The sequence below is a fragment of the Micromonospora sp. NPDC049529 genome (assembly GCF_055586685.1).
In genome coordinates this window covers 303,296-360,966 of record NZ_JBVJHT010000008.1, presented here as the reverse complement: position 1 = coordinate 360,966, position 57,671 = coordinate 303,296, and the positions used below count along the sequence as shown (strand labels likewise).

Here is a 57,671-nt window from a genome sequence, read left to right as displayed (position 1 = left end):
GGCCACCCGGAGCAGCGGCGCCTGCCGCAGGTCGAACGGTCGGCCGACCTCCGCCCGGAGCAGCTCGGGAAGCCGGTCGACGGCGTCGGGGCGGCCGGTCAGGTCGACCACGGCGGGTACCACCGCCACCGCCGGCAGCACCACCTGGACCGGGCGGCCGGAGCCGCTCTCGAAGCAGGTCCGCAGGCTCTCGTGCCGGGCGGCGAGATCCGCGACCGCCCGCCCCAGCAGGCGTACGTCGAGCCGGCCGGTGACCCGCACCGCCGCCGGCATGTGGTACGCCGTACCGGGCTGCAACTGCTCCAGGAACCACATCCGCTCCTGGGCGTACGAGGCGGGGAAGACGTACCGCTCGGTCGCCGCCGTCTCCGGGACCACGCCGGTCACGGACCCGCCCGGTACTGCTCGCGGTTGACCCGCGTGATGGCCGGGTTCGCCGCCGGACCCGCCGCCCCGGGTGGCGGGTCGGTCGAGAGCGCGTCGATCGCCGCGGCCAACGCCTGGACGGTGCGTGCGGTCAGGAACGTCCGCAGGGAGAGTTCCACCCCGAGCACCGCCCGGAGCCGGGAGACGACCCGGGTGGCGAGCAGCGAGTGGCCGCCCAGCTCGAAGAAGTCGTCCCGGGCGCCGACCCGCTCCGCGCCGAGCACCTCGGCCCAGATCGCGGCCACCGCCTCCTCGGTCGGGGTGGCCGGCGCGACGTAGTCCCCGGAGCCGGCGAGGTCGACCAGCTCCTCGCTGGGCAGCGCCCGCCGGTCCACCTTCCCGGTCGGCGTGGTCGGCAGCGCCGGCAGCAGCGCGTACCGGGTCGGCACCATGTACTCCGCGAGCCGGCCCCGCAGGTGGTCGTGCAGGATCTTGACCGAGACCGGCGGCGGCGCGATCGTCCGGGCGGCAACCGGGCGGGCCGCCTGGCCGTCGCGCCAGTCGGGGCGGACCGCGTACATCAGGTGCACGGCCGAGCCGTCGAAGAGGGGCGCCTGGGCCACCTCGACCCGGTAGCCGCGGTCGGTGAGAAGGTCGCGGATCGCCGCCACCCGGCCGTCGATGTCGTACACCTCCAGCACGAGCTGGCCGATCCGGGGCCAGTCCGCCTCCCGCACCCCGCGCAGCACGTCCCACTCGCTCTTCTGCACCACGATCTTCAGCAGGTCGACCCGCTCGACGCCCTGCTCGGCGAGTACTCCGGAGAGGGTCCGCAGCTCGCAGCTCACCGCCTCGCCGTCGAGCCGGTCGGCGACCCACTCGTCGATGTCCAGGATGTCGTCCTCGTCGAGGTCGAAGCCGTCGTCCACGCCGGGCTGCCCGGAGGAGGCGCCCGGCAGGGACGCGTCCGAGGCGCGGAACTGGTTGCGCATGATCGTGCCCAGCACCGCCACCTCCTCGTCGCGATCCGGGTAGAACGACGACATGCCGGCGTTGCGTGGATAGACGGTCAGCGAGGCCCGCTGGTCCCGGTCGGAGAGGCCGGCCCGGAACAGCCGGGCGTTGATCCGGTGCAGCGCGACGGTGACCGACAGCGCGTCGAACGCCTGCGGGCCCGGCTCGAAGGCGTACACCTCGACGTCGGGCGTGACCGTGTGCACGTCCAGGGTGAAGATGCCGATGTTGGCACCGACGTCGAAGACCACGTCGCCCGGGCGTACGTCGATGCCGCCCCCGAGGTAGAGCCGGTCCACCACGATCTCCTGGTGGAACTGGAGCGTCTCGCTGTCGTTGACCGAGGCGACCTCCCGGCCGTCCGGCAGCCGGAGCAGGTGCAGCCTGTCGGCGGCAGCCGCCACCTGCCGTTCCGGTACGACGTAGGCGGCGAGTCGGTCCCCGTCCGGGCCGGGCACGGTGATGACCGCGGCGTCCCGGACGCCCGGGTGCTCGCGGAGGGCGGCCTCGACCTCGCCGAGCTCCACCCGGAACCCGCGGATCTTCACCTGGGCGTCCCGGCGGCCGAGGAACTGCACGTTGCCGTCCCGCAGGTAGCGGGCAAGGTCACCGGTGCGGTACAGCCGCGGCGTCCGGCCGTCCGGCGACGGCTCCGCGAACGGGTCCGGCACGAACCGGGCGTCGGTCAGCTCCGGGTCGTCCAGGTAGCCGAGGGTGACCCCGACCCCGCCGACGAAGAGCTCTCCGGGCATCCCCACCGGGGCCGGCCGGAGCTCGTCGTCGAGCACGTACAGCCGGACGTTGGGAAACGGGCGCCCGATCGGGGTGAGCTGGCCGTCGCCGAGCGACTGGCTGGTGCCCTCGAAGTACGCGCTGTCCACGGTGGTCTCGGTCAGGCCGAAGGAGTGGATCAGCCGGACGCCGGGACCGAGCAGCTCGCCCAGCCGGCGGTGCTCGCCGTACAGCCAGCGGTCGGAGCCGACCGCCAGCAGCCGCAGCGACTCCGGAGGCCGGGCGCCGGAGTCGGTCAGGTGGTGCACGAACTCCCGCAGCAGCGACGGTACGAACTCGGCGAACTCCACCCGCTCGGCGGCGAACAGCTCGTGCAGCAGCCGTGGCGTCAGGATCGTCTCCCGGGGGCAGAACACCAGCGTTCCGCCGGAGCAGAGGGCCCGGACCAGGTCCGCCTGGAAGACCACGAAGGAGAAGCTGGTGAGCTGGGCGTGGCTGTGCACCTCGGTGCCGAGCCGGTAGGCGTGCTCCCAGCCGGCGTAGAGCGCGGTGAGGTTGTGGTGGCCGATCAGCACCCCCTTCGGCCGGTTGGTCGAGCCGGAGGTGTAGACCAGGCAGGCCGCCGAGTCCGGGGCGACGGGCACGGCGGGGCGCCGGGCGGCGGCCTCGTCGGCCGGCACCGCGTCCTCGGCGTCCAGGTCGATCACCGGTACGTCGAACGCCGGCTCGCCGTCGAGGGCGCCGTTGCGGGTCACCACCGCCGCGAGCCCGGGATCGGCCAGCACGTGCGGCAGCCGGTGCCGGCCCTGCTCGGCGTCGAGCGGGACGTACGCCGCGCCGGTCTTCAGCACGCCGAGCACTGCGGCCGGCACCCACGGCACCCGGTCGAGCAGGATCAGCACCCGCTTGCCGGGACCGATGCCGAGCCCGAGCAGCCGGTTGGCGAGCCGGTTCGCCATCCGGTCGAGGGCGGCGTAGCTGAGCCGCGTGTCGCCGGACACCACCGCCAGCGCGGTCGGTGTCGCGTCGACCCGGGCCTCGACCAGGCCGTGCACCGTGCCGCCGGACAGGTACGGCAGGTCGGTGGCGTTCCAGTCGTAGAGCAGCTTGCGCCGCTCGTCGTCGGTCAGCAGCAGACTCGTCACGCGGACTCCCCTGGTTGGCTCTGCGAGACTCCGACCGCCGCCGAGTCCCAGGGCATCACCCGGCCGATGTCGGTGCGGTACCGGATGCCGTTGAAGTCGATGTCGCCGATCGCCTCGTACGCCCGGCTCGCCGCCTCGTCGAGGGTGCTGCCCCGGCCGACCACGTGCAGGCAGCGCCCGCCGTCGGTGACCAGTCCCTTCTCGGGCAGCACCGTGGCCTGGCCGAGGAAGACGTGCGCCCGTTCGGGGTCGATCCGGTCCAGCCCGGTGATCGGATAGTGCTTGCCGTGCCGCCCGTACGGCCAGCCCCGGTACCAGCCCTTCGACCGGCCCCGGGAGATCTGCCGGGTCTGCCCCTGGGTGGCCACCACGTTGCAGAGGTGCTCGTCGGTGACGTGCAGCGGCCCGAGCGCGCCGAGGGTACGGTCCAGCATCGCCCGGCACACCACGGTCGCGTCGTCGGTGATCCGGGGCAGGATCACCTCGGCCTCCGGCTCGCCCATCCGAACGTTGATTTCGAGCAGGTAGAGCCGCTCGCCGACCAGCATGGTGCCGATGTAGAGGACGCCGGTGTAGTCGATCTCCTCCGCCCGCAGGCCCCGGAGCAGCGGCAGCAGGATCTGCCGCTCGAACCGGTCGGTCCCCTGCGGCGAGTCCAGCGGATGCGGTGAGAACGAGCCCATGCCGCCGCAGATCACCCCGCGGTTGCCGTCGTCGGACCACGGATAGTCGGCGGCCATCGGCAGCATCACGTGGTCGTCCCCGGCGACGAGCGCGAAGTAGAGCAGCTCGACCCCGTCGAGCCGCTGCTCGACCACCACCCGCTCGCCGGCCGCCCCGAACTCCCGCTGGACCATCAGCCGGTCGATCGCGGCCAGCGCGTCGTCCACGCCGTCGCAGACGAACGAGCCGTTGCCGCCGCAGAGCCCGTCGGCCTTGACGACCACCGGCGCGGCGACCTCCCGGACGTACGCGGCCGCCTCGGTCGGGTCGTCGAACCAGCGGTACTCGGCCACCGGTACGCCGTGCCGGCGACACAGGTCCTTGGTGAAGCTCTTGCTCGACTCCAGTCGGGCGGCGGCGCGGTCCGGGCCGAGGGTCGGCAGGCCGGCCGCCCGGAACGCGTCGACGAAGCCGTCGGCGAGGGCGGCGGCGTTGGCGACGAAGACCAGGTCGACGCCGGTCTCTGCGGCGTACCGCACCATCGGCGCCGGGTCGGCCAGGGTCAACTCGGGCCGGGAGACGATCCGCTCGTGCGTGATGGCGGCGCAGCCCGGCGCGTAGTGCACGGTCACCTCGGGACTGGTCCGGACGAAGAGGTCCGCGAACGCGTGCCCCCGGCCGGAGTGATCAACGACGAGCACGTTCTTCATAGGGAACCTCCCGGTTGTCCGGCCGGCACGGCCGGTGGTGGAACGGGTGTGCCTGGTGGACCGTCCGGCACCGGCGGTGGCAGCGGTGGCGGGGGAACCACGTCCGCCCCGGTGACGCCGGCCGGTGCGTCGTGTGCGGCCAGGAAGGCGGCGAGCGCGGTGCGATAGGCCGCCGGCTCCTCAAGATGCGGCACGTGGGCGCTCTCCGCGAAGACGGCCAGCCGGGCGTCCGGCAGGTGTTCGGCGAGGGTACGGGCGCAGTTCGGCGAGATCTCGTCGTACCGGCCGACGGTCACCAGCGCCGGCTCGGTGATCGCCGGCAGGTCGGCGGTACGGTCCCAGTCCCGCATCGCACCGTCGATCACCAGCTCGTTCGGCCCGAGCAGCGTGTGGTACGCCAGCGAACCTCGGACGCCCCGGCTCGCCTGGACCATCGCCTCCGGCCAGACCGGCAGTCGGCACAGGTGGCGTTGGTAGAAGTCCAGCAGCGACGCCCGGTACGCCGGGTGGTCGAGCTCGCCGGTGGCCTCGTGCCGGGCAAGCGCCTCGGCATGCTCGGCCGGCAGGTCGGCCCGGAGCGCGGCCAGCTCGCGTACGTGCTCGGGCAGGCTCGCGGAGGTGCTCGCCAGGGTCACGCTGGCCACCCCGTTCGGCCGGGCGGCAAGATATTCCAGGGCCAGCCATCCGCCCCAGGAGTGCCCGAACAGGTGCATCCGGCGCAGCCCGAGCATCCGGCGTACCGCGCGCAGCTCGGCGACGAAGCGGGGCAGCCGCATCAGCTCCGGGCGGTTCGGTGCCTCGGAGCGACCGCAGCCCAACTGGTCGTAGAAGACGACCCGGCGTTGCTCGGCCAGCGCGGCGAGCGGTTGGAGGTAGTCACTGCCGGCGCCGGGACCGCCGTGCAGGACCAGCAGCGGCAGGCCGGGGCCGCCGCCGACCGTCCGGTACCAGACCAGCCCGCCCGGCACCGGCAGGTACCCCTCGGCGTCCACCGCCGCACTACCTGGGCGGCCGGCGTTCACAGCCGCACCTCCGGGTCGGCGAGCACCTTGCCGAGCAGGGTGGCGAACCGGTCTGCGAGCAACGCGACCGTCTCGGCGTCGAACAGGTCCGTGCGGTACTCGAACGCGCAACTGAGCTCACCCTCCACGTCGTCGATCAGCAGCGACAGGTCGAAGTGCGCGGTGTGCCAGGTGTACGGCACCCGGCTCAGCTCCAGGCCCGCCGCGTGCCACTGCCGTCGGGTCGAGTCGAGCAGCAGCATCACCTGCACCACCGGCGGACGGCTGGAGTCGCGATGGCCGGGAAGCTCCTCGACGACGTGGTCGAACGGGACGTCGCCGTGCGCGACCGCGCCGAGCAGCCGCTCGCGTACCTGGGCCACCAGTTCCCGGAACGTGGGCCGGTCGCCGAGCTCGGCCCGGATCGGCAGCATGTTCAGGAAGAGCCCGACCAGCGGCTCGGCCTCGGCACGCTGTCGGTTCGCCGACGGGGTACCGACCACGATGTCGTGCTGGCCGGTGACCAGGTGCAGCAGCGTGTGGAACGCGGCCAGCAGGGTGACCAGCGGGCTGACCTGCGCGGCCCGGCTGAACCGGTGGACCTCGTCGGAGAGCTGCCGGGGCAGCCAGCACCGGTGGACCGCACCGGCGAAGGTCTGCACCGCCGGCCGGGGCCGGTCGGTCGGCAGCTCCAGCGGCGGCACGCCGGCCAGCTCCCGCCGCCAGTACCCGAGCTGCGCGTCCCGCTCCGGGCCGGCCAGCCAGTCGTGGTCCCGGGCCGCCAGGTCGACGAAGCGGGCCGGCGGGTCCGGCAGCGGCGACGGCTGCCCGGACCGGAGCGCCGTGTACGTCGCCATCAGGTCGGCCAGCATGACGTCGAGCGACCAGCCGTCGCAGACGAGATGGTGCACGGCCAGCAGCGCGACATGGTGGTCGTCGGCGCGGCGCAGCAGCACCGGTCGGAACAGCGGCCCGGTCCTCAGGTCGAACGGCCGGTGCAGCTCGGCCTGGACCTCGCGGTCGACTGCGGCGTCCCAGTCGGGCTCCGGCACTGTGCCGAGGTCGACGGTACGCAGCTCGACCGGCGCCGGATCGTGCACGACCTGTACCGGCCCGCCGTCGCGCTCCTCGAAGGTGGTCCGGAGCGCGGCCTGCCGGCGTACCAGCTCGGTCAGGGCGTCGGCCAGGACGTCGCGGGCCAGTGGCCCCCGGATCCGCACCGCGACGAAGATGGTTTGCGCGGTGCCGGGTTCGAGCTGCTCGACGAACCAGAGCCGGCGCTGGCCGGCGGAGAGCGGATATCCGCCATCGACCGGCTCCGCGACGGGGGTCGGCGGTCCCACCGGTGCGCCGCCCTCCGCCTGCCGGAGCAGCTCGGCGAGGCGCGCGACGGTGGGCGCGTCGAAGACCCCCCGCAGCGCGACCCGGACGCCGCGCTCCTGCCGAATCCGAGTGATCAGCCGGGTCGCCGCCAGCGAGGTGCCGCCGAGCGCGAAGAAGTCGGCGTCGGGGTCGACGGTCGGCTGGTCGAGCACCTCGGCCCAGAGCTGGCAGAGCCACCGCTCGGTCTCGTTTCCGGGCGCCCGGCCCGCCGTGTTGCGGACTGCGGCGACCGTTTGGGTCGGCGCGGGAGTCGGGTGGACCGGCTCGGGCAGCCCGGTCCGGTCGAGCAGCACGGCCACCGGGGCGTCCGGCTCGTCGACCAGCGCGCCGAGCAGCGCCAGGTAGCCGTCCAGCCAGCCGCGCACCGAGGCCGGGTCGAGCCGGCCGGCGTGGTCGAGCTCGACCCGCAGTACGTCGTCGGCCTCGACGACGTTGACGAAGAGGTCGCCGCGGGCCGAGACGACCGGGGCGACCTCGGGGCTGGCGGTCAGCCCGGCCACCTCGATCGCCCGTACCGGCTGGTCCACGTTGAACACCACGGTCGTGCCCGGTACGGCCAGCGCCCCGAACCCGGCCGGCCCGTTGCCGGCGGCCAGCCCCGCCACCGAGACGGCCTGGTGGTCGTACGCCTCCGACAGTGTGTCCCGGACCGCGCGGAGCTGGTCCCGCCCGGTCGACCCGGGGTTGACCCTGGCCCGGATCGGCAGCATGTTCACGCAGTTGCCGACCAGCTCGGGTGCGCCCATCGCGAGCTGCCCCGGCACCGGTACGCCGACCACGAGGTCGTCCTGCCCGGTGACCCGGCTCAGCAGCATCTGGAACGCGCCGAGCAGCAGCATCGCCAGCGAGACGTGCTCCGCCCGGGAGGTGGCCCGGAGCCGCTGTACCAGGTCGGGCGGAAGCGGGACGGCGAGTCGACCGCCGGTGCCGTCGCCGGTGCCGGGCAGGGTCAGCGGCGTCGGTGGGTCGGCGAGCCGGTCCCGCCAGTAGCCGGCCGCCGCGATCCCGTCCGGGCCGGCGAGCCGGGCGGCCCGCCAGTCCGCGTAGCGGTGCCACGGGGTCGGCGCGGGCAGGGCAGTCGGCTGACCGAGCCGGGTCGCGTACCGGGCGGTGAGGTCGCGGATCAGCACCGCCCAGGACCATCCGTCGACGACGAGATGGCTGCCGATCGCGACCAGCAGGTGCACGGTCGGCGAGCGCTTTACGAGGTACCAGCGCAGCAGCGGCGGCTGTTCCAGCCGGAACGGCCGGTCCAGCTCGCCGCGCAGCCAGGTGCGCAGCGGCGCCGGGTCCGGGTCGTCCGGGTCGGTGTCGGCCAGCCCGACCTCGGCGGCGTCGCGGACCGTCAGCTCGGTCGGGGCGGCAGAGTGCACCCGCAGCCGTTCGCCGTCCGGGTCGAAGCCGATCCGCAGCGCCTCGTGCCGTTCGGTCAGGTCCCGCAGCGCGGCCCGCAGCGCGTCGACGTCGAGCGGCCCGGTCAGCCGGATCAGCACCGGGTCGAGGGTCACCGCCACGTCCGCGAGCTGGGCGGCGAACCAGAGCTGCCGCTGCTCGTCGGTGGCGTCGAGGTCACCGCTCCATCCGCCGTCGGCGGGCGGTAGGAAGCCGCCCTCGCGCAGCCGCCGCAGGCTGGTCGCGAACGCCTGGACGATGTGGTCGAGGTCGTCGTCGGTGTGCGCGGTCGACAGGAAGAGCGTCCGGCCCTCCCAGGTGTAGACGCCCTCGTCGAGCAGGTGATAGTAGAGCAGCTCCAGCTCGCGGGGCACGACCAGGCGCATCATCGACGCGAAGTGGGTGATCTGGATCGGCACCGCCTCGGCGGCGAAGAGCTCGCGCAGCCGGGCGACCAGCCGGTCGGTCCGTTGGTTCACGGACTGCTGAAGCTGCGGCCCGGCGTCGCGCAGGTGTTCCAGCGTCGCGCGGGCGGCGACCATCGAGAGCGGGTGCTCGCAGAACGTTCCACCAAGGAACGTACGCCGACTGTCGTGCGGCGGATACGAGTCGTCGCCGTAGCGCCACTGTCCCCCGTCGACCCCGTCGAGGTAGTGCGCCCGCCCGGCGACGATTCCGATCGGCATGCCGCCACCGGCGATCTTGCCGTAGGCGACGATGTCCGCCTGGACTCCGAAGACCGCCTGTGCGCCGCCGGGGTGCAGCCGGAACCCGGTGATCACCTCGTCGAAGATCAGCGCACAGCCGGCCGCCTCGGTGATCTCCCGCAGCCGCCGCAGGAAGTCCGCCGAGTGCACCTCCGGGTTGCGGCTCTGGATCGGCTCCACCAGTACGGCGGCCAGCTCGTGCGCGTGCCGGGCGAGGATCTCCAACGACTCCGGGCGGCAGTAGTCGACCATCATGGCGTCGCCGACCGCGCCGGGTGGGATCCCCGGCACGGCGGGCAGCACCTGGGGCTCGTCGCTGAGGTAGTCCGGCCGCCCCAGGGTGGCGTCGTAGATCCCGTGGAACGCGCCGGTGAACATGGCGATCTTCGACCGGCCGGTGGCGGCCCGGGCGAGCCGGATGGCCAGCATCACCGCCTGGGTACCGGTGTTGAAGAAGGCGACCCGTTCCACCCCGGTCAACTCCGCGAGCAGCTCGGCGACCTGTTCGGCCACCGGGGAGCAGGGGCCGAGGATGGTCCCCTGGCCGGCGTCCAGCTCCTCGCGGATCGCCTCGGCCACAAACGACGGGTTGTGGCCCAGGAACGAGGCGCCGAAGCCGACGGCCAGGTCGACGTACTCGTTGCCGTCGACGTCGTGGAACCGGGCGCCGTCGCCGTCCCGGACCAGGATCGGGTAGATCAGCTCCTTGAGCTCGGACCGGAAGTTGAGACAGTTGCGGTGGTTGGCCCGGACCAGCCGAGACCGCTGGGTCCGCTCCTTCGAGGTACGGGTCTTCGCGTTGTAGCGCGCGGCCAGCTCCGCCACGTGCGCGCGTTGCCGCTCGGTCAGCCCGTCGGCGCCGTCGCCCGCCCCGGCCAGCGGGTCGGCCGGTGCCGCTGATCCGGCCGAGGCGGCGACCACCGGGGAGGGCGTCCCGGCCGGGGTGCCCGAAAGGCCGTCCGCGCTGGTCGAGTTGGCGGTCGGAAGCGCGGGCCCGGCGACTGGCGGTGCGGCGGCGACTCCGGCACCGCGCAGCGCCGCAAGCTGCTGGCCGAAAATCTCGTGTTGCAGTTCGGCCTGCCGGCGCAACAGCGCGAGCTGCTGTGCGACCACCTGTTCCGCCGGGCTGCCGCCCGCAACCGCCACCGGCGCGGATCCGGCGGCCCCGGGCGGCGCCACCGCCTCCCCGGCTGCCGGTGCCCACGACTCCACCGGCCCCGGCTGCGCGGGGACGACCGGTGCCGCACCGGACGGCGCCACCGGGCCGGCCGGTGCGCCGGGAGGCGGTGCCGGTACGGCCGGCAGGCGGTCGGCGATGTAGTTCGACAACGCGGTGACGGTGGCCAGCTCGGCGAAGAAGAGCCGCATCGGCACGGTGACCTCGAACGCCCGGCCGATCGCGTCGCCGGCCTGGGCCAGGTTCAACGAGTCGAAACCCAGCTCGAAGAGGTTCATGTCCGGGTCGATGCGCTCCGGCGGCAGCCCGGAGACCCGGCCGAGCACGGTCAGGATCCGGTCGGCGACCTCCCCGGCCCGGGCCGCCGGGAGCGCGGGCGCCACGCCGGAGTCGTTCGTCACGCTCATCGGTTCACCTTTCGCCGGGGCGGCCGGGGCCGTCGCGGTCGCCGGGGCGGCCAACGCCGTAGGAGCAGCCAATGCCGTAGGGGCGATCGGACCTGCCGGGCCCGCCGAGACGGCCAGCGGAGTCGGGGTCGCCGGGACGGCCGGGGCGGTCGGGACGGCCAGGGCTGTCGGGGTCGCCGGAGCGGCGTCGGGGCGGCCGGGCGGATCGACCCAGTACCGCTGGCGCTGGAACGGGTACGTGGGCAGTCCGACCCGGCGACGCGAGCCCGGGTACAGGGCCGGGACGTTGACCGGCACTCCGCGTACCCAGAGCTGACCGAGGGCGGTGGCGAAGCATCGGGCGGCGTCCCGGGGATCCTCGCGGTGCCCGAGCAGAGGCACCACGGTTGGCTCCGTACCGCCGGTCGGCTCGACCCCCCGGAGCAGCCGGGTCAGCGTCCGCCCCGGCCCGGCCTCGACGAGCACCGCAGCGGCGGTGCCGAGCGTACGCAGCCCGTCGGCGAACCGGACCGGCTCGCGGAGATGGTCGACCCAGTATCGGGGATCGGTCACCTGCGCGTCGACCCAGCCACCGGTCAGGTTGGAGACCAGCGGCACCCGGGGCGGCCGGAGGTCGACCCGGCGCACCACCTCGGCGAAGCGGTCGAGGATCGGGGTGACCAGGTGGGAGTGGAACGGCACCGACACGGCGAGCCGCCGGCTCGGTATCCCCCGCGCGGCCAGCCGCTCCGCCAGCCCGGCCACTGCCTCGACCGAGCCGGAGACGACGCACGCGCCGGGCCCGTTGACCGCCGCCAGCGAGAGCTCCGGGTCAAGCAGCTCACGCACCCGGGACTCCGGCACGTCGAGGCTGAGCATCGCCCCGGCCGGCAGCTCGGCGACCAACTCCCCCCGGGCGACCACCAGGTCCAGGGCGTCCGGAAGGGTCAGCACCCCGGCCAGGCAGGCGGCGACGTACTCGCCGAGGCTGTGACCGGCCAGCGCCGCCGGCCGTACGCCGCCCGCGCGCAGCAGCTCGGCCAGGGCGTACTCGACGGCGAAGAGCGCCGGCATGGAGAGCTCGGGCCGGTCCGGCCAACTCGGGTCGACGGCCGGCCCCGGACCAACGCCGAGCAGGTCCGGCAGGGCATACGGCAGGCGGCCCCGGACGAGGTCGGTGCAGGCGTCCAGCGCCGACCGGAACACCGGGGACCAGTCGTAGAGCGCGGCGGCCATCCCGGTATGCGCCGCGCCCATGCCCGGAAAGACCAGCGCCACGGCGGGCGGCTCGGCGTCGGCGGTGCCGGTACCGCTGTGTCCGGGGTCGCCGTTGCGCAGCGCCGAGGTGACGGTGCCGGCATCCCGGCCGACCACGTACCGGCGGTGCCGGAACGGATGCCGGCCGACCTGCGTGGTGTAGGCGACGTCGGCGAGCTCCAGTGCGGGATGGTCGGTGAGATGCGCGGCCAGCCGGCGTTCCGCGTCGGCAAGCGCCGCCTCGGACCGGGCCGACACCAGCAGCAGGGGCCAGCCGACCGGAGCGGCCGGAGCGGGCGGCGCGGGCGGCGCGGGCGGCGCGGGCGGCGCGGGCGGCGGCGCCTCCTCCAGCACGACGTGCGCGTTGGTGCCGCCGATGCCGAACGAGCTGACCCCGGCCCGGCGCGCCGAACCGTTCCTCTCCCAGTGCCGCCGCTCCCCGGCCACCACGAACGGGCCGCCGTCCAGCCCGAGGTGTGGGCCGGGGCGCCCGAAGTGGACGTTCGGCGGGATCTCGCCGTGCTCCAGCACCAGTACGGCCTTGATCAGCCCGGCCACCCCGGCGGCGGCGTCCAGGTGCCCGATGTTGCCCTTGACCGCGCCGAGGGTGCAGAAGCCGACCCGGTCGGTCTGGGCCCGGAAGACCTTGTGCAGCGCCCGTATCTCGATCGAGTCGCCCAGCTCGGTCGCGGTTCCGTGGGTCTCCAGATAGCCGATGCTGCCGGCGTCGACGTCGGCGTTGGCCAGCGCCTGCGCGATCACCTCCGCCTGCCCGTCGACGCTCGGCGCGGTGAAACCGACCTTCCGGTCGCCGTCGTTGTTGACCGCCGTGCCCCGGATGACGGCCCTGATCCGGTCGCCGTCGCGGAGCGCGTCGGTGAGCCGCTTCAGCACCACCACCCCGGCGCCGCTGCCGAACACGGTGCCGGAGGCGTCGGCGTCGAACGGTCGTACCGTGCCGTCCGGCGAAGTGATCGCCTGCGGTACGTGCAGGTAGCCGCCCCGGTGGTGCACCTGGACCGAGACGCCACCGGCCACCGCGAGATCGCACTCGCCGTACAGCAGGCTCTGCGCGGCGTGGTGCACCGCCACCAGCGACGACGAGCAGGCGGTGGCGACGGTGTGCGCCGGGCCGGTCAGTCCCAGCCGGTACGCCACCCGGGTCGCCAGGGTGTCCGGCGCGTTGAGCGAGCCGAGGTGCAGCCCGTCGAGGACCGAGCCCCCGTGCTGCACCCGGGGCATGAGGTTGAACAGCAGGTACGAGCTGATCGTGGTGGCGCCGAAGACGCCGACTGCTCCGGCGGCGGACGGGTCGTACCCGGCGTCCTCCAGCCCTTCCCAGACGCACTCCAGGAAGATCCGGTGCTGCGGGTCCATCTCCGTCGCCTCGCGCGGCTGCATGCCGAAGAACTCGGCGTCGAAGTGCTCCGGATCGTCCAGAAAGGCGGTACGCGGGACGTAGCCCGGCCGGTCGCGGGTCTGCGCGTCGACCCCGAGCGCGTCCAGTTCCTCCGGTCCGACCGTTCGGATCGACTCCACCCCGGCGCGCAGGTTCGCCCAGAACTCGGCGATGGTACGTGCGCCCGGAAGGCGCCCGGCCATGCCGACCACGGCCAGTTCGCTGCCGCCGAGGTCGTCGTCGCCCTCCGTCGCCGGCCCGCCCGGCTCCACACCGCTCACGATCGGCCCCCCTCCCGGCGGCGTCCGGCCTGCGACAACGCCTGCCGGCGCAGCCGGGCCCGCCGGGCCTGCTCGTCGAAGGAGTCCGGCGAAGCCGGCTCCGCTGTCCCGCCCGCCCCGTCTGCTTCGCCGGCGGCTGGGCCGGCGGCCTCGATCGCCCGGCCCAGCAGTTCCGCGAGCCGGCGCACGGTCGGGCCCTCGTAGAGCGCCACCATCGGCACCCGGACCCGCAGCCGCCGCTCCAGTTCGGAGATCACGGAGAGCCCGGCCAGCGAGTCGCCGCCCAGCTCGAAGAAGCTGGTGTCCGGGTCGATGTCGGGAACGCCGAGGGTGCTGCGCCACACGTCGGTGACGAGTCGCCGCAGGTCGGCCGGGCCGACCGGCACCGGCTCGGGCCGCGTCGCCGGGGCGTCCGGATCGACCTCCAGCGGGTCGGCGGCGAGGCCGGCCGGGCCGGGTTGCCCGGGTTGTCGCCAGTGGGCGATCCGCTCCGCGAGCCGTCCCGCGCTGACCACCAGGTGACCGGTCAACCGGGAGTACAGCACCCGGTCGAACGCGTCCAGCGCTGCCTCCCGGGTCAGCACGTGGGACCCGATCGGTCGGGCGGCACCGTGCTCGGCCGGCGGCCAGGCGTCCCAGGAGACGCTCAGCCACGGCTCGCCGTCGGCGGCGGCTGCCTCGGCGGCAGCGTCGAGGAAGCGGTTGGCCGCCGCGTACCCGCCGAGCCCCGGGCCGCCGAGCACCGAGGCGGTCGACGACATCAGCAGGCAGAAATCGAGCGGTTCGCCGCGCAGCACCTCGGCCAGCCGCTGGGTGCCGTACACCTTTGCCCGGAACTGCCGCGCCACGTCGTCGGCGGTTAGCTGCGACATCAGCGCCACGGCATCGGCGCCGGCCACCCCGGCGGCGTGGATGACGCCGTGCAGTCCGCCGAACCGGTCCCGGGCCGTCGCCACCGCCCGCCGCAGGGTCTCCGGGTCGGCGACGTCGCCGGTGACCACCAGCGCCGTGCCGCCGTACGCCGAGATGGCCCGCAGCCGTTCGGCCGCCTCGGGTCCGGGCTCCCGGCGGGCCAGCAGCACCAGCCGGGCCCGGACCCGCCGGGCAAGGTGTGCCGCCACCTGGAGCCCGACCGTGCCGAGGCCACCGGTGACGAGGTAGACGCCCTCCTCGCGCAGCCCGCCCGGGGTGCCCTCCGGCACCGGTGGCAGCGCCAGCGTCGGATACTCCGGCACCCAGCGGTCCCGCCCACGCCAGCAGACCACCGGCTCGGTGCCGTCCAGGTCGGCCAGCACCCGGGCAACGGTCTCGTCCGGCGCACCGGCCGGGTCGAGGTCGAGTATCCGGCAGCGCACCCGGGGCTGCTCCTGCGGCAGCACGATGGCGAGCCCGGCGACCGGCGCCCGATGCGGGTCGACCCGGTCCCGGTCGTGCAGCCGGTGCAGCCCGGGAACGACGAGGTGCAGGCGTACCTCGGCGGTGCCGCCGGCCAGCGCCCGGGTCAGCGCCACCATCTCGGGTACGCCACCGTCCGCCCCGGTGCCGGCCAGATGGATGATGCCGAGGCGGGTGTCGGCGTCCAGCCCGGCCAGGAAGTCTCGGGGGTCGTCGGCGAGCCGCAGCGTGTCGACCGGTCCGCCCCGCTCCCGGAGCCCGTGCACGATCGCGTCGGCGACACTGCCCGGCTCGGACACCACCAGCCAGCGGTTCGGACCCGACGCCGAGGAGGTGGACGGCAGCAGCGGGCTGCGCCGCCACGACGGCAGCGCGAACCGGTCGTCGGCCGGTACGCCCGCCAACCCGGCGGGGGTGGCGCGGGCGGCGAGGTGGCCGGCGTCGGACGGGGCCCCGGTTGGTGCCGCGCTCGTACCGTCGCTGGCCGGCGCTCCCTCCGCCGCGACGACCGACGGCGGTCCGGCCGCGTCCGTAGTCGTGTCGGCCGAGGCGGTGCTGCCGGGGCCGGCCGGGGGCAGCGTGTGGCGGACCCGCGCGAACGGGTAGCCGGGCAGCGCCACCCGACGCCCGGACCGACCGGCGGACCGGACGTCCGGGGCCGCCCCGGCGACCCAGAGCTGACCGAGCGCGGCGAGCCAGGCCGCCTCGTCGTCACCGGTGCCGGGGGCGCCCATCGAGGCCACCGCGTGCCGGTCGACGCCCCGGTCCGGATGACGGCGGGCGGCGCCGGCCAGCCCGGCGAACGGCCCCACCTCCACCGGCAGCGGCGCCCTGTCCATCCCGAGCAGCCGGCCCAGCCCGTCGTGGAAGCGGACCGGGGAACGCATCTGGCCGACCCAGTAGGCCGGGTCGGTCGCTTCCGCCGGGCTCAGCCAGTCGCCGGTCCGACTGGAGACGATGGGGATTCGCGGCTCGGCCAGCGGCACCCGGCGTACCTCGACGAGGAAGGCCGCCGCAGCCGGCTCCACCATCGCGGTGTGGAACGCGTGCGACGTCGCCAGCTCCTGCACCTGCCGCCCGGCGGCGACCAGCCGGGCGCGTACCGCCGCCATCGGCTCCGGCGGGCCGGCGAGCACGCAACGGTCCGCCGCGTTGACGGCGGCCAGTTCCACCCCGTCGCCGAGGTACTCGGCAAGGTCCCGCTCGGACAGGCCGACGGCCAGCATGGTGCCGGGCGGCTGCTCGGCCATCAACCGGCCCCGTACGGCGACCAGCGCCACCGCGTCCGCGAGCCGGAGCACCCCGGCGAGGACGGCGGCGGCGTACTCCCCGACGCTGTGCCCGAGTAGTGCGACCGGGTGGACATCACGGGCCGCCCAGAGCCGGGCCATCGCGTAGTCGGTGGTCAGGATCGCCGCCTGGGCGAGGTCGGTACGACGCAACCGCTCCGCCGCCTCGGCGTCGTCCACCCCAGTGCCGGCCGGATACAGCAGCTCAATCAGGTCGACGCCCAGGTGCGGCCGGAACAACTCGGCAACCTCGGTGACCGCCTCCCGGTACGCCGGCTCCCGCTCCCAGAGTGCCCGCCCCATGCCGACCCGCTGGGCGCCCTGCCCGGGAAACAGGAACGCGACCGGCCGCTCGCCGCCGGTACGGTGGCCGGACCACACCTGCCCGGCCGGCCGTTCCCGCAACAGCCGCGCCGCCTCGTCGGTGCTGCCCGCCAGCACCACCCGCCGGTGGGCGAAGGCACGGCGCCCGTCACGCAGGGTCGCCGCCACGTCGGCCAGGTCCCGCTCCGGTGCCGTGGTCAGCGCGTCGGCCAGCCCGGCCGTCGCCCGCTCCAGTTCCTCCTGCGTACGGGCGGAGAGCAGCAGCAGCTCACGGCCCGACTCCGGCGGCGCCGGCCGGCCGGCGACCGGTGGCGGCTCCTCGACCACCACGTGCACGTTCGTTCCGCCGATGCCGGTGGAGCTGACCCCGGCCAGCCGGGTGCCGTGCAACGGTGCCCAGTCGGTGAGGTCCGTCGACACGTGGAACGGCCCGGCCGCGAAGTCGATCGCCGGGTTCGGCGCCTCGTAGTGCGGCTGCGGCGGAATCTGCCGGTGCCGCAGCATCAGCAGCACCTTGATCAGTCCGGCGATCCCGGCCGCCACGTCCAGATGCCCAACGTTCGCCTTGACCGAACCCAGCGCGCAGCGGTGCGGTGTGCCCGCGCCGAACGCGGCGGTGAGCGCGCGTACCTCGACCGGGTCGCCGAGCGCGGTGCCGGTGCCGTGCGCCTCGACGTACCCGACCGCGTCGGGCGCCACCCCGGCCACCTCGTACGCGGTGGTCACCACCTCGGTCTGTCGGGCCAGGCTCGGCGCGGTGTACCCGAGCTTGTCGGCGCCGTCGTTGTTGGTGGCCGAACCACGGATCACCCCGTACACCGGGTCTCCGGCCGAGAGTGCCGCGGCGAGCGGCTTCAACAGCACCACCCCGACCCCGGCGCCCCGTACGGTGCCCCGGGCGGCCCGGTCGAAAGGCCGGCAGTACCCGTCCGGGGAGAGGATCATGTCCGCCTCGTACCGGTAGCCGGTGCGCTGCGGAAACGGGATCGAGACGCCACCGGCGAGGGCCGCGTCACACTCGCCGTTCAGCAGGCTCTGGCAGGCGAGGTGTACGGCGAGCAGCGAGGTCGAGCAGGCGCTCTGCACCGTCATACTCGGCCCGGTCAGGCCCAGCCGGTAGCTGACCCGAGTGGCCAGGAAGTCCTTGTCGTTGCCCACCATGACCTGATACGACCCGATCGGGTCGGCACCGTCCACCCGGCCCGCCAGGTGCAGCAGGTAGCTGCCGAAGCCGGCGCCACCGAAGACGCCCACGCTGCCGGCGTCCTCCGGCCGCAGCCCGGCGTGCTCGAAGGCGTGCCACGCGCACTCAAGGAAGATCCGGTGCTGCGGATCGGTCAGGGCCGCCTCCCGGGGGGTGACGCCGAAGAACGCGGCGTCGAAGGCGTCCGCGTCGGACAGCTCGTACGCGGCCCGCACGAACCCCGGCCCGGTCCGGACCCGGCCCGGCACCCCGGCCCGGTCGAGGTCGTCGTCGGTCAGCTCGGTACGGGCCACCCGCCCGTCACGCAGCAGCGCCCAGAACGCGTCGACGTCGTCCGCCCCGGGGAAGCGGCCGGCGTAACCGATCACGGCCACCCGGTCGGCGAGGTCGTCCGGGCTGAGCTCGCCGCTCATGCCTGCTCCCCGCGCCGCTGTCGGCGGGACCGGGCGGCGAGCCGGGCCTGGCCGCGCCGCTGCCCGTCGTCCCGGGCCCGATCGGGGTCGGTGGCGCCGCTCAGGTACGTCGCCTGGGCGTTGATGGTCGGATGAGTGATCAGGTCGATCACCGGTACGTCCCGGGTCAGCCGCTCGCGCAGCAGGTGCTGCATCCGGACCAGCAGCAGCGAGTGCCCGCCGACCTCGAAGAAGTTGTCGTGCCGGCCGACCCGGCGCCCGTCGAGCAGGCTCTCCCAGATCTCGCCGAGGTCGCGTTCCAGCGGGGTGGCCGGCGGGTCGGTGACCTCGACCGGCGTCACCGGCTCGGCCGGGGCCAGCCGGCGCAGCGCGGCGCGGTCGACCTTGCCGTTCGAGGTGACCGGGACCGCCGGAACCGTCGCGATCGCGGCCGGCACCAGGTGGGTGGGGAGCCGCCCCTGGAGGAACCGCCGTAGCGCCGCCGGGTCCGGGCCGGGCGGGTTGACCGGGCAGGCGTACCCGATCAGCCGGTGGTCGCCGCCGGGCAGCGGTTCGGCCAGCACCACGGCGTCGACCAGGTCCGGATGCGACCGCAGGACGTTCGCGACCTCGCCCGGCTCGACCCGGAACCCGCGGACCTTCACCTGGTCGTCGAGGCGGCCGAGATACTCCAGTGAGCCGTCGCCGCGCCGTCGCGCCCGGTCGCCCGTCCGGTACATCCGGGCGCCGGGCCGGTCGGCGTACGGGTCGGCGACGAAGCGTTCGGCGGTACGGCCGGGGCGACCGTGGTAGCCCCGGCTCACCTGGGTACCGCCGAGGTAGAGCTCGCCGACCATGCCGGGCGGCACCATCCGCAGCCGGTCGTCCAGGACGTACGTACGGTTGCCGCCGAGGCCCTGCCCGATCGGCACGGTCGGCGGGCGTTCGGCCGGGTCGGTGTCGACCGGGACGAGGGCGGTCACCGACGCCACCACGGTCTCGGTCGGCCCGTACGCGTTGAGGATCCGCACGTCCGGGGCCAGCTCGCGAATCCGGTCGACCAGCGTCCACGGGATCGCTTCTCCGCTGATCACCAGCGTCCCGGTGGGTAGCATCGCGGCGGCCGACGGCTCGCTGAGCAGGGCGGTGAGGTGGGAGGGTGCGCCGGTCAGGAAGTGGGGGCGGCCGGCGGCGAACCGCCGGGCCAGGGCGAGCGGGTCAACCGCCTCCTCCTCCGGAACCAGCCGCAGGCAGCCGCCGGTGCTCAGGGAGACGAAGAGCGGGGTGAGACAGATGTCGGCGGCGACCGTCGAGATCAGCACGTGCTGCTGACCCCGGCTGGGGCGGAGCTGTCCGGCGGCGGCGGCGAGGTAGCTGGCGAGCTGCCCGTGCTGCACCGCCACCGCCTTGGGCCGGCCGGTCGAGCCGGAGGTGAACATCAGGTAAGCCAGCGACGCCGGATCCTGGATCGACGCGTCGGCCCGGTCCGGCCCGGTGCGCAGGGCCGTGCCGTCCCGCGCCGGCTCGCCGTCGGCGGCGGGGTCGGGCTGCGGCGGGGCCTCGCCGGACTCGACCACCAGCGTCGGGCACGGCATTCCGGGCAGCCCGTCGGCGTGGCACCGGCGGGTCACCAGGAGCCGCGCTCCGGCGTCGGTCAGCAGAGCCTCGATCCGCGCCGCGGGGCTGCCCGGCTCCAGCGGTACGAAGGCGGCACCGGCCCGCATGATGCCGAGCTGGACGGCGACCAGGTCGGCCGAGCGCTCCATCAGCACCGCCACCCGGCTCTCGGTGCCGAGGCCCCGGCCGCGCAGGTGGATCGCCCAGCGGTCGGCGGCGGCGTCCAATCCGGCGTACGTGGTGAGCTGGTCGCCGACCAGCACGGCGGGGTCGTCGGGATAGCGGCGGGCGTGCGCGGCGACCGCCGCCTCGACCGGTACGGTTCCGGCGCCCTCGGCCGCCGTCGGCTCGCCGGCGAGCAGCCTGCCGTGCTGCGCCGGGTCGAGCAGCGGCGTTTCCGACAGGCGCCGGTCGGGATCGCTCGTCACCGCGTCCAGCAGGGTGAGGAGCTGCTCACCGAGCCGCTCGGCGGTGCCGGCGTCGAAGAGGTCGGTCAGGTACCGCAGGCTGAGCCGGAGCGGCCCGTCGCCGAGAACGCAGTCCAGCGACAGGTCGAACTGGGCGTATCCCAGCTCCAGCTCCAGCAGCTTCCCGCCGGGGAAGGCGGACCCGGCCGTAATCTCCGGCCGCAGCGAGAACGCCACGTCGAAGAGCGGGTTCCGGTTGAGGTGCCGGGGTGCCCGGACCTCCTCGACGACCCGCTCGAACGGCACCCGCTGGTGCGCCATCCCGTCGACCACCACGCTCCGGACCCGGTCGACCAGTTCCCGGAAGGTCGGGTCGCCGGAGAGGTCGGTACGCAGCACCACCGTGTTGACCAGGCACCCCACCACGTCGGCCTGCTCCGGCCGGGGCCGGTCCGCCACCGGGGTGCCGACCACCACGTCGTCCTGGGCGGTGCAGCGGGAAAGCAGGAGCTGCCAGGCGGCCAGCAGGACCACGAACCGGGTGCTGGCCTGCTGGCCGGCGAGGTCACCGACCCGGGCCGCCACCGGCGCCGGCACGGTGAGGTCGTGCTGGGCGCCCCGGTAGCTCAGCCGCTCCGGGCGGGTCCGGTCGGTGGGCAGGTCCAGCACCGGCAGGTCGGCCAGCCGGTCGCGCCAGTAGGCCAACTCGGCCGCCCATCCCGGGTCCGTGCCGGGAACGCCGCCGGCCGGCCCGGTCGGCGCGGTCGGCTCGCCCAGGTCGGGGGTGACGCCGGCCCGCGCCGACGCGTACGCCCGACCGAGGTCGGCCAGGAGCAGCCGCATCGACCAGCCGTCGGCGGCGACGTGATGGACGGCGCAGCCGACCAGGTGATCCCCGTCGTCGAGTGTGACGGTCGCCATCCGGAGCAGGGGCGGGCGGTCGAGCGCGAACGGCTCGGCCGCCCACGTGCCGAGCAGCGCGGTCGCCACGGCCAGCCGCTCGGCCTGCGGGTGGTCCCGCACGTCGAAGCGCTCGACGCGTACCGTGTCGACGGGCTGGGTCACCTGCCGGGGCAGGCCCTTCTCGATCCGTACCGCCGCGCGCAGCGAGGAGTGCCGGCGCAGCACGGCCAGCACCGCCCGGGTCAGGGCGTCGTGGTCCACCGACTCGGGCAGCCGCAGTGCGGCGGCGATGTGGTACGCCGCGCCGACCGTGCCGAGCTGCTCGACGAACCAGATCCGCTGCTGCGTCAGCGAGAGCGGCGCCGACCGGCCGTCGACCACCTCCACACCGGACGGGGCCGGAGCCGACGGGACCGCCGGAGCCGGCAGGGTCGACAGCTTCGACGGGGCCGGTTCGGTACGGGCGAGCAGGTCGGCGAGCTCGGCCAGGGTGATCCCGTCCAGCACCCGGTCCACCGGTACCGCCAGCCCGAGATCGCGTTCGACGATGTGTGCGAGCCGCTGCGCCCCGTACGAGTCGAGCCCGAGGCCGGTCAGCGGCGCGTCCGGCCGTACCCACTCGACCGACTGGCGGAGCAGCCCGGCCACCCGGCGGCGCAGGTGTGCCAGGATCACCGCCGCCCGCGCCCCGACGTCGGGGATCAGCTCCAGGGTGGCCCGCAGGTCCGCCACGGACGCGTCCAGCCCGGACGGCCCGCCGTCGCCGATGCCCGCACCGCCGGGGTCAGCGGCTCCGGAGGCGCTGGGCGGCTCCGCCGCGTCGAGCCGGTCCTCGGCCACCACCGGCAGCTCGCCGGCCAGGTAGCGGGACCGGCACAGCCCACGCTGCACCTTCCCGCTCGACGTACGCGGAACACCGCCCTGCCGGACCAGCACCACGGCGTACGGCTGGATCTCGTGCTCGCCGACCACCGCCTGCCGGGCCGCGGCGGCTGCCTCGCGGGCCAGCTCGGCCGGCGCGTGCCGGTGGATCTCGTGCACGACGACCACCTGCTCGCCGTCGTTCCGCTCGACCACAAACGTGGCGCCGACCGGCAGCAGCGCGCGGTGGCTGCGCTCGACGCTCTCCTCGATGTCCTGCGGATAGTGGTTGGCGCCCCGGACGATGAGCAGGTCCTTGCGCCGACCGGTGATGAAGACCTCCCCGTCGTCGAGGAAGCCGAGGTCACCGGTGCGAAGGTACGGTTCGGCCTGCTCCGGCAGCCGGGCGGCGAAGACGTCCGGGTCGTCCCGGCCCCAGTAGCCCCGGGCGACACTGGGTCCGCTGACCCAGAGCTCGCCGACGGTGCCGGGTGGGCACGGCACGCCGGACTCCGGGTCGACCACCACCAGCCGCTGATCGGCCGCGGCGGACCCGCACGAGGTGAGGAGGCGGACCTCGGCGGCACCGGCCTCGGCGGGGCTCACCAGGTCGCGCCGGAGCGCCTCGGCGGCGTAGCGCCCGACGACCGGGGCGCGGTTGCGGGGGCCGCCGGTGACCATCAGGGTAGCCTCGGCGAGCCCGTAGCAGGGGTAGAACGCCTCGCGCCGGAAGCCGTACGGCGCGAACCGCCGGGCGAACGCCTCCAGGTGCGCCGGGCGGACCGGCTCGGCGCCGACGAACGCGACCTCCCACGAGCTGAGGTCCACGCCGGCGAGTTCGGCGTCGTCGAGCGAGGCGCAGAGCCCGAACGCGAAGCTGGGTCCGCCGCTGGCGGTGACCCGGTAGCGGGAGATCGCCCGCAACCAACGCGCCGGCTCCCTGACGAACGCCGTCGGGGACATCAGCACGACCGGAAAGCCGCCGTAGAGCGGCTGGAGGATTCCGCCGATCAGCCCCATGTCGTGGAACGGCGGCAACCAGCTACACGCGACGCTGTCGGGGTGGGTGCCGAACCGCTCCCCGATGAACGCCGAGTTGTGCAGCAGGTTGGCGTGGTCGAGCACCACCCCGCGCGGGGTGGCGGTGGACCCGGAGGTGTACTGGAGCAGCGCGACCGAGCTGGGGTCGAGCGCGGGTGGCCGCCAGTCGTCGGCCGCCGCCGGGTCGACCTCGTCCGGGGCGATCCAGCGCAGGTCCGCGCGGCCCGCGCCGTCGATCTCCGCCCTCGGGACCGGGCCGAACGCGGCGATCGGGCGCGCATCGGCGACGATCGCCGAGAGCCGGCCCGCCGCGCGGCCCCGGGCGCGTGCGTTCGGCGGGTACGCCGGAACCGCGATCACCCCGGCGAGCAGGCAGCCGTAGAGCGCGAGAACGTAGTCGAGACCGGGCGGCAGGGCGAGCAGGACCCGGTCACCCGGGCGGGCGGCCCCGGCGAGGGTGGCGGCCACCGCCCGGGCCCGCCGCTCGACCTCGCCGTAGCTGAGCCAGACCTCCGCGCCGTCGGCGTCGCCGAGAAACGCGTACGCCTGCCGGTCGGCCTCCTCCCGCGCCCGGATCCGCAGCAGCTCGGCGACGGTGGTGGTACCCGGTCCAGTGCTCATCCCGTCCCCTCACACCTTTTCCAACACGGAGACTTGTCCGACCCGTCCGCGCAGCCGCAGCCGCGTCAGTACGACGGCAAGCGCCAGGCCCAGCCCGGACAGCGGAAACGCGTAGCCGAGGCCGACCAGCGACCCGGTCGCGCCGCCGGCCAGGAAGCCGCTGGCCGAGCCGGCCGACTCGGCGGCCCCGACCAGGCTGTACGCCGTGGCGCCGCGCTCGGTGGGTACGAGCACCGCGACCACGGCGGCCAGCACCGAAAGCGCGACCCCGAGCAGCACGCCGGCGACCGCCCGGACGGCCACCAGATACCAGTAGGAGTTCGACAGCGGCATCGACAGGTAGAGCACGGCGGTGATGCTCAGCGTCGCGCCGAGCGTGGTCGAGTAGCCCCAGCGGGAGACCAGCGGCTGGGTCCACCAGGCGGCGATCATCGCGGCGATGCCGGTCACGCCGAGCGCGAGACCTGCGGCCGTACCGACCTGCGGCTCGCCGCCGAGGGCGAGGATCCCGTCGGTCTGCGCGACGTACAGCGGGATCACCGGGTAGAGCAGCATGTTGCTGAAGTAGAGGACCGCGCTGAGCACGATGACCACCGGCATGCCGGGTACCTGCCACACCGCGCGCAGCGCCGGCCACAGCCCGGGACCCCACCGTCGTCGGGTGGCCGGCTCCGCCGGCAGCGGGGCGCGGGGCGGCTCGCGCACCAGTACCGTGATCAGTACGGCGGCGCCGACCAGGAACAGCGCCCCGCAGATGAACGTCGGCTGGTATCCCAGGTGGTCGACGAGGAACCCGCCGATCACCGGCCCGACCGCGTTGGTCAGGAAGATTCCCGACAGCATCGCGCCCATCCGGCGTGGTAGCTGCTCTGCCGGGGAGGTGACCGCGACCAGCGCGTACAGCGGGGCGATCACCCCGGCCAGCGCCCCGGCTGCCACCATCAGCACCAGCAGAGCGGTCGCGTTCGGTACGACGGTGATCAGCAGCACCACTCCGGCGCCGGCGAGCGTGGCGCGCAGCACCATCGCTCGCCGTCCGAAGCGGTCACCGAGCACACCCCAGATGGGCGCGGTAAGCGCCGTGGTCACCTCTTCCGTTCCCTCCAGCAAGCCGGCCCAGAATGGAACCGCCCGGGTTGGTACGCCGAGATCCCCCAGGTAAAGGGGAAGAAATGGCCAGACGACTTTGAAGCCGATCTGCGACAAGACAAGGACGAGGAATGCAACAACGAATACCTGGGTATCGTGTTGCGAGGAACGGATCAGTCGGATTCGGCGCATCCTAGAAAGTAGACACCGCACATCGGTCACCGATGCGGACTACATTCAGTGCAGCACGAACCCTGGACATACCGTACCCCCCGTGCGGTTGTGTGCCATCAACGTGGGTCGTCGATCACTTCAGCATCATCGACTACTGACTATGCACCTTTCTACCAGCCGACGCGACCGCTATCAAGGTTGATCGGCTCTTCGAAATTAGGCTGGGCACACGGTTGGAGCCGACCCGGACGTGAAGAGCTCGCAGCTCGTCGATGATCATCTCAGTGTCGAGCTCGGATCGTCACAAGCGAGGAGATACAAGCTGGCGGAAGCGACGCCGGCACTGCCCGACGGTCGAGTGCTCGCGGAAGGCGTTCACCGCCCACGCCACCGTGGTGCTGTCGGCCGAGCCGGAGCCGGTCGCGGTGCTCGGCATCGACGAGGTCCGCCGAGGCAAGGCGCGCTCGGTCCACGACGCCCAGGCCGCCTCATCGACGAGGGCGATCACCGCCAGGTCCCGTTCGGGCCACGGGTGGCGTTGCCGCTGGTCCTCCCGTGCCACCGCCGACCGGTGGCACGTCGGCTTCTGCGATCTCCCCGGCGGGCAGAGCCAGGAGACAGCGGATCGCGGCGACGTAATTCTCTCTCCCCCCGCTCCGGCACCACCACACCCGTCGCTCCGCGGCGGCACCGGCGGCGGTTTCGCGTTCGGTGAGCGGGTCCAGCAGCGGTGGCTGGGTCACCGCTGGTGGCCCGGGTCGCGCCTGGACGGGGTGTTGGTGCCGGTCAGCCGGCGGACCAGGTTCGCCGTGGACGCCCACCAGGTGCGAGACACCGCCCGGGCAGGGCGGCTCTCGTACTCGCGGACCAGGCGGCGGTGCAGCATCAACGTGCCGTTGGTCTGCCCGACCACCCACCGGCGCTTGACCGGCACGAGCCCGGCCGCCGTGTCGGACCGTTGGACCTGCTCGACGTCGATACCCCGCACCGCGCCGCGGAACGCGACGTCGACCTTGAACCCGGCGTCCACCCATGCCTTGCTCACCGTCGTCGTGTGAGCCACGACTTTGTCCAGGAGCTTCACGCCGATCGCGTGGTCGGTGACCGACGCGGCGGTGACCACCACAGCGATGATCAACCCTAGGGCGTCAACAGCAAGGCCACGTTGACGTCCCGGCACCTTCTTCGCGGCGTCCCTACCGGTCGTCGCGGCCGGCACGTCGTTGGCCGTCCGAACCGAACTGGGTGTCCAACACCACCGCAGTCGGATCCTCCGCCCGACCACCCTCCCCGCGCCTGACAGCGCAACAGATCATGAATCACCCGGTCGGTGCCGTCATCGCACCACAGGGCGAAGTAGTAGTATGTCGCGGACCTCGACAGCAGATCGTGCGGCAGGTACGCCCGCTGACAGCCCGGCCGGTTCTGGCAGAGGATCGCGTTCACGGATGCCCCGACACCGACGGATGCTTGGCCTTCCACGCCTGCAGGACCGGTCCGACCACCGCCGACCGCTCATCGGTTGGGTCACTCGGACACGCCGCCCGGCTCATACACCAAGCCAAACCTACAAAGGACATAAGTTACCGAATCACCCTCTGAGCGCTGGTCGCCGCGGGCGGCCCCGCGACATCGAGGAGGTAGCGAGCGCGGAGATCACGCCGATGACAATTCCGAACGGTTCCGGGTCAAGCCGGAGCAGGTACCGGACAACAGGGGCTACTTCACGAGGCGTTCCGACAGAGCCTGTTGTCCGAGGCGATCGGTTATCCGTTCAGGATCCGCCAGGCCAACCATTCCGTATCGGTCCGCGACACACTTCGCGGTATCCACACCACGGCGCCGCCACCCGGGTCAGGCCAAGCTGGTCACCTGCGTACGCGGCGAGTGCTCGACATCGTGGTCGACCCCACGGATTGGGTCTCCCACCTTCGGCGCATTCTACGTAGCTCTCAATGTCCACGGCCCCACTCGTTCGTCGGGCACCGCACTCCCGAACGATTCGTCCGATCGACGGTATAGTTTCGCGAACCACGAGCAGTCTCACGATTGAGGAAGTAGCGTTGACCTTGGCGAATACATCAAGCGCCTGGCTGCACCGATACTCGACAACCTCCACGGAAGCCCCGCAGTTGGTGTGCTTCCCGCATGCCGGCGGATCGGCCAGCTACTTCCACCCCGTCTCCCGAGCACTGGCCGACTCCGCCGAGGTCCTCGCCGTCCAGTATCCGGGGCGCCACGAGCGTCACCGGGAGCCCGCGCTGACCGACATCAGGGCGCTGGCCGACGCCGTCAGCGCCGAACTTCGACCCCGGACCGGACGCCGGACCATCCTGTTCGGACACAGCATGGGTGCGCTGATCGCTTTCGAGGTCGCCGTGCGGCTGGGCCGCGCCGTGCAGCATCTGGTGGTCTCCGGCCGCCGCGCACCCTCCCGGCACCGGGACGAGCGGGTGCACACGTTCGGGGACGAGGCACTCATCAGAGAACTGAACACCCTCGGCGGCACCGACCATATGCTGCTCGCCGATCCGGAGCTACGTGCCATGATCTTTCCTACGCTCCGGGCCGACTACCGGGCGGTGGAGACCTACCGACACGATGGCGGGCCGCCCCTGAACTGCCCCGTCACCGTCCTGACCGGCGACGCCGACCCAAAGGTCACGATCGACGAGGCCGAAGCATGGCGCGAGCACACGACCGGGGCCTTCGAGCTACGTGTCTTCAGCGGCGGGCACTTCTTCCTGCACCCACATGCCGCCAAGGTCACCGACCTGCTCGGCCGGACGGCCCTGGGCTCACCCGCAGCGAACCCGACGGGCAGCGCTCTGTGACGCGCGCTATGAGTACGTCGTCGTACGAGTTTCCGGCGGCCGCGGAAGGCGGCCTGGTCGGAGCCATTCGTTGATCGTGGCGATGTGCACGGTGGCCTGATAGCGGACGGCGAGTTTGTCATAGCGGGTGGCCAGGGCGGAGCCAGATGTTCGCCACTTCGGCGCCACCTCGCGCTCCCGGTCCCCGCGGATGTTCGTCAGAACGAGCGCCACTTGTTGACCATCGGGAGTCAGCGGCCAGTCTCCCCCGACACCGGCACATCCGCCGAACCCGCCGACGGCAACACATTCCGGTCAATCGCCTTCAACGCCGCGACATCGGTCTCGGCCGGCGTGCCCTTGCCCGGTTCCACCGGCTTCACCGGGACCGACTCTTCCGTCGCCCTACCCGGTCCACCGGGTGACGGTGCCGCCTGAGCAGGCACGAAATGCACCACCGAGACAGCCATCACCACCGCGGTCGCCAACGGCCCGCGCCTCGCACACCGGAACACTCGTCATGGTGGCCCACGCCTACCTCGCCGTCACCGCCGCCCACGCCAAGAAAGGGGGCTCCGAACCGGCCCGGAACGGGCTTATCCCGCTTACCCTCGGCGAGGTCCGCCGTCTCCTGGCACACCTGATCACCCGGGCCCGACCACTCGACCATACCTATCGATGGTCATCGTGGCGACGCCGCCACCAATACCGAGCCAAAGTCAGCCACTACCAGCGAAGACTCCAACTTCACCAGGTACGGCTGGAGTACTAAGACGACAGCGGCGGCCACCACACCATGATCCGGCCGTCGTCATCCCGATGGACAAGCCCATTCGACGCCGCCGACGAGCCAGCGGGGTGATCGACGAGTACCACCGAGCTGCCTAACGTGATCTTCAGAACACCAGTTCAGGGCCGTCAAACGAGTTCTGGCACGGTACAGGCGGTACACGGTTACGATCTGGAGTTCGCCCATTTGACGGGAGCGAGCTTAACGATCGTATAAGTGCTGCTTGCGGGGTTTGCCAGCGATGTGCATATTCGACTGTCGCGGTACGGGCCGGGCCGATCGATGGGTACATCCCTAAATTTTTGGTTGTCTATATTTGGCCGGAACTATTGATAGCCAGATCCAGGTTTCGGTAATGTGACCCCGGCTCCGGGCCTCGCACCTGGCAACCGGGCACAGCCGGGTCTCCCGGATCGCCAGACGGCTGGTGTTCCATTGGTATCACGTCGTCGCAGGGGGTATGCCATGACGCACTGGAACTCCGTGTTCGAAACCCGTTCATCGACCCATATCATCCAGGTCATACCACCGATTCCACCGGCCCCCCGACCGCTGCCCAGTACGACATGAACAGTGTCGACGCGGCGCCGACGCCGCAACCCGGCCGGCAACACGCATTTCAGATCCTCGGCCCCCTGACGATTGTGGACGGACACGACTCGGTCGTTCTGCCGCCATCCAAACCGACCGTTCTGCTGGCCGCCCTGCTACTCAACGTGAACAATGTCGTATACACCGAGAAACTGCGCCAGGCGGTGTGGGACGACGAACAGCCGGCCGGGGCGAGGGCCGCGCTACAAACCTGCGTACTGCGGCTCCGGCAACTTTTCGGCAAATATGGAATAGCGAATACCGCCATCGAGACCGTGGCCGGCGGCTACCGGATGGTGGCCGACGCCCGGACGCTCGATCTCGTGCACTTCCGTGAACTGGTCGAGCGGGCCGCCGATCCCGGCGAACCCGAGGAACGGTTGCAACTGCTCGACCGGGCGCTCGCCCTGTGGCACGGCCCGCTCCTGGTGAACGTACCGTCGGAGTTGCTGCGGCACGACGCCGTGCCCCGGCTGACCGAGGAACGACTACGGGCCATCGAAGCGGCCAGTGACCTACGGATGGCGCTCGGCCAGGCCGGTGCCGCACTGCCCGGGTTGTGGCACGCGGCGCGCACCTACCCCGGCCACGAACGCATCTCCGAGCAGCTCGCCGAGGCCCTCTACCGGACCGGCCGGCAGGCTGACGCGCTGGCCGAGATCCGCCGGATCAGAGAGTACCTGCGTACCGAACTGGGGGTGGATCCCGGCCGGTCACTCGGGCAACTGGAGATCGCCATCCTGCGTGGCGAGGAACTGGGTCGGCCGTCCGGTGACGATCGCCCACACGTTCTGCCGAACGGTTCCGCCGGCACCGGGTACCTCCCGTTCGTACCGCAGTTCACCGGCCGCGCGGGGGTCGGCGCGGCCATTCTCGACCAGCTCGTACCGGACCGGCCCGGACCCGGCCCGATCGTGGTGACCGGGCCGCCCGGGATCGGCAAGACCGCCCTGGCCCTGCACGTCGCGCGGCTCGCCGGGGAACGCGGCGCGGGAGTGCCGGGCCTGGTCCGCGCGACCGGGCCGGACGGTGCGCCCCGGTCCGCCGACCAGATCACGGCGGATCTGCGCGCGATGCTCGACCGGGTACGCGCGGACCGGGCGCGACGCGTCCTGGTCGTGCTCGACGACGTGGGCGGGCTGGAGCAGATACCCGCGCGCCTGCTGGAGTGGGATCCGGGACAGGCGGTGATCATCACCAGCCGGATGAGTCTGGCCGGTCTGGTGGCGCGGCACGGCGCCCGGGTGCACCGGTTGGACGTGCTCGACCCGGACGAGTCCGACGACCTCCTGCGCGCGCTGCTCGGCACCGGGCGCGCCGGGACGGAACCGACGGCGTTGCGGGCGCTCGCCGACGCCTGCGGCCACTTCCCGCTGTCCCTGCGCATCGTCGGGGCGCGGTTGCTCACCCGCCCCCGGATGCGGATCGAGGACGCGGTCTCCTGGCTCGCGCAGGACCGGATCGACCGGCTGGCCCTGCCGGACGACCCCCAGATGTCGGTTGTCCACCGGCTGCGGGGTTGGCTCGACCAGCTCGACCCGCCGCTCGTGGACGCCTTCGTCCGAGTCGGCAGCACCGCCCCGCCGGTCTTCGGGGCCGAGTCGGGGGCGGCGGTACTCGGCACCACCCCGGTCGCCGCGGAACAGCTCCTCGACCGGCTCGTCGACGCGAACCTGCTGGAAGAGGGCTCCGGTCACTACACGATGCACGAACTGCTCCGGATCTTCGCCCGCAGTGCCGCCCGCCCAGTGTGCTGAGAGAGGTGTGCCCCGTTGTCCGCGACGTACGACCGAATCGCCCAGAGCAGGCCGCGTATCCGGCGGGACCTGCTCTTCACCAGGACCCCGGACGGGGTGCTGTTCCACAACGCCGAGGGCGGCTTCGCCCTGAACTCGACCTCGGCCTACCGCTTCGCGTCCCTGCTGGTGCCGTACCTCGACGGGCGTCACCGGGTCGCCGACATCTGTGCCCCGCTCGCGCCGAGCCAGCGGGACATGGTGGTCGAGTTGGTGACCGCGCTCTACGCCCGGGACCTGGCCCGGGACGTACCGATGGAGACCGACACCGGTGCGGACCTGCCCGCCGACGTGGCGCGCCGGTTCTCCGCCCAACTCGCCTACCTCGATCACTACCGGGACGAACCGGTCGCCCGGTTCCGCCGCTTCCGTGACACCCCGGTCGCCGTGCTCGGCTCGGGACCGGTCGCCCGGTCCTGCGTACGCAGCCTGGTCCGCAACGGTGCCGCGCGGATCGGTACGTATCCGGCGGCCGACCGGGGCGTGCCCGGGTTCGACGACATCAGCGCCGAGGCACGGGAGCTGACCGGGGACGGCTCACCGGTCGAGATCCTCCTGCTGGACCCCGGTGACACCGCGCTCACCTGGGCGGACCTGACCTCGTACGAGATGGTCGTGGTGGTCGACGGAGAGAGCGCCCCCGGGCAGACGCTGCGCCTGCTCGAACCGGGGGTGCCGGCCGGCCGGACCCTGCTGCCCCTGTGGACGTTCGGCGACCGGGCCGTCGCCGGCCCGATGAGCACCGCCGGCAGCCGGGGCTGCTGGGTCTGCGCCGCACTTCGGCTCGGCGGCAACGGCGACCCGGGTGCGGCGGCCGACCTGTGGAGCGGCGCCGGCCTGCCGGTGATCGCGCCGGCACCAGGGCATCCGCCGGTCGGACCGGTCGCGGCGATGCTGGGCAACCTGCTCGGCTACGAGATCTTCCGGATCACCACCGGTGCGCTGCCGGCGGAGACCGAGGGCAAGGTGATCATCCAGAACCTGGAGTCGCTGGACGTGCTCGGCGAGGATCTGCTTCCGCACCCGGCCTGCGCACTGTGCGCCCCGGACCGGGATGAGCCGGTGCCCGTCGACCTGACCACGCCGGCACCGGCCAGTCTGTCCTCGGCGGACCTCGCGGCCGTGGTGACCGGTGAACCCGGCGTCGACGCGGCCGACCCCCAGACGGAGGCCGATACGATCCTCGCCGAACTCGATGACCGGATGGTGCTGGTCGCCCGGCACGCTGGCGTGTTCACCCGGTTCGACGACGACGCCTGGACCCAGACCCCGCTCAAGGTGAGCACGATCGAGGTCTCCCTCGGTCACACCCGACGACGCCGGATCGCGGCGTTCGACGTCCACCACGTCGCCGGGGCGCGTCGCCGCGCGCTGCACGTCGCCGCCGGGGCGTACGCGGCGCGGGCCCCGTACCGGGCGGACGGCCGCCGGCTGCCGGGACTGCCGACGGTGGACCCGGCGACACTGAGCATCGCCAGCGGTACCGGTGACGGCGCCGACGCGACAACCCGGTGGTGTCCGGCCACCTCCCTGCTCACCGGCGAACGGTGGCAGGTCCCGCTCGGCGCGGTCCGGCCACTCGGCCCGGACAACCGGGACCGGGTGTTCCTGACCGGTCCGGCGGGCGACGGGGCCGGTGGGTCGTTGACGGCGGCGGCCTGGCGTGGACTGCGTTCGGCGCTGTGTCACCTCGCCGTGCACCGGTCGATCCGGGGTCTGACCGGGCCACGGCGGGTCGCACTGGAGACCGCGGTCGGCAACCCGGAGCTGGAGTTCCTGGTCAAGTCCGCGGTCAACCTCGGCGTCGAGCTGGAACTGCTCGACCTCACCCCGGTCGGTTCGGTCGGCGCGCAGGTGCTGCTGGCGCGGCACGTGGAGCAGTCCACCGGACTCACCGAGTGGCGCGCGGCGGCCCACGCGTCCTGGTCCAGGGCGGCCGTCGACGCAATACGTGACCTGCTGGGCGCGGCGCAGTTGCGGCGGCAGTTGCCGGCCGGGCAACCGGTCGACGACGGCGACCCGCTGCTGACCGACTTCGACGCCGGCACGCTGGTGGTGAACGAGTTCGTCGCGGCCCGGACCGACGCCCACGCCGGCTGGCCGGACCTGGCCACCGCGATACGGGAGTCCGGGCACGACGCGCTCGTCGTCCCGACCACACCGGCCGACCTGCGGATCGGCGGCCTCGTCACGGCTCGGGTACTGCTCGCACGGCGGGTGGGCGGGTGAGCGCCCCGAGCCTGCCCCACCCCGGGCCATCCGTCACGGCGCCGACCGGCCCCGGGGCGGACGACCCGTGGTCGGCGGCGACCCGCGACACCCTCGCCCGGCTGGTCCGGCAGTCCCTGGCCGCCCTGCACCCGACGGCCGGACCCGGGATCGAGGTGCACACCCTCGGGGTCCGCGACGAACTCGTGGGCGAACCGAGCCCGGTCGACGAGGCCGGGACCGGACGGCCGTTCCCGGTGTTCCTCTACGGGCAGCACGCCGTACTCGGACCGGCGCCGGACGCCGTACCCGCTCGGCCCGGCTGCCCGAGTTGCCTGGCCCGGCGCTGGCAGTCGGTCCGGCCGGCGACCCTGCGCGACGCGCTGGAACTCGGCGGCGGGACCCGTGCCGTCGGCGTCTCCCCGTACCTGACCCCGTTCACCGCCGACCTGTTGGCCGCGCTGATCCACGCGGAACTCCAGCACCGCCCCGCCACGCGGCCGGCAGGGGTGCGCCACGTGGACCTGGCCACGCTGCGGGTACGCCGGCTGCCGCTGGTGCCCGACGCGGAGTGCCCGCGCTGCGGCCGGCGCACCGCCGACAGCCGGGAACGGGCGGTGCTGCGGCTGGTCGCGGCCCCGAAACGGGACCCCGGTTCGTTCCGGGTACGCGGAATCGAGGCGTACCCGCTCGACGTCGAATCGTTTGTCAACCCGGTCTGCGGCGCGCTGAGCGCCTCGGCGATCCACGACCTCTCCTCCACCTCCACCGCCGCCGTGATCGGCGCCTTCACCCTGCGCTCCGGGCCCTACCTGAGGGAGACCCTCTACGGCGGGCACACGGACAGCTACGCCACCAGCGCCAAGGTGGCAGTGCTGGAGGGCCTGGAGCGGGCCGCCGGCCTGCGGGCCCGGGGCAAGACCGCCACGCTGGTCGCGCCGCTGCGGGCACTCGGGGACGAGGCGCTCGACGCCCGTACCTGCGGCCTGTACGCGGAGGAGTTCTACCAGGCGAACCCGTACCTGACCAGGTTCACCCCGGACACCGAGGTGAGCTGGGTCTGGGGCTACTCGCTGCGCGACGAGCGCCCGATCCTGGTGCCCGAGGTGCTCGCGTACTACCACACGCCGCCGGTGCAGGCCCGGTTCGTGCAGGAGACCTCCAACGGCTGCGCGTCGGGCGGCAGTCTGGAGGAGGCCGTCTACTTCGGGCTGATGGAGGTGGTCGAACGGGACGCCTTCCTCCTCGCCTGGTACGGCCGGTCCGCACTGCCCGAGATCGAACCGCAGAGCAGTTCCCGCCCGGAGACCCGGCAGATGGTCGACCGGCTGGCGATGTACGGCTACCAGGCTCGTTTCTTCGACGCCCGGATCACCTTCCCGATCCCGGTCGTCACCGGGGTGGCGGTACGCCGCGACGGTGGCCTCGGCACGCTCTGCTTCGGCGGCGGGGCGAGTCTCGACCCGGAGGCGGCGCTGACCGCGGCGCTGTGCGAGATCGCCACCGACGCGGTGAAGCTGCGGGTACGGGCCGGCGCCGACGAGGCCCGGCTGCGTCCGATGATGGACGACTTCACCCTCGTACGCGGGCTGCACGACCACCCACTGCTGTACGGACTCCCGCCGATGGCGAGGCACGCGTCGTTCCTGCTCGACCCGGCGCCGGACCGGTCGCCGGAACCGCTGCGGGACCGGTTCGACGGGGTCCCGCCGCCGTCGGCCGACCTGCTCGACGACCTGCGCCGCTGCGTCGACGAGGTGACCACGGCGGGGTTCGACGTCATCGTGGTCGACCAGACCCTGCCGGAGCAGCGTGACCTCGGGCTGCACACGGTCAAGGTGATCGTCCCGGGTCTGGTGCCGATCGACTTCGGCTGGCAGCGGCAACGGGCACCGCTGCTGCCCCGGACGCGTACCGCCCTGCGGTTGGCCGGCCGGCGGGAACGCGACCTGCGCCCCGACGAGATCCACACCGCCCCGCACCCGTTTCCGTGACCGGCGCCGGACCCGCGACAGCGAGCGGCAGAAGAGAGAAAGGAGCCACGGTGGGCTACGCCCAGGAGTACGCCGACGCGGTGATGTGGCGCGGCCGGGTGGCGATGGAGCCGGTCGACTTCACGCCCGACTGGGGCGACGCGCCCCGCAAGGGCAGGTTCTACCCCGGCGTCGACCTGCTACCGCTGCCGGTCGGCGACGTTCCCGCGACCGCCAGCGTGCAGGACGGGCTGCACCCACCGGCCGACCGGGCCGGGCGCGGGTTCACCCTGCCGACGCTCGCCGGCATGCTGCTCGACTCGTGCGCCACCATCGGGCGCCGGCTCGGGGTGCAGGCCAACACCGACCTGGCCGCGCTACCGTCCTATCCGCACGCCAACTGGTTCCGGGGCACGGCGTCCGGCGGCGGGCTGTACCCGTGCGCCGTCCACTGGGTCTGCGGGCCGGGCGGACCGCTGACGCCCGGTGTCTACCACTACTCGGCCCAGCGGCACGCCCTCGCGCCGCTGCTGACCGGGGACGTCACCGGCGTCGTCCGAGCCGCGCTCGGCGACCTGCCGGCGGCCACCCGGACCGACCAGTTCCTCCTGCTCAGCGTGAAGATGTGGCAGAACGCCTTCAAGTACAACAGCTTCTCTTACCACGCCGTGACGATGGATGTCGGCACGGTGGTGCAGACCTGGCGGATCTGGGCGCAGGCCCAGGGCCTGCGCCTGGATCCGGTGCTCTGGTTCGACGAGGAACCGCTCAACCGGCTGCTCGGCGTGTCCGCCGAGGACGAGGGGGTCTTCGCGGTGGTGCCGCTGCGCTGGGAGACCACCGGTCCGTCCCCGGCCGGGGACGACACCCCGGCGGCGGCCCCCGACCGGCCGACCCCGGCGATCCGACACCGGGACCGGGAACGGTCGCGGCGGGTGCTGACCTTCGACGCGCCGCGCCGGATGCGCCGGGCCACCATCGGGTACGCGTCGCGCCGTCCCGCCCCGGACGCCTTGCGTCCGGCCGCCGCGCTCGCCGCCGTACCCGGTCCACGCCTGGCCCTGCCCGAGCCGCGACCGCTCACGGTGGACGTGCGGACCGCGTTGCGCCGTCGCCGCAGCAGCTTCGGGCGGTTCGAGGCGCGCGCCCCGATCGAGGCGGAGCAGTTGGCCGCGCTGCTCGCGGCGAGCGCCGGGGCCCGGTTCGACAGCGACGCGGCCGGCCCGGACACCCCACCGTTGACGAAGGTGTACGCCTTCGTCAACCACGTCCGGGACGTGCCGCCGGGCGCGTACGAGTACGAGCCGGTGTCGAACACGCTGCGGCTGGTCCGGCCGGGCCCGCCCGGCGGGTTCCTCCAGCGCAACTACTTCCTGGCCAACTACAACCTGGAGCAGGCGGCGGCGGTGCTGGTCCCGACCGTACGCACGGCGGCGGTGCTCGACGCGGTGGGCGATCGTGGCTACCACCTGGTCAACGCGACCATCGGGGCGGTGGCGCAGAACTGCTACACCGCGGCCTCGGCGGCCGGTCTCGGCTGCGGGGTCGCCCTCGGCTTCGACAACATCTCCTACGTGGAGGAGCTGGGACTGGCCGACTCCGGGGAGTACCCGCTGCTCATCATGTTGGTCGGCCACGAGCGACCGGATCCGGCCGACTTCCGCTACGAGCTTGTCTGAGCCCCGGGAGGGAGCATCGTGGTGAGCACGAGGTACGACCCGACCCTCGGCCCGCTGTTCATGCTGCGGGTGGCCGGACTACCGGTCGCCGCCGTACGTCGTCTGCGCTCGCCCGGCACCAGCGACTGGGCCGACGAGCTGGTACGCCGGGAGAACCGGCTCGCCGCCCGGGGCGCGGAGCTGAGCGAGGCGTTGCACGGGCTGGTCAAGGCGAACGACGACGAGCGGTCCCGGCGCCGCCTGCTGACCCTGCGCCGGCAGGTGTTCCACAACGTACTGCCGGCCGACCCGGCGGGTGCGGTCGAGCTGGTGGGGGCGGTCGACGACGCGGTCGCGTCCCGGCTGTCCGGGTGGCTGCGGGACCGCCGGGAACTGGCCGAGTCGCAGGACGCCGGCGCGGCGGTGCTCGCCGGCGAACTCGCCCGCAACCGGGACGAACTGCGGCGGCTGGTTGACGAATCCCGGCTGCGGCTGGGCCTGCTGGTCGCCTCGCCGGTGCTGGCCGGGCAGCTACGGGAGCTACCGGCCGGTGGCGGCGCCCGGGACAAGCGGGCCCGCCGGCTGGAGCGTTCGGTGCTGTCCTACCTCTACCGCACCGCCTGCAAGACCAGCCCGTTCAGCACCTTCACCGGTGTCGGCCTGGGCCAGTTCAGCGCCGAACCGGCGACGCCCGGCGACGGCGACCGGATCGACCTGCCGGGGGCGTGGGCGAGCCGGGTCCGGCTCAACGTGGTGGTGCTCGGCCGGCTGGTCGAACTGGTGCTGGCGGACCCGGGCCGGCGGGCCGACCTGCCGGTCGAACTCACCGCCGGCTGGCGCCACGACGACGACCGGATCCGGTACGTACGCCACTGGGTCACCGCCGGCGACGACGACGCCCCGGTCAGCTTCGACTCGATCCGTGACCGGCTGTTCTTCCTGCGTCGCAGCGGTCTGCTGGACCGGCTGATCGGCCTGTTCGCCGAGCGGCCGGTGCTGCGCTGCGGGGACGTGGTGCGGTGGTTGGCCGACGAGCACGACGCCACGCCGCAGGAGTGCGAACGCTACCTGTCCGCCCTGCTCGACCTCGGCATGTTGCAGGTGCGGTGCCTGCGCACCGACGTGCACACCCCGGATCCGCTGCGCGCGCTGCGGGAGGCGCTGCGCGACGTCGAGCGGCCCTGGTCGACGGGGTTGGCCGGGCGGCTGGGCGGGCTGATCGGTCACCTGGACCGCTACCCCGCCGCCGACGTCGAGACCCGCCGCCGGCTCCTCGCCGACCTGCGCGCCGACCTGGGCGAGATCGCCCGAGACCTCGGCGCGCCGGCCGCACCCCTGCCGCAGGCCCTGCTCTACGAGGACGTCGCGATCGGTGGCGGGCCGGCGCGGCTGGACCTGGACCGGTGGCAGCGGCTGCTCGGCCCCGGCCTGCGGGCGGTGGAGCGGATCCTGCCGGCGTTCGACCCGATCCTGGCCCATCGGCTCACCCTCAAGGGTTTCTTCGTGGCCCGGTTCGGCGTCGGCGGGCGGTGCGACGACGTACTCAAGCTGGTCGAGGACTTCCACGAGGACCTCTACCGCCAGTACGTCTCGTACACCGCGGACCGGCGGTCGTTCGACGAGCACGGCGCGTACCTGCCCGAGGAGAACTGGCTCGGGCTGCCCGGCATCACCGCCCTGGACGAGGCCCGGCAGCTGTTCGCCGGACACCTGCGTACGCTGCACGCCGGTCACCCGCCCGGCACGGACCTGCACCTCGACGACCGGGTGGTGGCCGAGGTGGCGGCCCGGTTGGACCCGCTGCGCGGACCGTTCGTCGCGCAGAGCCACTTCGTCCAACTGGTGGCGCGCGAGCCGGACCCGCTGGTGGTGCTCAACCAGTCCTACGGTGGCCTGTCGTTCCCGTTCAGCCGGTTCACCCACTGCTTCGGGCCGGACCTCGCCGAGCGGTTGCGCCGGCACGCCCGGCTGGTCGCGCCCGAGGGCGCCGTACTCGCCGAGGTGACCGGCGGGGCGGCCAGCACCAACCTCAACCTGCACGGCCGGCTGGTCGACCACGAGATCGTCAACCCCGGGGAGACCAGTTGCGTACCGCCGCAGCGGCAGATCCCGCTCGGCGACCTCACGGTCACCCACGACGTCGGCGCGGACCGGCTGGTGCTGCGTTCCCGGCGGCTGGGGCGGGAGGTGATCCCGCTCTACTTCGGCTACCTGATCCCGGTGGCGCTGCCGGAGATCGCCCGTACGCTGCTGCTGTTGTCGCCGACCTCGACCGGACATCTCGACGTGTGGGCCGGGGTACCGGCCGGGGAGGCCGACGCCGGGGTCACCACCCGCCCCCGGGTCCGGTACGGCCATGTCGTGCTGAGCCGACGCAGCTGGCACGCGTACGCGGCCGAGCTGCCGCTCCGGGTGCCGGGGACGCCGGAGCACGAGTGGTTCCTCGGCTGGCGGCGGTGGCGGTTGGCGCACGCCCTGCCCCGGCAGGTCTTCGTCACCGTCCACCAGCCCGGCGGCTCCACCGGCCGGCCGGCCAAACCGCAGTATCTCGACTTCGACAGCGTGCTCTCGCTGATGGCGTTCGAGGGACTGGTGAAGACCCGGCAGGCGCGGCTGGTCCTGCGCGAGATGCTGCCGGCCGAGGACCAGCTCCACGTCCATTCGGACCTCGGCGCGCACGTGGCGGAGCTGGCCGTACAGACGCAACGGAGGATCGGATGAGCGTACCGACCGGCGCCGGCCACCCCACCTCGCCGGGGTCGTGGCAGGCGGTTCACGTCTTCTACGCCGCGAACCCGCAGCCGCTGCTCGTCGACTGCGTCGGTCCGCTGGTCGAGGAGCTGACCAGCGACGGGCTGCTCGCCGGCCACTTCTTCATCAACTACTGGCTCGAGGGCCCGCACGTGCGGCTACGGCTGCGCCCGTCCACCCGGGACGCGACCGACGAGGTACGCGCTCGCGCGGCGGCGGCGATCGACGCGTTCCTGGCCCGGCGACCGGCGCTGTACGCGATGGGGCACGGGTTTCTCGGCGAGCTGTACAACCGGCTGTTCGAGCTGGAGTTCCGCGACGGCGCACCGGCCGAGCTGCTCGGTGCGGACGGGCAGATGCGGTTGCAACCGAACAACTCATACAGCTTCCGCCCCTACGAACCCGAGTACGGCAAGTACGGCGGTCCCGCCGGTGTGGAGCTGGCGGAGTGGCACTTCCAGCGGTCGAGCGAACTGGTCATCCACTCGATCCGGACGATGAACCTGCACCTGCGGCCAATCCTGTTCGGGGTGGCGGCGCAGCTGATGATGGTGACGGCCGGCTGTTTCCTGCCCGATCGCGCCGAACTGGTGGCGTATCTCAACCAGTACTATGCGTTCTGGCATCGGGCGTTCGCCGGTACCAACTTCATCGGGACCAGCGAATACCAGCGGATGTACGAGTCCATGGCGCCAGCACTGCGACAACGGTTCACGAACACCCTCGACGCGCTCGACAGTGGACAGCTCCACCGGCTGCCCGGGTTCCTGCGCGGCTGGGCGGAACACTGCGTCGAGCTGCGGTCGCGGGTGGGGGACCTGGCCACGCGCGGCGGTCTCCGACTCGACTCGTGGGACGCTGCCGGATCGGCGCACGTCACGGACCCGCACGCGGCGGCGCGGACACTGCTCTCGCCGTACCTGCACATGACGAACAACCGTTTCCACGTCACGATCCGGGACGAGGCGTACCTCGCGTACATGCTGGGTCGGGCCCTGGACGAGGTCGTCGGGCCGGTGGGTGCGCCGTGACCGCCGGCACGCTGCTGTCCAAGCGGCCCCGGCTGCACCCCGACGTGCTGTTGAGCCGACCGCTGCTGCGCGGACCGGCGGAAATCCACCTGGTCAAGGACCTGCGCAGCGGACGGGCGTTCGAGGTGGCCCCGCGTGAGCACTTCCTCATCGCCCGGCTGGATGGTCGGCTGAGCCTGGCCGAGATCGGCGACGAGTACGCGCGCGCCTTCGGCCGGCGCCTGGCCGAGGCGCACTGGCGGCAGTTGCTCGGCCTGCTGTACTCGCGCGGCCTGCTCGACCCGGGCGCCCCCGGCACGGGCAGCACCCCGGCCGGGTCCGGCGCGGCGGCGCCGCCGGACCCGGTGTCGCTCCCGGTGGTCGAGTGGAGCTACCGGCGGATCAGGTGGGCGCTGGCCCGCCCGGTTGTGCTGACGCTGCTCGGACTCGCGGTGGCGACCCAGGTGGTGCTCGCGGCCAACCTCGACCGGGCGGTGGCCGGGCTGGGCTGGTTCTGGGAGCACCCGCTGTGGCTGATCGCGCTGGGGCTGCTGACCTGGACCAGCGCCGCGCTGCACGAACTGGCGCACGGCATCGCGGCGCGGCACTTCGGCTGCGCCGTCACCGCGATCAGCGTGCTGACGCTGCGCTGCCGGGTCGACGGCTACCTCTACCTGCGCTCGCCGGGCGCGCAGATCACGATCGCCGGCGCGGGCGGGCTCGCCAACGGCGTACTGATGCTGCCGTTCGCCCTGACCTGGCTGGTCCTCGCGCCGACCGCGCCGGCCCGCCCGGCGCTGGCCGGCATCGTGCTGGTCGGCAGCGCGCAGTCGCTGGTCAACTTCATTCCGCTGCCGCCGCTGGACGGCTACAAGATCGTCAGTCACGCGCTCGGCGTCACCCACCTGGCCACCGGCACCCGACAGTTCCTGTGGCTGGCGGTCCGCGGCCTCGTCGGCCGGGGCACCGGGATCGGCGCCTACCCGACCGCCGCCCGGCTGCGTTACACCGCCTACGGCCTGACCGGGCTCATCCTGGCCGTGACGGCGGGCACCGCGCTGGTGCTGCTCGGCCGGGCGCTGGCCGCCGGCCGGCTCGGCGCCACCGTGGTCGTGGTCGGCTTCGCGGTGGTGGCGATGACCGTGGCCGGCTGGCTGGCCCGACCGCGCCGCGCGCCGACGGCACCCGAGGCCACCGAACCTGTCACCACCCAGAAAGGCAGGGACCAGTGAACGCAATCGACCAGACGGATACCGAGCCGGACCCGGCGATCACGCTGACCGACATCCGTAAGAGATACGGGGCCCTGGAGGCACTCTCCGGGGTCTCGCTGACGGTCCACCGTGGGGAGTTCTTCGGCCTGATCGGGCCGAACGGGGCGGGCAAGACCACCTTGATCGAGATCATCGAGGGTCTACGCGAACCAACCTCGGGCCGGGTGTCGGTGCTCGGCATACCGCCGACGCCGCGCAACGTGGCACTGTTGCCCCGGATCGGGGTGCAGACGCAGAGTTCCGCCTTCTTCGTCCGGCTCACCGCCCGGGAACACCTGGAGACCGTCGCCGCGCTGTACCGGGTGGCACCGGAGGCGGTCGACCGTACGCTCGACATGGTCGGCCTGACCGCCGCCGCGCAGACCCGGGTGAACGACATCTCCGGCGGGCAACGGCAGCGGCTCGCCATCGCCTCGGCGCTGGTGCACGACCCGGAGATCCTCTTCCTGGACGAACCCACCGCGTCGCTCGACCCGAAGGCCCGCCGGGACCTGTGGCGGGTGCTGCGCGGCCTGAAGGCCGCCGGGAAGACGATCGTCTACACCACCCACCACCTGGACGAGGCCGAGGCGCTCTGCGACCGGGTGGCGATCCTGGTGTCCGGCGCGGTCCGGGCCCTGGGCAGCCCCCGGGAACTGATCGGCGGTTCCGAGCTGCCGACCCGGGTGTCGATCCCCGCCGGCCGGATCAGCCTGGAGCGGGCGAAGGGGCTCGACGGGGCGGAGACCGTCGCCGTCGACGGCGACGAACTCGTGGTGGAGACCCGCACACCGGGCCGGGTGCTCGCGGCGCTCGGCACGACGGTGGGCCTGGACGAGGTGCAGACCCGGATGGTCACGCTGGAAGACATCTACCTGGAACTCACCGAATCGGAGGCGGCGCAGTGAGCGCGTACGGAGCACTGACCAGGGCCGCGTACAAGGCGTCGATCCGGGACGCCACCACGGTCTTCTTCACCTTCGCCTTCCCGTTGGTGTTCCTGCTCGTCTTCGGCCTCATCTTCCAGGGCCGCGAGGTCGACGACACCGGCTGGAACTACATCGACTACATCGCGCCCGGCGTGCTCTCCTGGGGGGTCGCCAACGCCGCCCTGTTCGGGATCGCGTTCACCCTGATGCAGTGGCGCAGCGACGACCTCCTCCGGCTGATCCGGATGACCCCGGCCCCGCTCTGGTCGGTGATCGCCTCCCGCTACGTGGTGGCCCAGGTGGTCGGCGTACTCCAGGCGGTGCTGTTCATCGGCGTGGCGCTGCTGCCGATCTTCGGCCTCAACCTGTCCGGACGGTGGCCGCTGGCCCTGCCGATCCTGGTCCTCGGCGTCACCGCGTTCCTCGCCCTCGGCCTGATCGTCGGCTCCCGGACCAACACACCGGAGGCGGTGGCGGCGGTCGCCAACTGCATCGTCGTACCGATGGCCTTCATCTCCGGATCGTTCTTCCCGCTCGACATGATGCCTGGCTGGCTCCAGGGCCTCTCCGAGGCGTTGCCGTTGCGTTACATCAACGACGGCATCGCGGTCGCCGTCGCCGGTCGGGGCGACATGACCGACTACGGCATCGCCTGCGCGGCACTGGTCGGCTTCACCGTCCTCTTCGGGGTGATCGGCGCCCGCACGTTCCGGTGGAGCAACCAGTCGTGACCACAATGGCCGGGAGCGTCGACCCGCAGACCGGCGAGCGGGACGGACCGCTCGCCGGGGCCGTCCGCGAACTGCGCCGGTCGCTGCTCGACCGGTACGACCGGGCCGCGCTCCCGGCCACCACCCGACCACACCCACCGGTCGTGGTGCCGCTCGGCGCGGCGAACGTGCTGGACCGGGCGGACCCGGTACGCCGGGACGCGAACGTGCACCTGACCTCCCGTACGGTGCTGGTCGGTCCGTGGGGAGGCGCCCCGGGGACGCCGGTCTGCTGTGGCCACTGCCTCGGCGTGCGCTGGCAACGCCTGCGTTCCCGGTCCGAACGTGAGGCGCTGGAAATCGGGTCCGATCCCCGGGGAGCGGTGCACTGGCCGATCCTGACCGGCTACCAGGTGGACGCCGTCTGGTCGCTCTACCTGACCGCCCTGACCGGCCCGGCGGCCGTACCCGCGCCGGGTCGGCCCACCCCGGTGCCGGACGCGGCCCTGCCCCGGGTGTCCCGGCTGGACCTCGCCACCTTGCGGGTGACCACCTATCCGCTGCTCGCCGAGCCGCTCTGCCCGAGCTGCGGTGGGCCGACCGGTCACGACGAACCGGTCCCGCCCCGGTTGGCCAGCCGGGCCAAGCCGGACCACCGGACGTACCGGGTGGCCGCACTGGACGACCTGGCGCTGCCCACCACGGCACTGGTCAACCCGGTCTGCGGGGTACTCGGCGCCGGTACCCTGGTCAACCTCACCTCACCGACCACCGCGCCGGTCACCGGCAGCGCCTTCGTCCGGGGCTACGCCGGACTGGTCGACGTCTCGTGGAGCGGGCAGGGTGACACTTTCGCGTCCAGTCACACGCTGGCGCTGCTGGAGGGGCTGGAGCGGTACGCCGGCACCCACCGCCGCCGCGCCGGCACGCCGGTGCTCGACTCGTACCGCGGCCTGGGTGAGGTGGCGCTGAATCCGGTCGACGTCGGCCTCTACCCGCCGGAGACGTACCGGACCGATCCGCTGGCCACCCCGTTCTCCGCCGACCGGGTCATCCCCTGGGTGTGGGGCCACTCGCTGCGGGACAACCGTCCGATCCTGGTGCCCCGGCGGCTGTGCCACTACAGCAGCGGTACGTCGGACGACGGCTTCGTCTTCTCCACCTCCAGCGGCTGCGCGATCGGCGGGTGTCTGGAGGAGGCAATCCTGCACGGCCTGCTCGAACTGATCGAACGGGACGCGTTCCTGCTCGGCTGGTACGGCGGCGCGCGACTCACCGAGATCGACCTGGCGTCGTGCGACAGTCCACGGATCCGCGCGATGGTCGACCGGGCCCGGTTGCACGGCTACGACGTGCGCGCCTACGACAACCGGGTCGACCTGGCGGTGCCGGTCGTCACCGGGCTGGCCGCCCGCCGGGACGACGGCCCGGGTGCGCTGTCCTTCGCCGCCGGAGCCAGCCTCGATCCGGAGACGGCGGTCGAGGCGGCGCTCGCCGAGGTGCTCACCTACATCCCGCACATGCCCCGGCAGGTCCGCCGACGCCGGGCCGAACTGGAGGCGATGGTCGACGACTACCACCTGGTGCGGCAACTGGTCGACCACTCCGGACTGTTCGGCCTGCCCCGGATGCGGGAGCACGCCGCGTCGTACCTCGACCGGGCCGACGTGGCCGCGATGCGCGACCTCTACCCGGAGGACCCGCCGGGCGTGGGAGCCGGGCGAACCGACCTGCTCGGCGACCTGCGCCACTGCCAGCACGAGCTGACACGGGCCGGTTTCGACGTGATCATGGTGGACCAGACCACACCGGAGCAGGAACGGATGGGCCTGCACAGCGTCTGCATGATCGTGCCGGGCCTGCTGCCGATCGACTTCGGCTGGTCCCGGCAACGGGCGCTGCGGATGCCCCGGCTACGCACCGCGTACCGCCGGGCGGGCTGGCGGTCGACCGACCTGACCGAGGCGGAGCTGCGGCGCGTACCGCACCCGTTCCCGTGACCGCCGCCGCCCGGATCCGCCCCAGCCGGCGGGTCGTACCGACGGAACCGGGGCGGCCGTACGGCCGTGGCCGCGACGACCGCCCCGGTGTGCCCGACCGGTCAGGCGCTGCAACTGGTGGTCGAGGTGGTGCTGCTGCACGTGCTGGTCGTGCCGGAGGAGGAGCACGAGGCCAGGATCGCCTCGGACGCGTCCGCGTAGTCCGAGATGGAGAAGGTCTCCGACTCGAGTTCGAGCAGTTCCTCGGCGAGGGACGCGAGGTCGTTCGGGGTGGACTGGTCGGTGTTGACGGACATGGCTCCTCCTGGATGCTCGGGACAGGTGGGGTACGGCGTCACCGCCACTGTCATCCCACCGGACCCCGCTCACCGGGCGACCCTCGTCCGGCTGTCAATCCGCTCACCGCCGATGTCAGCGACCAGCGGCGGTCGGCGTCGCGGCCGCATCGGGGCCGGGGAACCGGCCACGCCGGCAGGCGGCGATGACCGGGGCCCTGTCGGCGGCCGGCCGGGCCGCCCGGATACTCGCCGGCTCGGGTACGGTCACCACCGAGGCCGCCGCCCTCTATCTCGACCTGCACGCCCATCCGGAGCTCTCCGGCGCCGAGCGACGCACGGCAGGTCTGCTGGCCGCCTGGCTGGCCCGCGACGGGCTACGGGTGGTCCGCGACATCGGCGGACACGGCGTGGTCGGCGTACTGGAGAACGGGCCGGGACCGACGGTGCTGCTGCGGGCCGAACTCGACGCCCTCCCGGTGGCGGAGCAGACCGGGCTGCCGTACGCGAGCACCGTCACCGGCGTCGACCCCGACGGGCGTCCGGTGCCGGTCATGCACGCCTGTGGCCACGACCTGCACCTGTCGGCGGTGGCCGGTGCCGCCCGGCTGCTGGCCGGGGCGCGGGACCGGTGGCAGGGGACGATCCTGGTGGTCGGCCAGCCCGCCGAGGAGACCCTCGACGGCGCGCGGGCCATGCTCGACGACGGGCTCTACCAGCGCTTCGGCCCTCCCGACGTGGCGTTCGCCCAGCACACCGCACCGCTGCCGGCGGGGATGGTCGCCCACGGCACCGGTGCCATGCTGGCCGCCAGCCGGACCGTCGAGGTGATCATCCACGGTCGGGGCGGACACGCCGCGACGCCGTACCTGGCCGTCGACCCGATCGTCGCCGCCGCCGCCGTGATCCTCCGTTGCCAGGCGATCGTGGCCCAGCAGACCGTCCCCGGGGAGCAGGCGGTGGTCTCCGTCGGCTCGGTACGGGCCGGCGAGCGCGGCAACATCCTGCCGGACGAGGCCCGGCTGGGTGTCACCGTACGGGCCCTGCACCCGGCGTCGCTGGCCCGGATGTGCGCCGCCCTGGAACGGATCGTCCGCGCGGAGTGCGCCGCCTCCGGGTGCGTCGAGCCACCGGAGTTCCGGATCCTGGCCGAGTCCCCGGTAAACATCCCCGACCCGACGCTCACCACCACCGTCCGGGCAGCTCACGAGGAGTTGCTGGGGCCGGCCCGGGTGGCGACCTGGCCGCCGTCGTTGGCCACCGAGGACTTCCCGTACTTCGCGGCCGACGGGGTGGCCACGGCGTACTGGATGCTCGGCTCGGTCGGCCCACGGCAGTGGGCCGCCGCCCAGGGCGCGGACGGACAGCCGCTGCCGGCCAACCACTCGCCGAGGTTCGCCCCGCAGTTGGCGCAGACCCTGCCCACCGGGATGGCCGCGTTGGTCACCGCCGCGTTGACCCGGCTACCGCCGGGGCCCGCCGACAACCCGGGGTCGCCGGTGAGGTCAGCGGACGGTCCAGGACCGGACCGGAGTTGCCCGGAGACCGGCCGGGAGTGCCGTCGCGGCGACGAGTAGGAGGCTCCAGCCGAAGGCCCGTCGGCGCAGCCGAACTCGCCAAGCCCTCGCGTTGATCCGGAAGCGGCTCAACGCCGCAGTGCAGACGACAAGCATGGTCATGGGGGGCGACCGCCCTGTCGCGGTCGCTCGACGACGGCGAGGGCCGACCCGCCTGCCGGCGGGTCGGCCCTCGACTGTGTTCCCGGTCAGTGTGAGCGGGGGGTCACCCGCATCCGCAGCCCGTATTTCGGGGCCAGGGTGACCAGCGGCTTGAGCGCCACCTTCTGGTCGGGTTCCAGGGTGAACCGGAACCGCTGGGCGAGCGTCGCGAGGATCAGCTTCGCCTCCATCTCGGCGAAGCCCGCCCCCACGCACATCCGCTCGCCGCCGCCGAACGGCATGAACGCGTACCGGGGGATCTGGGCCTCGCGTTCCGGCGCGAACCGCTCCGGGTCGAACCGGAACGGGTCCGGGAAGTACTGCTCCAGGTGGTGCATCACGTACGGCATGATGAAGATCCCGGCACCCCGGCGGATCCGGTACCCGCCCAGCTCGACGTCCTCGACCGGGGTGCGCTTGTTCAGCGTCCAGGCCGGTGGGCAGAAGCGCAGCGCCTCCTTGAAGACCATCCCGGTGTACCGCAGCCGGGGCAGGTCCTCAGCGGTCGGCGGGCGGTCCCCCAGTACCTCGTCCAGTTCGGCGCCGAGCTTCTCGGCCACCTCAGGATTCTGGGAGAGCAGGTACCAGGCCCAGGTCAGACCGTTGGCGGTGGTCTCCTGGCCGGCGACGAAAATGGTCACCGTCTCGTCCCGGACCTGCTGGTCGGTCATGCCGGTGCCGTCGACCTCGTCCTGCGCCAGCAGGAACATCGACAGCAGGTCGCCCTTGTCCTCCCCGCTGGCCCGCCGCTCGGCGATGATCCGCATGACCGCCTCGTCGAGCACCCGGGTGCCGCGCTTGAGGAGCTGGTGCATCGGCAGGAGTAGCCATGGCGAGACGAGCATGCCGAACTTGCTGATGTTGATGGCGACGTCCTGGAGACCGGCGACCGCCCGCTGGACCTTCAGCGCCTCCTCGGCCGGCACCCCGCTGCCGAACATGGCCCGGGAGACGACGTTCAGGGTCAGCTTCATCATCTCGTGGTGCATGTCGTGCACCTCGCCCGGCCGCCAGTCCCCGATCTGGCGCAGCGAACTCTCCACCGCGATCTCGCCGTACCCGGCCATCCGGCGGTGCCGGAACGCGGGCTGCACCAGCCGCCGCTGCCGCCGGTGGTGCTCCCCGTCGCTGGTGAGCAGCCCCTTGCCCATCCACCGGCCGAGGGTCCGCAGGTCGTGCGGGTCCTTGGCGAACTTGTCCCGGCGCAGGACCAGCACGTCGTGGATGTGGTCCGGGTGGCTGAGCAGGTAGTTGCGGGTCGGTCCGATGGTGAACGACGCGACGTCGCCGTGCGTCGCGGTCTCCATCATGAACTCGACCATGCCCTTGCCGAGGCCGGGCAGGTTACCGAGGACCGGAACGCCCTTGGGTCCCGGCGGGTGCCGCTCAGCCATGACGGGCCTCCGCCGCCGTACGGCCGCCGGCGGGCACCGGGGTCGCGGCCCCGCCGCCGGTCGCCGAAGCAGCCGCCGCCGGTACGCCCCGCCGCAGCGCCACACCGATCCAGACGAACCAGACCGGGGCGGCCACCGCGCCACCGAGCACCGCCGACACCAGCACCATCGGGCCGATGCCGAACGCCACCCCGAGGGCGGCAGTGCTGGTCAGCACGCCCAGCGCGATGCCGACGTAGTTCAGCGGTCGGCTCAACAGCCGGTGCCGCAGCGCAAGGATGCTCACCACCAGGAAGAACGGGCCGAGTGCGCCGAACCGCAGCCACGTCGCCGGGTCCAGGCGCAGCAGCAGGTCGGTGGTGACGATGGCGGTACGCACCGTCGGGTCGCCGGCTGCGTACTCGCTCGCCCAGAGCGGGGTGGCGGTGACCAGGCGGAACGTCTCCACCGCGGTCACCCCGAAGGACAGGTACGCCAGGCCGGTGGTCCAACGCACCCACCCCTCGTGCCGGTCGCGGACCAGGTCGGCGATGGCGGGGATCGCCCCGAACGCGAAGATCGCGCCGAGGGCGTACCCCCAGTAGTAGAGGATCCGTGGCGTGCCGTTCTCGGCCAGCCGGGTCCACAGCTCGTGTTTGTCGTCGTGGATGAGCTGCGTCGGGTCGAGCACGAAGAACGTGGTGACCACGAGGTACGAGACACCGACCAGGATGGCGCAGGTGCCGCCGAGTCGGTGGAGCTTGAGTCGGTTTTCGTCCATAGGGGACATCTCCTCGCAGCCGCCGTCAGGCCGACGGGCGGCGGGGTTCGAGGGTCATCCGCAGCCCGTACCGGGGGCTGGTGGTGACCTGCATCTTCGCTTCGACCGGGTGGTCCGGCACCATCCGCAGCCGGTAGCGCTGGGCGATCGTCGCCAGGGTGAGTTGCGCCTCCAGTTGGGCCAGCCGGTTGCCGATGCACAGCCGTGGCCCGCCGCCGAACGGGAAGTACGCGAACCGGGGCCGGTCGGCCGACTGTTCCGGGAGGAAGCGGTCCGGGTCGAACCGGTCCGGGTCCGGCCAGAAGTCCGGGTGCCGGTGGGTCAGGTACGGGCTGATGTAGATCAGCGAACCGGCCTTGACGTGGTACCCGCCGATGGTGTCGTCGGCCGCCGCGCGCCGTTCCAGCCACGGCACCGGGTAGAGCCGCAGAGTCTCCTCGAGCACCCGGTTGGTGTACGCCAACTCCGGCACGTCGGCGACGGTGGGCAGCCGGTCGCCGAGCACCCGGTCCAGTTCCTCGTGCAGCCGCTCCTCGACCTCCGGGTTCCGGGACAACTCGTACCAGGCCCAGCTCAACTGGTTCGAGGTGGTCTCGTAGCCGCCGAGCAGCAGGGTGGCGATCTCGTCGCGCATCTGCTTGTCCGGGATGCCCTCGCCGGTCTCCTCGTCCCGCGCCTCCAGCAGCATCGACAGCAGGTCGTGGGTCTCGGTGCCCTGTTCCCGGCGCTCGTGCAGGATGCGGTAGATGATCCCGTCCAGTTCGCCGAGGGCGGCGGTGAACTCCTTGTTGCGCCGGGTCGGCACCTTCGGCGGCGGCGCGAACGGCACCATCGTCCGGTACAGACAGTAGTTGATCACCGTGTCGAGGCTGCGGGCGATCGTGGTCACCTCGTCGTCGCTGCGCAGGCCGGTGCTGAACAGCGACTTGGTGGCCACGTTCATGGACAGGTTGACCATCTCGGCGGCCACGTCCAGGGGTTCGCCCCGGTCGGCGTACGGCTGCCAGGTGTCGATCCGGTCCACCACGTCCCGGACGATGAACTCGCCGAGCTTGAGGATCCGCTGCCGGTGGAAGGCCGGCTGCATGAGCCGGCGCTGCTTCTTCCAGAAGTCCCCGTCGCTGGTGAACAGCCCCTCGCCGAAGGCCAGCTTGAGCGGCCGGTACTCGTGGGACTGCTTGTCGTAGTTGCGGCTGTTCACCTGCAGCACGTGCCGCAGGTGGTCGGGGTGGTTGACCAGGTGCACGGTGAACCCGGCGACGGTGAACCGCGCGATGTCGCCGTACTCGGTGGTGACCTGCCCGAGGAAGCCGATCAGGTCCCGCCGCAGGTCGAGCAGGCTGCCGAGGAGGAATTTGCCGCGTGGTCCCGGGGCCAGGCGACGGCCCGCCCCGGTCGGCGCGGCCGGGGTGACGCTAACCATGCCTCTCCTTCTGTCCGGTCCCGGACGCGACGCTCCGATGCGCCGCCGTCGGGGTCACCACTGGAGCAGGACCGCCTCTTGCGAGAAGCCCGGTCCCATGCCGACGACCAGGCCGTAGGTGCCCGGGTCCAGCTCGTACGACGAGAACGTCTCGTCCATCATGTACAGCACGGTCGGCCCGGAGACGTTGCCGACGGTCCGCAGGATGTGCTGGCTGAGCTTCAGGTTCTCGTCGGTGAGGTGGAATTCCTCGGCGGTGGCGGTGAGGACCTTCGGCCCACCGGGGTGGATCAGCCAGTGGCCGATCTTGTCGACGGTGAGGTCGTGGTCGGCCAGTAGCGGGTCCAGCACCGGGCGCAGGCCGGTCTTGGCCAGGCCGGGCACGTCCACGCTGAGCCGGTTGCGGAATCCGTTGTCCAGCACGTCCACCCCGGCGACGTGCAGGGTGTCGTGGAGGAACCCGGAGCGGGTGTCGACCACCCGGGGCAGCCCCGGCCGGGCGAGCGGGTGCTCGTCGCCGACCATCAGGGTCGCGGCGACCCCGTCGCCGAACAGTGCCACGGTGACGATCTGCGAGACCAGGTCGGTGTAGAAGGAACTCTCGGTCAGGTCCCGGTCGAGCGCCTCCTGGAGGTAGCCCTGGACGCCGCCCTGCCAGAAGGCGGTGCCGCCCAGTTCGCAGGTGAGCAGAATGACCGCGTCGGTGGGGTGGCCCTTGAGGTAGTCGGCCACCCGGCTGAGCCCGGCCACCCCGGCCATGCAGCCGAGACCGTTGATCGGCACCCGCTTCATGGTCGGCGCGAACTCGATCCGGTTGATCAGGATCGCGTCGACGGTCGGCACCGAGACCACCGTGGACAGCATCGAGGTGAGCTGGTGGATCTCGGTGGACGCGATGCCCGCGCTGGCCAGCAGCTTGCGGACGGTCTTCTCGCACAGGTCGGCGGCTTCCTCGACGCAGCGCGCGGCCACCTGGCTGAACGGCGGCGGGTCGAAGAAGGTGTCCAGCGGCATGGCGAAGTACCGGCCGTCGATCTGGGTGTTCTGGAAGAGGCTGTCGATGATGTCCAGGTCGATGTCGAGCCCGATGGCCTGACAGTACTTCTTCAGGGTGCTGGCGAGGGTCTGCTGGTCGTAGTAGTACGTCGGCAGACTCGTCTCGGTGGCGACGATGTACGGCATGCTGGTCCTTTCAGGAATGTGTCGGGGGTCAGGTCAGGTTCGTCGGTGTGGCGGCCGGGGTGGCCGGCCGGGCCAGGTCGACAGTGAGCCGCCGGGTGAGCGCGGCCAGCAGGTCGGCCCGCTCCCGCTGGACGAAGAAGTGGTCGCCGGGGAGCAGTTCGACGGCGAACTCCCCGGTGGTCTGGCTGCGCCAGGCGTCCAGCGACTCCTCGGACACCTTGTCGTCGCGTCGGCCGCCGAACACGGTCAGCGGCACGGACAGCGGCGACTCGGTGTGGTGGATGCGGGTCTCCACCATGGCGAAGTCCGCCCGGATCACCGGCAGGTACAGCGCGATCGCCTCCGGGTCACGCAGCATCTCCTCCGGGGTGCCGTCCATCGCCCGCAGCTTCTCGATCAGCTTCGCTTCGGGCAGCCGGTGCAGCGGCGGCTCCGGGTCCGGCACGTGCGGGGCCCGCGCCGCCGACACGTACAGGTGTGCCGGACCGGGCAGCCCTTCCCGACGCAGGTACCGGACCAGTTCGAAGGCGATCAGGCCGCCCATGCTGTGCCCGAACACCGCGTACGGGCGGTCGAGGTGCCCGCGCAGCACGGTGCCGAGCGTGGCGGCCAGCTCGGACATCCGGGTGAACGCGGGTTCCCGGTGCCGCTGCTCCCGGCCGGGGAGCTGGATCGGGCACACGTCGACCCCGTCGGGGAGGCTGTCGGCCCAGCCCCGGAAGAGGGCGGCGCTGCCCCCGGCGTACGGCAGGCAGAACAGCCGCAGCCGGGCCGTCGGGTCGGCGGCGCGCTGGCCCAGCCAGTCGGCCGGATCCATGCTGACGTCGGCGGTGGCTGGCCGGGACCGGCGGGCCACGATCCGCCGTGGCACCCGCACCGGCACGTCGTCCGAGGGCGACTCCGAGGCAGCGGGCGGCGTGGCCTCCGGGGTGCCGCCGTCGGCCTGGTCGAGGACGTGCGCGACGATCCGGGCGACCGAGATGCCGGACAGGAACTCCTGCGGGGTGATCTGCGTGCCGTACATCACCCGCAGCCGGTTACGCAGCTCGAAGACCATCAGCGAGTTCAGGCCCAGCCCGAGCAGCGCCTGGTCCACGTCGAGCTGCCGGGGTTGCAGGCCGAGCACCGCCGCGATCTGCTCGCGCAGGTACCCGGTGAGCACCGCCTGCCGCTGGTCGGCGGGGACGGTCAGCAGCGCCTTGAGGCTGGTCGGCGCGGCGGCCGGCACCGTCATCCCGGTTGCTGTCGGCAGGACGGCCGGGGCGCCGAGTTCGGACCGCAGTGGCCCGACGACCTGCGCAGGGGCCGACGCCGGGTCGGCGACCGGGGCCGCGCCCCGGGTCACGCGCAGTCCGGTCAGCTCGGCGACCACCCGCAGGTCGGGGTCGAGCAGGCGGACGTCGCCGGTGAGGCTGTCGTCGTCGACCTCCCGGAGCGTGACGTGCGCCCACAACTCGCCGGTCGCCGGCCGTAGCACGCGCAGCCGGGCGATCTCGGCGACCCGGTGCGCGGCGGAAGCAACGGCCGGGTCCGGCGCGATCACCGGGAGCAGGTCGGCGACGCCGTGCAGCAGCCGCCAGTCCAGCGGCGACCCGTCCGTCGAGGCCGCCACGGTCAGCGACGCCAGCAGTTCGCCGTCGCCGCGCCACAGCCCACGTACGGTGTCCGCGCCCGCGCCGCCGGCCAGTCCGGCCGCCGCCCGGCTCGCCCGGTACGCCGCACCGGGGATCTCGGTGGCGCAGCGCTGCCGTACCGCGTCGGGCGCCTCCCGGGGCGGCACGACCGGCCGCCCGGCGGGGGCGGCCCGCAGGCTGCCCTGGACGTGCCCGGTCCACGGCCCGGTGTCGTCGCCGGCGGGGCGGCTGTGCACCTGCCACCGGGCGCTCCCGTCCCGCAGCCCGGTCGTGGCCACCTGGACGACGCTCCCCCGGCTGGACGGGACGGCCGGGCCGGCGACGGTCACGTCGGTGAGCACCACCGCCGGCGACCCGGTGAGCGTGCTGGCGGCGGTCAGCGCCAGGTCGAGGTGTACGGCGGCGGGCAGGTCCGGCTCGCCGGCCAGCCCTGGCCGGGACACCCGGTCGACGGGGAGTTCCCAGAAGTGTTCGCTGCCGGGCACGGCCGCCCGCAGGTAGCGCTGCGTCGACACCGCCGTGCTGGGAGCCGGGCCGGCCGGGTCGAACTCCAGCCAGCAGCGCTGCCGCTGCCACGGGTACGCGGGCAGCCGCAGCACCGTCCGGTCGACCGGGTGCTGACGACGGAAGTCGACCCGCCGACCGAGCGCCCAGAGCGCGCCGAGGGTGCCGAGCAGTACGGTCCGCTCGTCCTCGTCGCGGCGCAACGACGGCAGCGCGACCACGGTGGCGTCCGCGTGCCGGGCGCACTGCTCCACCGAGGGGAGCAGGATCGGGTGCGGGCTGATCTCGATGACCGCCGTCGGCGCGGCCGTCACGAGCTGCCCCAGCACCGTGGCGAACAGCACTGGTTCACGCAGGTTGTCGGCCCAGTACTCGGCGGTGAACTCCCGGCCGTCGGTGGGCTGCCCGGTCACCGTGGAGTGGATCGGCACCGACGACGCGCGGGGGCGCACCGGCCGCAGTTCGGCGAGCAGGTCCGCGCGGAGTTCGTCCACCTGCGGGCTGTGCGAGGCGAAGTCCACCCGCACCTGCCGGCAGAACACGTCCTGCTCGGTGAGCGTCTTCAGCACGGTCTCGATGGCGGTGGTGGCCCCGGACAGCACGGTGGAGGTGGGGCTGTTGCTCACCGCGATGGCTAGCTGGTCCTCCAGGCCGGCGATGGCCGCCCGCGCCTCGGCCAGCGGCAGCTCCACCACGGCCATCGTGCCCCGGCCCCGGATGCGCCGCACCAGGGCGCTGCGCCGGCAGATCACCCGGGCCGCGTCGTCGAGGGTGAGCGTTCCGGCGACGTGGGCCGCCGCGACCTCGCCCATCGAGTGCCCGACCACCGCGTCCGGGACGATGCCCCAGGAGCGCCACAGCGCGGCCAGGGCCACCTGCACCGCCCAGGTCATCGGCTGCACCACGTCGATCTCGGCGAGCTGCGAGGACGCCTCGTCGGCGCGCAGCTCGTCCAGGAGCGACCAGGTGACGTACGGGCGCATCGCCGCCGCGCACTCCTCGATCGCCTGCCGGAACACCGGTTCGGTGTCGAGCAGCCGCCGCCCCATGCCGACCCACTGGCCGCCCTGCCCGGGGAACACGAACACCAGCCGGCGGCGGACGTGCTGCGACCGGTCGCCGCCGGTCATGCCGGGCCGGACCGCGCCGTCGCGGTACGCGCCGAGCCGGTCGACCAGTTCGGCCCGCGAGGCGAAGGCGACCGCCAACCGGTCGTCGAGGTGGGTGCGGCGCAGGCTCGCCGTGTAGCAGAGGTCGTCCAGGTCGACGCCCGGGTCGGCGACCAGTTCCCGGTACGCCCCAGCCAGGTCCCGCAGCGCGCCCGGGTCGTGCGCGGACAGCGGCAGCAGCCGACCCCGGTCCGCCGGCCCGGCCGCAGGCGGGGTGTCGGCCGGCGGTGGGGGTTCCTCCACGACCATGTGCACGTTGGTGCCGCCGAAGCTGAGCGAGGTCACCCCGGCCAGCAGCGGCCCCTCGTACGGCCACGGGCCGGACCGGTCCTGCACCCGCAGCCGGTAGTCGTCGAACGGGATGTGCGGGTTGCCCTCGGTGTAGTGCAGGCTCGCCGGGAGCTGGCGGTGTTTCATCGCCAGCACCACCTTGAGCAGCCCGGCAAGGCCGCCGACCATCTGCAGGTGCCCGATGTTGGTCTTGACCGAGCCGATCATCAGGGGCCGGTCGGCGGGGCGGCGCGACCCGAGGATCGTGCCGAGCGCCTGCGCCTCGATCGGGTCACCGAGGATCGTGCCGGTGCCGTGCGCCTCGACGTACTGCACCGCCGCCGGGTCGACGCCGGACCGCTCGTACGCCTCGCGGAGCATCGCCTCCTGGGAGAGCCGGCTCGGCGCGGTCAGGCCGTTGCTGCGGCCGTCCTGCACGACGGCGCTGCCACGCAGCAGCGCGTGGATCGGGTCGCCGTCGGCCAGCGCCTGGGACAGCGTCTTGAGCACCACCGCGGCCACGCCCTCGCCGAGCACGATGCCGTCACCCTGGGCGTCGAACGCCTTGCAGCGACCGTCCGGGGCCATCACGCCCAGCTTGGTGAACCAGACGAACCCCTCCGGCTTGAGGAAGAGACCCGCCCCGCCGGCGAGGGCCATCGTGCAGTCGCCGCTGCGCAGGCTCTCGCAGGCCTGGTGCACGGCCAGCAGCGACGACGAGCAGACCGCGTCCATCGTGTAGCTGGGGCCACGCAGGTCGTACACGTAGGACACCCGGTTCGCCACGATCGACCCGAACGACCCGGTGGCCGTGTAGACGTTGGCCAGGTCCGGGTTGTTGAAGTTGAGCCAGCCGTACTCGCTGTGCGCCAGTCCGATGAACACGCCGGTGCGGCTGCCCTGCAACTGGGCGCGTACCTGCCCGGCGTCGTCGAACGCCTCCTGGACGACCTCCAGCATCAGCCGCTGCTGCGGGTCCATGTTCGCCGCCTCCCACGGCGAGATCCCGAAGTAGGCAGGGTCGAAGCCGTCGATCCCGTCGAGGAAGCCGCCCCAGCGGGTGCTCATCTTCCCGGGCGTCTCCGGGTCCGGGTCGTAGTACGCGTCCACGTCCCACCGGTCGGTGGGCATCTCCCGGATGACATCCTCGCCGTCGCGCAGCAGGTGCCAGAACGATTCCGGGTCGTTGGCGCCGCCGGGCAGGCGACAGCCTATCCCGATCACCGCGATCGGCTCGTGTCTGGCCCGTTCCACCTCGTCGAGTTGGGCACGTAGTTCCCGGATGCCCAGCAACGCCCGTTGCAGCGGGGTCAGGTTCGGGGCGGGGCTCTCACTCATGGCGGTCCCATTTCCGTGTTTCGGAGAGTTCCTGTTCCAGCAGTGCCTCGACCTCGGCGTCGGAGAGCTGGCCGATCTCCGCCAGCCAGGTGTCCCGGTCCCCGGCGACGGCCGGTGCCGTCCGGGCCGCGGTCGCCTGCGCCGCGGGCGAAGCCGGAGCCGGCTTCGCCTCGGTCGGCTGGAGGTCCCCGGCGACGAAGTCGGCCAGCGCCTCGACGGTCGGGTAGTCGAACAGCACGGTCGCCGGCAGTGACCGGTCGACGCTGAGACTGAGCGCGTTGCGCAGTTCCACCGCCATCAGCGAGTCCAGGCCGAGCTCGTTCAGCGGACGTCGGGTGTCGAGGGTGTGCGCGGCCGCCAGACCGAGCACCCGCGCCGCCAACTCCCGGATGTGCGCCACGATCAGGTCGGTTCGGTCGTCCGGGGCGGCTTCCGCCAGGAGGGTCAGCAGCGCCCGGTGGTCGCTGCCGCCGCCGGTCGGCCCGCCGCCCGGCCCGGCCACCGCGTCGGCCAGGTCGTCCAGCAGCGGCGGGCGCAGCCCGGTCGGGTACTGCCGCAGGTAGGCGCCCCACTCGACGGCCACCACCCCGAC

29 protein-coding genes and 2 pseudogenes (2 of these 31 running past the window's edge) are annotated in these 57,671 nt (G+C 73.0%); 14 read left to right on the top strand and 17 right to left on the bottom strand.

What is annotated here, in order from left to right; all coding sequences use genetic code 11:
* The 8 genes in view from ACZ6QQ_RS16490 to ACZ6QQ_RS16455 are tightly spaced (at most 9 nt apart) and all read right to left on the bottom strand, a layout consistent with a single transcriptional unit that may run on beyond the window.
* Positions 1-387 carry the start of a condensation domain-containing protein gene (locus ACZ6QQ_RS16490; protein WP_465877114.1) on the bottom strand. Its footprint begins 3,444 nt before the window's first position, so the window shows 387 of its 3,831 coding nt (coding positions 1-387); the start codon lies at positions 385-387; its stop codon lies beyond the left edge, outside the window.
* On the bottom strand, positions 384-3,257 hold the full coding sequence (locus tag ACZ6QQ_RS16485; RefSeq protein ID WP_465877113.1) for a non-ribosomal peptide synthetase: 2,874 nt from the start codon (positions 3,255-3,257) through the stop codon (positions 384-386). Before ACZ6QQ_RS16485 ends, ACZ6QQ_RS16490 begins: the two co-directional genes overlap by 4 nt.
* Entirely contained in the window at positions 3,254-4,630 is a 1,377-nt protein-coding gene (gene purD / locus ACZ6QQ_RS16480; protein WP_465877112.1) for a phosphoribosylamine--glycine ligase, read from the bottom strand. Before purD ends, ACZ6QQ_RS16485 begins: the two co-directional genes overlap by 4 nt.
* Positions 4,627-5,652: a proline iminopeptidase-family hydrolase gene (locus ACZ6QQ_RS16475; RefSeq protein ID WP_465877111.1), complete on the bottom strand. Its 1,026-nt coding sequence runs from the start codon at positions 5,650-5,652 to the stop codon at positions 4,627-4,629. The genes purD and ACZ6QQ_RS16475 overlap by 4 nt, the downstream gene beginning before the upstream one ends.
* Positions 5,649-13,613 (bottom strand): aminotransferase class III-fold pyridoxal phosphate-dependent enzyme, encoded by a 7,965-nt coding sequence (locus ACZ6QQ_RS16470; protein ID WP_465877110.1) that lies wholly within the window; start codon positions 13,611-13,613, stop codon positions 5,649-5,651. The genes ACZ6QQ_RS16475 and ACZ6QQ_RS16470 overlap by 4 nt, the downstream gene beginning before the upstream one ends.
* Entirely contained in the window at positions 13,610-18,238 is a 4,629-nt protein-coding gene (locus ACZ6QQ_RS16465; RefSeq protein WP_465877109.1) for a type I polyketide synthase, read from the bottom strand. Before ACZ6QQ_RS16465 ends, ACZ6QQ_RS16470 begins: the two co-directional genes overlap by 4 nt.
* Positions 18,235-23,667, bottom strand: coding sequence for an amino acid adenylation domain-containing protein (locus ACZ6QQ_RS16460; protein ID WP_465877108.1), 5,433 nt, complete (start codon positions 23,665-23,667; stop codon positions 18,235-18,237). Before ACZ6QQ_RS16460 ends, ACZ6QQ_RS16465 begins: the two co-directional genes overlap by 4 nt.
* 9 nt (positions 23,668-23,676) lie before the next feature.
* Positions 23,677-24,948: an MFS transporter gene (locus ACZ6QQ_RS16455; RefSeq protein WP_465877106.1), complete on the bottom strand. Its 1,272-nt coding sequence runs from the start codon at positions 24,946-24,948 to the stop codon at positions 23,677-23,679.
* 305 nt (positions 24,949-25,253) lie between these two features.
* Between ACZ6QQ_RS16455 and ACZ6QQ_RS16450 the strand changes: the two are divergent.
* Positions 25,254-25,538: pseudogene (locus tag ACZ6QQ_RS16450) on the top strand (hypothetical protein); the annotation flags it as partial.
* A gap of 131 nt (positions 25,539-25,669) precedes the next feature.
* Here the strand turns inward: ACZ6QQ_RS16450 and ACZ6QQ_RS16445 are convergent.
* Entirely contained in the window at positions 25,670-26,110 is a 441-nt protein-coding gene (locus ACZ6QQ_RS16445; RefSeq protein WP_465877159.1) for a transposase, read from the bottom strand.
* Positions 26,111-26,652: 542 nt separating this feature from the next.
* On the opposite strand from ACZ6QQ_RS16445, the pseudogene ACZ6QQ_RS16440 reads away from it, so the two are divergent.
* Both ACZ6QQ_RS16440 and ACZ6QQ_RS16435 read left to right on the top strand, forming a co-directional pair.
* Positions 26,653-26,952 (top strand): annotated as a pseudogene (locus ACZ6QQ_RS16440) (dTDP-4-dehydrorhamnose 3,5-epimerase family protein); the annotation flags it as partial.
* Positions 26,953-26,993: 41 nt separating this feature from the next.
* Positions 26,994-27,764, top strand: a complete 771-nt coding sequence (locus ACZ6QQ_RS16435) for a thioesterase II family protein (protein ID WP_465877105.1) — start codon at positions 26,994-26,996, stop codon at positions 27,762-27,764.
* A 230-nt stretch (positions 27,765-27,994) separates the two neighbouring features.
* On the opposite strand, the gene ACZ6QQ_RS16430 is transcribed toward ACZ6QQ_RS16435, so the two are convergent.
* A complete protein-coding gene (locus ACZ6QQ_RS16430; RefSeq protein ID WP_465877104.1) occupies positions 27,995-28,231 on the bottom strand; it encodes a hypothetical protein in 237 nt (78 codons plus the stop codon).
* A gap of 946 nt (positions 28,232-29,177) precedes the next feature.
* On the opposite strand from ACZ6QQ_RS16430, the gene ACZ6QQ_RS16425 reads away from it, so the two are divergent.
* The 10 genes from ACZ6QQ_RS16425 to ACZ6QQ_RS16380 all read left to right on the top strand — a co-directional run bounded on the left by ACZ6QQ_RS16425 (position 29,178) and on the right by ACZ6QQ_RS16380 (position 45,412).
* The gene (locus tag ACZ6QQ_RS16425) at positions 29,178-30,881 is read left to right on the top strand and encodes an AfsR/SARP family transcriptional regulator (RefSeq protein ID WP_465877103.1); all 1,704 of its coding nucleotides are present in this window, start codon (positions 29,178-29,180) and stop codon (positions 30,879-30,881) included.
* A 15-nt stretch (positions 30,882-30,896) separates the two neighbouring features.
* Positions 30,897-33,149, top strand: a complete 2,253-nt coding sequence (locus ACZ6QQ_RS16420) for a TOMM precursor leader peptide-binding protein (RefSeq protein WP_465877102.1) — start codon at positions 30,897-30,899, stop codon at positions 33,147-33,149.
* A 101-nt stretch (positions 33,150-33,250) separates the two neighbouring features.
* The gene (locus ACZ6QQ_RS16415) at positions 33,251-35,122 is read left to right on the top strand and encodes a TOMM precursor leader peptide-binding protein (protein WP_465877157.1); all 1,872 of its coding nucleotides are present in this window, start codon (positions 33,251-33,253) and stop codon (positions 35,120-35,122) included.
* Positions 35,123-35,205: 83 nt separating this feature from the next.
* Complete coding sequence (locus ACZ6QQ_RS16410; RefSeq protein WP_465877156.1) at positions 35,206-36,780, top strand: SagB family peptide dehydrogenase; 1,575 nt, start codon at positions 35,206-35,208, stop codon at positions 36,778-36,780.
* A gap of 21 nt (positions 36,781-36,801) precedes the next feature.
* Positions 36,802-39,480, top strand: coding sequence for a lantibiotic dehydratase (locus ACZ6QQ_RS16405; protein ID WP_465877101.1), 2,679 nt, complete (start codon positions 36,802-36,804; stop codon positions 39,478-39,480).
* Complete coding sequence (locus tag ACZ6QQ_RS16400) at positions 39,477-40,541, top strand: lantibiotic dehydratase C-terminal domain-containing protein (protein ID WP_465877100.1); 1,065 nt, start codon at positions 39,477-39,479, stop codon at positions 40,539-40,541. The genes ACZ6QQ_RS16405 and ACZ6QQ_RS16400 overlap by 4 nt, the downstream gene beginning before the upstream one ends.
* Positions 40,538-41,752, top strand: a complete 1,215-nt coding sequence (locus tag ACZ6QQ_RS16395; RefSeq protein ID WP_465877098.1) for a metalloprotease — start codon at positions 40,538-40,540, stop codon at positions 41,750-41,752. The genes ACZ6QQ_RS16400 and ACZ6QQ_RS16395 overlap by 4 nt, the downstream gene beginning before the upstream one ends.
* Positions 41,749-42,681, top strand: coding sequence for an ABC transporter ATP-binding protein (locus ACZ6QQ_RS16390; RefSeq protein WP_465877096.1), 933 nt, complete (start codon positions 41,749-41,751; stop codon positions 42,679-42,681). Before ACZ6QQ_RS16395 ends, ACZ6QQ_RS16390 begins: the two co-directional genes overlap by 4 nt.
* A complete protein-coding gene (locus ACZ6QQ_RS16385) occupies positions 42,678-43,433 on the top strand; it encodes an ABC transporter permease (protein WP_465877095.1) in 756 nt (251 codons plus the stop codon). The genes ACZ6QQ_RS16390 and ACZ6QQ_RS16385 overlap by 4 nt, the downstream gene beginning before the upstream one ends.
* Before the next feature lie 5 nt (positions 43,434-43,438).
* Positions 43,439-45,412, top strand: coding sequence for a TOMM precursor leader peptide-binding protein (locus ACZ6QQ_RS16380; RefSeq protein ID WP_465877155.1), 1,974 nt, complete (start codon positions 43,439-43,441; stop codon positions 45,410-45,412).
* A gap of 101 nt (positions 45,413-45,513) precedes the next feature.
* Here the strand turns inward: ACZ6QQ_RS16380 and ACZ6QQ_RS16375 are convergent, their stop codons facing one another.
* Entirely contained in the window at positions 45,514-45,708 is a 195-nt protein-coding gene (locus ACZ6QQ_RS16375; protein ID WP_465877093.1) for a thiazolylpeptide-type bacteriocin, read from the bottom strand.
* 185 nt (positions 45,709-45,893) lie between these two features.
* Here ACZ6QQ_RS16375 and ACZ6QQ_RS16370 point away from each other — a divergent pair, with 185 nt between their 5' ends.
* Positions 45,894-47,264, top strand: a complete 1,371-nt coding sequence (locus tag ACZ6QQ_RS16370; protein WP_465877092.1) for an amidohydrolase — start codon at positions 45,894-45,896, stop codon at positions 47,262-47,264.
* Positions 47,265-47,452: 188 nt separating this feature from the next.
* Here ACZ6QQ_RS16370 and ACZ6QQ_RS16365 read toward each other — a convergent pair whose 3' ends face one another.
* The 6 genes in view from ACZ6QQ_RS16365 to ACZ6QQ_RS16340 are tightly spaced (at most 54 nt apart) and all read right to left on the bottom strand, a layout consistent with a single transcriptional unit that may run on beyond the window.
* The gene (locus ACZ6QQ_RS16365) at positions 47,453-48,799 is read right to left on the bottom strand and encodes a cytochrome P450 (protein ID WP_465877091.1); all 1,347 of its coding nucleotides are present in this window, start codon (positions 48,797-48,799) and stop codon (positions 47,453-47,455) included.
* Entirely contained in the window at positions 48,792-49,559 is a 768-nt protein-coding gene (locus tag ACZ6QQ_RS16360; RefSeq protein ID WP_465877089.1) for a DUF4386 family protein, read from the bottom strand. The genes ACZ6QQ_RS16365 and ACZ6QQ_RS16360 overlap by 8 nt, the downstream gene beginning before the upstream one ends.
* Before the next feature lie 25 nt (positions 49,560-49,584).
* The gene (locus ACZ6QQ_RS16355) at positions 49,585-50,982 is read right to left on the bottom strand and encodes a cytochrome P450 (RefSeq protein WP_465877088.1); all 1,398 of its coding nucleotides are present in this window, start codon (positions 50,980-50,982) and stop codon (positions 49,585-49,587) included.
* Between the two features lie 54 nt (positions 50,983-51,036).
* The gene (locus ACZ6QQ_RS16350) at positions 51,037-52,164 is read right to left on the bottom strand and encodes a type III polyketide synthase (RefSeq protein ID WP_465877086.1); all 1,128 of its coding nucleotides are present in this window, start codon (positions 52,162-52,164) and stop codon (positions 51,037-51,039) included.
* A gap of 28 nt (positions 52,165-52,192) precedes the next feature.
* Entirely contained in the window at positions 52,193-57,079 is a 4,887-nt protein-coding gene (locus ACZ6QQ_RS16345; protein WP_465877085.1) for a beta-ketoacyl synthase N-terminal-like domain-containing protein, read from the bottom strand.
* Positions 57,072-57,671, bottom strand: the final stretch of a protein-coding gene (locus tag ACZ6QQ_RS16340) for an SDR family NAD(P)-dependent oxidoreductase (RefSeq protein WP_465877084.1). It continues 6,006 nt past the right edge of the window; the window shows 600 of its 6,606 coding nt (coding positions 6,007-6,606); the start codon falls outside the window, past its right edge — the gene reads right to left on this strand; the stop codon is at positions 57,072-57,074. The genes ACZ6QQ_RS16345 and ACZ6QQ_RS16340 overlap by 8 nt, the downstream gene beginning before the upstream one ends.

What these genes read in the sequence shown, in the direction of transcription:
- ACZ6QQ_RS16400 (WP_465877100.1), top strand. Translation starts at nt 39,477, where the DNA reads ATGAGCGTACCGACCGGCGCCGGCCACCCCACCTCGCCGGGGTCGTGG.
- ACZ6QQ_RS16465 (WP_465877109.1), bottom strand. Translation starts at nt 18,238, where the DNA reads ATGAGCGGCGAGCTCAGCCCGGACGACCTCGCCGACCGGGTGGCCGTG.
- ACZ6QQ_RS16345 (WP_465877085.1), bottom strand. Translation starts at nt 57,079, where the DNA reads ATGAGTGAGAGCCCCGCCCCGAACCTGACCCCGCTGCAACGGGCGTTG.
- ACZ6QQ_RS16410 (WP_465877156.1), top strand. Translation starts at nt 35,206, where the DNA reads ATGTGGCGCGGCCGGGTGGCGATGGAGCCGGTCGACTTCACGCCCGAC.
- purD (WP_465877112.1), bottom strand. Translation starts at nt 4,630, where the DNA reads ATGAAGAACGTGCTCGTCGTTGATCACTCCGGCCGGGGGCACGCGTTC.
- ACZ6QQ_RS16380 (WP_465877155.1), top strand. Translation starts at nt 43,439, where the DNA reads ATGGCCGGGAGCGTCGACCCGCAGACCGGCGAGCGGGACGGACCGCTC.
- ACZ6QQ_RS16365 (WP_465877091.1), bottom strand. Translation starts at nt 48,799, where the DNA reads ATGGCTGAGCGGCACCCGCCGGGACCCAAGGGCGTTCCGGTCCTCGGT.
- ACZ6QQ_RS16370 (WP_465877092.1), top strand. Translation starts at nt 45,894, where the DNA reads ATGACCGGGGCCCTGTCGGCGGCCGGCCGGGCCGCCCGGATACTCGCC.
- ACZ6QQ_RS16360 (WP_465877089.1), bottom strand. Translation starts at nt 49,559, where the DNA reads ATGGACGAAAACCGACTCAAGCTCCACCGACTCGGCGGCACCTGCGCC.
- ACZ6QQ_RS16350 (WP_465877086.1), bottom strand. Translation starts at nt 52,164, where the DNA reads ATGCCGTACATCGTCGCCACCGAGACGAGTCTGCCGACGTACTACTAC.
- ACZ6QQ_RS16455 (WP_465877106.1), bottom strand. Translation starts at nt 24,948, where the DNA reads ATGCGCCGAATCCGACTGATCCGTTCCTCGCAACACGATACCCAGGTA.
- ACZ6QQ_RS16460 (WP_465877108.1), bottom strand. Translation starts at nt 23,667, where the DNA reads ATGAGCACTGGACCGGGTACCACCACCGTCGCCGAGCTGCTGCGGATC.
- ACZ6QQ_RS16375 (WP_465877093.1), bottom strand. Translation starts at nt 45,708, where the DNA reads ATGTCCGTCAACACCGACCAGTCCACCCCGAACGACCTCGCGTCCCTC.
- ACZ6QQ_RS16355 (WP_465877088.1), bottom strand. Translation starts at nt 50,982, where the DNA reads ATGGTTAGCGTCACCCCGGCCGCGCCGACCGGGGCGGGCCGTCGCCTG.